Raw genomic sequence first — 57,671 nt, forward strand, 5'->3', positions numbered from 1 at the left:
GACATTAACGATGCCAAGTATGCCGATTTTGGTGGTTTTGTGACCGACGATAACACTTTTTATTTTGCCAGTACGCGTAACACGGCGAGAAGAACATACGGCAGGAATGAAGAGCCATATATGGACATCTATACCTCTACCTGGAATGCAAATGGTACACTTAGCGAGCCTGTTGCGCTTAGCGACCTGAATACTAAATGGCACGACGGACCTGTAACCGTAACCGGAGATGGCAACACCATGTACTTTGCCAGCGAAAGCTTTAAGGAAGGCAGTTTTGAAAAAGAAACTCCGGGGCAGCGCACAGGGCTTATCTATCTTTTTACAGCTACTAAAGAAAACGGTAAATGGGGCAATGTAAAAGCAGTTCCATTTAACGAGAAGAAATTTTCTACAGGAAATCCATCGGTAACTAAAGACGGTAAAACATTATATTTTGCCTCTAACAGGCCGGGGTCTACAGGAGGAAGTACTGACATTTGGAAAGTAGAAGTTCTTGGTAACAACAAATACGGCAAACCTGAAAATTTAGGGAAAAAGATAAACACCGAGGGAAGGGAAAACTTTCCGTTTATTACAGATGATAACAAACTTTTCTTTGCTTCAGAGGGCAGGAAAGGATTTGGTGGTATGGATATCTTCATGATAGATCTTAACAAAGACGGCGAAGCCATTAACGTAGGACTTCCGGTAAACTCGCCTAAAGATGATTTTGCATTCAGCTTTAACACAACTAAGAACATCGGTTTCTTTTCGAGCAACAAGGCCGGAAAGGATAACCTTTATCTTGCTACCCCTATTTGCGGCGTAGAAGCCATAGTTATAGTTAAAGATGCCAAAACAGGAAAAATATTGGCGAATGCCAAAGTTGACATCCTTGACGACAGGAACAATGTTATTGAAACTACCACAGCCGATGGTAATGGAAAGGCAACCTACAACGTAGACTGTGACAGGGCTTATGTAATCCAGGCGTCTAAAGATGGTTACCTGCAAAGCACTTTCCCGGTTGCAAAAACAAGGGAGCGCGTGGTAAACATTGACGCTGCACTTACTCCGGTAGACGTACTTATTGTAGGCAACGAAGTGAAGCTTAAAGAAATTTATTTTGAATACGACAAAAGCAACATAACACCGGAGGGCGCAGCAGAACTTGACAAACTTGTGGCTGTTATGAAATCTATGCCTAACATGGTTATCATGTCTAAAGCGCATACAGACAACAGGGGAAGCGCAGAGTACAACCTTGCACTTTCTGACCGCAGGGCAAAAGCCACTGTACAATATGTTATCTCTAAAGGCATAGATGCCGCAAGGATTTCGGGACAGGGCTATGGTGAAAGCGAGCCAAAAGTAAAATGCGAAACCTGTACGGAAGAACAGCATGCACTAAACAGGAGGATAGAATTCCTGATAGTGAAAAAATAATTATTTAGATACGCAACTATTGTTTTGAAAGCACCTGCCGTGGCAGGTGCTTTTTGTTTTTAAAATATTTTAACGCCGTACTGAAAATTTAAGAAAACGTTGTTTTACAATTTCGTAACGCTTTAGTAATTTTGTTATGCCTTAAAAACCATAATCCGATGCCGCTACATCTGACCGAAATTGAACGCGTAAGAACGATTACCAAAGAAGACTTTTATAATAATTATGTAAAAAAACAAAAACCGGTTGTAATAGAACAGTTGACTAAAGACTGGCCGGCGTATGCAAAGTGGAAGCTTAATTACATAAAAGAAATTGCAGGAGACAAAACAGTTCCGTTGTATGACGACAGGCCTGTATCGCACAAAGACGGCTTTAACGAAGCACACGCCAAAATGAAAATGGCCGACTACGTAGACCTGCTTCAGTCTAAACCCACAAACTACAGGATATTTCTTTATAACCTCATGAAAGAGGTACCGTCACTTAAAAACGATTTCCGCTGGCCTGATATTGGCCTCAAGCTGGTAAAACAGCTGCCGATGCTTTTCTTTGGTGGAGAGAATTCAAAAGTATTTATTCATTATGATATAGATTATTCTAATATCCTGCATTTTCATTTTCACGGAAAAAAACGCTGCATCCTTTTTGACCCAAACCAAACACCATACTTATACAAAGTGCCGCATGCGCTGATATCAAGGGAAGATATTGATTTTGACAATCCTGACTTTGACAAGTGGCCGGCACTAAAACAGGCAAAAGGGCTCGTTGCCAACCTTGAGCACGGCGAAATGCTGTACATGCCGGAAGGCTACTGGCATTACATGAAATATGTTACCCCGGGTTTCTCCATGAGCTTAAGGGCTTTCCCCAGAAAGATAAGCAACCTTGGCAAAGCGGTATACAACATTGTTGTCATGAGGCACTTTGATAGCCTTATGAGAAAGTATAAAGGCCAGGCCTGGATAGATTACAAGAACAAACAGGCGGTTATAAACACCCATAAAAATTTAAACCTCCCGGTATAACACTAAGAAATCCCATTACACGATGGGATTTCTTTTTTACCTTTGGCAGATATGGAAAGCGGAATGTATAAATCGTATACGGTAGAAGAAGCACAGCGCAAGCTGGAGCATTACTGTGCCTACCAGGAACGCTGCCATGACGAGGTTATACAAAAGCTGAAAAGCCTGAACATGATTCCGCAGGCAATTGATGCCATAGTCGTGCACCTGCTAGACCATAATTTTTTGAACGAAGAGCGTTTTGCCTGCAGTTTTGCGCGCGGAAAATTCAGGATCAAGCAGTGGGGACGCCGCAGAATTACTAACGAGCTCAAAGCCCGCAATATCTCCAAATACAATATTGACCGCGCCATGAAAGAAATTCCGCAGGGCGAATATCTTGAAACTTTTTATGTGATTGCCGATAAACAGTGGGAAACTGTCAGAGAATCAAACCTGTTCAAAAAAAAGAGAAAGGTTATGGACTTCTTGTTGCGAAAAGGTTATGAAAGTAATCTCGTACAGGAAAAAATCAGCAGTTTTTTATAAATAAAAATGTTTAAAACGAAAATAAAACTGCTAAATTTTTGTTAATTTGGCCGTACCTGTCCCCAACAGTTTTTATTGATTAACGCCTGTGATGCTATGGTACGAAAATTACACCTTACACTCTTTTTTGTAGCTGCATTATCTTTTGGCCAGGAGAAAAATTATGATTTTAAAGCCGCAGAGATTAATGCACGAAAACTACTCAACTCGAACCCTGACAAAGCCTTAGCTATAATTAAGAAAACGCTCACGCAACCAGATGTGCACGACAGCGTATATGGAAAGACCTATAATCTTTATGGCATATACTATGGTATGGCCGGTAAGCCCGATTCTACCATTTTTTACACAAAAAAGTCATTAACCTACCTTATAGACTATCCTGCACTCAGGGTGAAGAGCCTGATGAACCTTGCCATAGGCTATAGAAACAAGGGAGCATATGGTACATCTATTAAACTGCTTAACGAAGCGATAGCAATACAAAAAAAACTAAAGAACAATGCAGGGCTTGCTACCGCTTATGGCGAACAGGCCTCTAACTATAGCAATATTACCGATTATAATAAGGCCGTAGACTACCTGCTTAAGGCTATACCCCTGTTTCATCCTCAAAAAAACAGGAAAGACCTTTATATAGTTAAGCAAAAACTGGCGGGTACTTATCTTGTAAAAGAAAATTATGCGTTTGCCATAGATCTCTACCGTGAATGCCTGCCTGAATTTAAAAAGGCAGGACTGCTTCAGAATTATTACCTTACCCTTATAAACCTGGGCGATGCCCTAACCCATACAAGTCAGTATGACGATGCCGCAAAGACACTGGACGAGGCAAAAGCCGGACTGATTACCTATGGCGATAAAGAGCTTATAGGTATCTGTATTTTTAAAATAGCAGAACTCGAAGCAAAACAAGGCCGCAAGGCTATAGCAATAGCCACTTATGATAATGCCCTAATCAGTCTTCGCGAAGCAGGATCGGTTAAAATTATAGGCATTTCCGGCACTTACATAGATTTTTTAAACAGACAAAATGAACATCAAAAAGCGCTTAGTGTTATAAGCACTATAGAGGCAGGCAAAAAGTTTAGGGATGCAAACAGACAGGATCAGCTTGCTTATCAAAATGCCATTGCAGAAACGTATAAAGCCACACACAATGATAAGGAGGCCATAAAAGCGTACCAAAATACTATTGTTATTATGGACTCTATTGCTGCCGCACATAAAAATGTGGCAGTGGAAGAAATACAGGCAAAGTTTCAGACCCAGCTGCAACGCGAAAAAAATCTTGCGCTCGAGGCGAATAACAGGATACTGCAAAACGAGATGAAGATCGAGAAGAGGCTTATCTATCTGTACATCTTTATAAGCTTTGCTATTATAGTGCTTATTTCGCTTTTTCTGAGAGGTTATTGGCTAAAGAACAAACTTCAGAAAGAAGAGCTTAAAGCCATTGAAGCCGAAAAAATACTTATACAGCAGCAACATGAGTATGAGCAGGGACTCACAAACTCCCAAAAAGAGATTATCGAAGAGAAACAGCGGGAGCTTACTTCTACTGCCCTGCGTATGGCCAACTATCAGGATAACATTACAACCATTATAGAAAAATGCAACAGTAACAACAGCCTCAATATAAACGACATTAAAAAAGAGCTTCAGCTGCTTATGAAGCAAAAAGACTACTGGAAACAGTTTGAAACCCGTTTTAATGCGCTGCACCCTGAGTTTGGAACTGTACTTAATTCAAAATTCCCCAAGCTTACCAAGAATGACATAGAGTTTTGCTCGCTACTTAAGCTGAACCTTTCTAACAAGGAGATTGCTTCGCTGCTGCAGATATCGCACGAAAGTGCCATTACAAAAAAGTACAGGATAAAAAAGAAAATGGAGATTAACGATGATGCCGAATTTGAAAAACTTCTTATGGAAATATAACACTATGAGAAAACATCTTTACATATTATTGTTCTTTTGCCTGCCTCTACTAACTGCACATGCACAGGAAGGTGCATTTAATTACAAAACTGTAGAAGCAAAAATTAAGAAGTACATCTTCTCACAGCCTGACAGCGTAAAGTACTATATTAAATATTCGTTGGCACAAAAAGCGCTGCCGGACAGTATAAAAGGATCTGTATATAATATATATGGCATCTATTACCGAAATATTGGTAACGTAGATTCTTCTATATATTATTACAAAAAGTCGCTGGCGGTATTAAAGAATCACCCGCAGGTAAGAACGATGCCTTTAATGAACATAGCCATTGCCTACAGGAACAAGGGAGATTATGATGCGTCATTTCAAACCCTCGACGAGGCACTGGAAATTAGCAAAAAGCTGGGTCTCAAATCTAACCAGGTCATGATATACAGCAACATGTCGTCTAACTATCAATATAAGCTGGAATATGATAAGGCCATAGAATACCTTCAAAAAGCAATAAGCATCATCAAGAACAAAGACGATAAATCGGCACTTACAAACCTTAACCAGAAGCTGGCAAACATATACATGAAAATGCGCAATTTTATTTTTGCAAAAGATCTGTATCTGGACTGCCTTGCACAGTTTAAGGCGAGAAACGACAATGTAAACCACTCCCTTACCCTAATCAATTATGCAGAGTGCATTATTCACTTAGATGAGGTAGACAACGCTAAACGTGCACTTAGAGAAGCAATAGAACAGCTTAAGGTCATAAAAAACACAGAACATCTTGCTATTGCCTATTCTAAACTCGCGCTGCTTGCCGCTTATGAAAAGCAGTACGATACCGCTTATAAGAACTATACAGCGTCATTCAGCATATTATTAAATGCTAATTCGCTAAATCTTGTACCGGTAGCTTCAGAGTTTATAGAATACCTCAATAAGCAAAAAAAGTACGAAGAGGCATTAAAAATAGTTGAAACAACAAAGAAAGCCCCAATCTTTGTAAGCATAAATTCGGTAGATAAGGTACGCTTTGATCTGGCAGCTGCCGAAACCTACAAGAACACCAATCAGGAGGATAAGGCGATTACCGGACTGGAAAACGCCTTAAAACTCAAAGATTCTGTAACACGTATACATAATAATACCAATGTAAATGAGCTTCAGGGGGAGCTGCAAAAACAGCTGCAGCACGAGAAAAATCTTAGGCTGAATGCTAAAAACAGGTTATTGCAGAAAGAAAAAGAAGCTAAAAATAAACTAACATATCTTTATGTTTTTGCCAGCGTATTTTTAATTATAATTGTGCTATTGTTCTTACGTAGTTTTTGGCTCAGATCGCTCCTGCAAAAAGAGGCCCTCAAAAATCTCAATACAGAGAAAAATTTAATGCAGCAACAGCAGGAGTTTGAGCACGAATTTGTAATAAGCCAAAAGGAAGTGATAAAGGAAAAACAACGCGAGCTGACATCCTGGGCACTAAAAATGGCCGATTACCAAAACAACGTAAATGACATTATTGAAAAATGTGATAATGGTGCGTTTAATACAACCACCGAATTAAAAAAAGATTTAAAAATGCTGATACGGCAGGAAGAATACTGGAAACAGTTTGAAACCCGTTTTAACAGCCTGCACCCGGAATTTGGATATATATTAGGTACCCGTTTTGCTAATCTTACTAAAAACGATGTTGAATTTTGTTCTTTGCTTAAGCTTAACCTCTCTAACAAAGAAATCGCATCGCTTTTACAGATATCGCATGAGAGCGTGATTACCCGAAAGTACCGGATAAAAAAGAAAATGGAAATTAATAATGATGCTGATTTCGAAAAATTGCTTCTTGAAATGTAACCTGCAACTACTTTTTAGTATAATAATGCTTCTGTTGGTGAATGGGGCACCTGCTCAGCAAAAAAATTGCAGCTACAAAAATTTTTGGCTAAAAGCAGACTATAATAACCTGAAGCATGCCCAAAAGGAAAGAGACAGGTATGTACCAATCCTTAAATCTAAAGGTTCGCATGATACCGTTTATGCAAAAGCATTTAACGTTACCGGACTGTATTATGATTTTGCAGGCCAGCAGGATTCGGCAATTTTTTATTTTAAGAAATCGATACAATATCTTAAGAAGTATCCTGAAAAGCAAATTGCCCCGATGATCAATATTGCTACAGAATTTAATATTATGGGCAGTTTTGACACCTCATTAAAATGGAGCAGTAAGGCATTATCTGTTAACAAAAAACATGGCAGTGATATTTTAAGGGCACATATTTATCACTCAATGGCAGCTTCTTACCTTTATAAAGGCGACATAGAAAAAGCTACAGCCAACGTTCTCCTTGGCATAAAAATACTTGAACGGCTTGACGACCGCTGCTACCTTGGGTTATTTAAAGTTACCCTTGCAGGAACGTATCTGCAAAGCAACAATTACAAATTTGCTTCAGACCTGCTTGAAGAATACCTTAAGCAGAATAAAAATAATAAGGAAAATAAGGTTTATGCCATTGCGACAATAAATTATACCGAAAACCTTATTGCACTTGGGCAGGAAAACAAGGCGTATGATTTGTTATTAGATGTCATTAAACATGTAGAACAATCTGGCGACAAGGAACTGGAGGCCGTACTTTATGCAAAAATTGCCAATATTGAAAACCTGCGCGGAAACATCTCAAGGGCGTTAGTTTATTTTGAAAGGGCGTATATTTTGCTATCAGAGAAAAAGTCAAAGTATTCCATGCTTATCTTTAGCAACTATATTGGTGTGCTCAATGAGGTTAAGCAGTATGAAAAGGCAATAAAGATAATTAACGATTTCAGGCATTCTCCTGCATACGTTAAGAGTTATACGCATGAACGCTTTGAATTTGAACGGGCAATTGCCGAAATATATTCCAAAACAGGCAACTGGCAGGAAAGCTCAAACTCCTATAAAAGGGCAATGATACTTAGCGATACCCTGAGGATGCTGGAAAACGGAAGAAATACAAATGCGTTGCAGGCAGAATTCCAGACAGAATTTCAAAGGGAGAATAACCTCAAACTTGCATCACATAATCAGTCGCTGCAAAAAAAGGTACAGACAGAACAGCGGCTTATGCTTATGTATATCCTTTCAAGCATTGGAATCATAATTATAATTTCTATGTTCCTGCGCGCCTACCTGCTAAGGAACAGGCTGCAAAAAGAAGCGTTAAAAGCTGTAGAAAGCCGTAAGAATCGTTTAGAGCAGCAGCATATCCTTGAACAGGAACTCAGCAATTCGCAAAAACAGGTTATAGAAGAAAAACAGCGAGAAGCAACATCCATGGCATTGCAGATGGCCAATTACTACGACAACCTAAATTCGATACTGGAGAAATTAAACGACAATACATTTACTAAACTTACTGATGTAAAAAAGGAGCTGCAGCACCTTACCCGCCAAAAAGATTATTGGAAAGAATTTGAGGTGCGCTTTAATAATGCAAACCCAAATTTTGAAAGTAAACTAATGGCTGCTTATCCTGTACTTACAAAAAATGATATCCAGTTTTGTTCTCTTTTAAAGCTTAATCTATCCTACAAAGAGATTGCTTCACTACTTCAGATTTCATACGAAAGCGCGGTTACAAAAAAGTACCGCATTAAGAAAAAACTTGATATAAATGACGATGCAGAATTTGAAAAACTGCTATCTGATTTTTAAATTTTTCGGGGATAAAACTACGGCACACCGGATCATAAACGAGAGTCGGAAAAAGTGGGCTTTAAACTGACTTGTCTATGTATTTCATCTATTAAATTTATCTTTAATCCATAATAAGTTGTTTTTCAGTATTTTAAAAAAAGGTCAAAATACCATTGTCTATACTTTGTCTATTAAATATTTGTTAATGTTTACGTTTTTTGCCGTTACTTTGTAAAAGAAATAAGCCGGCAGCCTTACAATTTTTACAGCCGTGCAAAAGCAACTAAAAAATACTAACGCTAAACTTAAAGTTGAACACAGATATACCAAATTAATTTACTTTACTGCCATGAACGCCCCCTTTATGGCAGTATACTTTTTCTGAATTTTTGATAATATAGAACTTGCCCCCGTTTTATATTATTGAAACCCGATCCAATAGCAGAGTAGAATCTGATTGAAATTTTGTAGATGGTTTTTTGCCCCCAAGAAGCTATTTATTACACACCTTACTGAACCTAAAATTTTAGAGAGCTTAAACCACTCCTATTCTTTTGCCCTGATTTAATAAACAAGTTATTCCCCCCATGACTACTTTATTTTCTGAGCAAAGTATGACTGCCAAAAGGCTGTTATATTTTCTTTTCCTATTGCCTTTAATCTGCCTTTCTCAGGAAACGGCTGCCTTTTCGTACTGTGACGCTTCTACAACGTGGAACGGTACAGCATGGAGCAACGGTGAGCCCGACCAGACAAAAGATGCTGTTTTTACTGCAGACTACATTGTTAGCGGCGCATTATTTTATGCCTGCTCGGTTGTAATACAGGGTAATGCCCACGTTACTTTTACGCAAAACAGCAACGCAGTTATTACCCATAATGTACACGTACAGGCTAACGGCACGCTTACTTTTGAAAGCGGCAGTAACCTTGTACAAACACTTGCTACACAAAATACCGGCACGGTAACCATCAAAAGAAATTCGTCGCTTATAAAAAAGGATGCCATGACATTATGGTCGTCTCCGGTAAGCGGACAGAATCTTCTTGACTTTTCGCCAGAAACATCTACTAACCGATTTTATACGTTCAATACGCCGAACAACATCTATACGATGGTGGCGCCGGCTGCTACAAACTTTGAAACTGCCAAGAGTTACCTTATCCGTACAGAAGAAGACCATCCGTTGACACCTGCTATTTGGGAAGGATCTTTTGAAGGCATCCCAAACACGGGGGATATTGTTAAGCCGCTCGTATATGGATCGCCTAATTTTGCTTACAACGCAGTAGGAAATCCCTATCCGTCGCCGATAAACATCTACAAGTTCCTTGAAGCAAACGAGGATGCTATTGACGGAACAATATGGTTATGGAGAAAAACAGATGATCCATCAAAGTCAAGCTACGCTGTAGTTACAAAATTGGGCTATCAGTCTAACACAATTCCTGATACAGCCAATTATACGCTTCAGGACCCTTTTGAACTTCACGAAGACGGGATCTTAAATACAGGACAGGGATTTATCGTAAAGGCAAATACCAACACAAACCTAGTATTTAACAACGACATGCGTGAAGCTGTAAGTACTGCAAACTTCTTTAAGCCCGGACAGTCAAAAGACAATGCCGGTGCAGATGGTATCGCAGCAAGCCGCTTCTGGATTAACGTAACTGCTCAAAATGTATTCAGCCAGGTACTTATTGGCTATACGGCTGAAGCCACTACAGGATATGATAATGGCCTTGACGGCGAATCTATCATGGATGGCACGGTAACTCTTTATGCAAAAATAGAAGGCCGAAAACTGGCTATTGAGGCACGCCCTGAATTTGAAGTATCAGACGTTATTGTCTTAGGATTTAAGGCAGGCGCCGCAGGAACATATCAGTTTAACCTGGACCATATGGATGGTTTATTCTCTGAAGGACAAAACATATTCCTAAGAGATAAACTAAACGGAACAATTACAAATCTTAAAGAAGGCAGCTATATTTTTACCACAGATGCCGGAACTTTTGATAGCCGCTTTGAAATACTATATAGCGAAACGCTTGGACTGCCTTCTGTACAAAAAGAACAGGTTATAATATACAGCAATGCAAAGCAGCTTACAATAGAGGCACCTGAAGAAATATACAGTATTCAGATTTATGACGTTACAGGCAGGCTTATTTACAGCCAGGCAAATATTGCAGCTCAGCAATTTACCTCTGCACTAATAAATACTACAGAACCCGTAATTGTAAAAATTGCATTTACAAACGGCGCAATGGTTACAAAAAAGACAATCATACAGTAAACCTGTTAAGATACCGCCCAAAAGGGCCAACCGCAGCTGCGGTCGTACAGCAATTATAATTGAGTAAGGTCTTTTATAATTATTTAGTAAATTTTTTAGTTGGATGGCTCCGTTGACTCATACTCATCGGAGCCTTGTTTTTTAATAATTTCTTGAATATAAGGAATTAAAAATGCCAACAAATCTACTTTTCCTTATGCATACATATAATTTTTAACAAAAAATTAAAATATCATATTATCATATAAGCACAGAGTGCTACATTATTATGAATATATAAGAGTAATGCCTTTGTAAACATATTTAAAATATAAATAAAAACCATTAGGCGTGAATTATTGACAAAAGCATACTAAAGCTCCACACAAACCGTTATATATCAATATATTTGCAAAAAGTTTGTTGTCTGTTTTAATCTATATATTTATAAATTAAATAATAATATACTATAAATAGTAAAGATAGTTATGGGCTTGTCTCATAATGTTTTAGTAATTTTTTAGTTGGATGTGGAATCCCGGGGTAGTAGCCGGGATTCCTTTTTTTATATATTCAAGATTTTAATGGGATAAGCTTAATTGTATGTAAGCATAACTTTAATATAATATTATAATTACAAGGTTTTATAATCGCTAATTTTGATAAGGAATATCTTAAAATTTAACACCTTACTGCGAATATGGAAACCTTACGCGTACCAAACTACATAAAAACAGTATATATCGCGCTTTTAATCATTATTATAGTTTTTGCTATGATAATAGGCAAAAAGCTGCTTGTACCGCTTTTGATATCGGGCTATATAGCAATGCTGCTTACATCAGCCTGTAATGCGTTAGAGCGACGAAAGATTCCGCGTTCTGTAAGTGCTGCAGTTTGCTTGTTAGCATTTATAGCGGTTATTGGGATTGTCCTGTTTTTTATCTATAGCCAGATAAATGGCTTTATGGATGACCTGGGCGGAGGACTCTCTGAAAAGATAAATTCATTTGCCATAGAAATTAATAAATGGTGTGCGAGCAACCTGGGCATGGATCTTGGCATGTCGCGCGGTTTCGAGATGAAAAAGGCTGTTGCTATCGTTCAGCCTGAAAATGGGTCGCCTACACAGCTTATCTTTAAAACCATAAGTACCTTATCTGATATCATTTTGCTGCCTGTTTTTATCTTCTTCCTGCTTATTTACCGTGATCACCTGGCCATATTCATCACAAAGGTATTCAGTAAACAGGACGACGGCTTTCTGCTTGACAAGCTTACATCTATACGCAAGATCGTTCACGCTTATATAATGGGTGCAGGCAAAGTAATGATGATACTTGCGGTAATAAATACGGGGGTACTTTTTGCATTAGGTATTAAGCACGCGATATTTTTTGGCGTATTGGCAGGCATGCTTAATATCATACCCTACCTGGGGCCTACATTAGGCGCCATACTACCTTTCACGTTTGCATTGATGACCAAGGACAATCTTTTTTATCCTTTCGCTGTCGTGGTAGCCTTCACGCTAATTCAGCTCTTAGAGGGCGGATTTTTAACCCCAAAGATTACAGGAAGCAATGTAAACCTAAATGCACTGGTAACTTTTATCGGGCTGCTCGTAGGCGGCGCCATTTGGGGTGTAACCGGCATGATACTTATAATACCATCTTTGGCCATACTTAAGCAGTTGTTTGAATTGAGTCCGGACACCCAGCCCTACGCTTACCTTTTTGGCGAGGAAGACAACAACTGGTTCAAAAAACGCGAACGAAAAACACAAAAAGCAATGGAGGCGAAAGCAAAAGATAAGGAAGCCGATGTAAAAGTAAAAAAGATCATGAAAAAGGACGATTAGTCAGCGGCATAGTACTCACATTTTTATATCGTCAGTTTTTAATCCAATACATTGATTAAAAACTGACGATATTTTTTTGCCTAAATTTTCTTAACCTCTGCAAAACACCCAATATTTACTGTGCTTATCATAATCTTCAATCCTGAATTGAAACATAAAAACTGACGATATATTCTTGGATACATACATACTTAGGAACCTGTACACACGCAGGTAAAACCACATTTCCATATCTCAAAACAAAAAATTAATTATTGAATTTTAAATATTAATTATTGTTTTTCGATAATTTATATATATTTATAGTAACCAAAATATATAACCATGAAACAACTATCCCTCTTAAAAGACCTCACACAAATACTCTTCGTCTTATCGCTTATTGTAATGTTCTTTCTCGTACCCTTGTGGCTGCTCACTTTTGTAATGCCGGAAACTATTCCATTTAAAATCAACGGAGAAACAGCCGCCAACCTTCCCACAACTGCAAAACTGCTTGCGGGGCTTCTGATAGGAGGGATTTCATTGTTTATCTATGCGCTTTATATCTTTAAAGAAACGCTGGGGTTGTTCCGCAAAAAAAGGATATTCAGTCCTGATGTTATTAAAAACTTCAGGCTTACAGGGAGAAGCATCTTAGTTGGATTCGTCCTCATAGCGGGTGGTTCTATGTTATTGAGCATTTCTCGCAACACATTAAGTATCGACTTTAATTTTATAGCAGAATCCATCTTTGTCATCTGTTTGGGACTGTTCTTTTTTGTCCTTGCAGAGGTTTTCCAGATGGCAAAAAACATTAAAGAAGAAAACGACTTAACCGTATAATATCATGAAACAAAAAGACAGGCTAACTTCAAGGCTTTTTATAATAGCAACAATCGCATTTTACGGTGCCCTTTTATTTTCAGGTTACATTATATTCTGTGATATATTTATTAAACCTACTGACAGTGTAATGATAACGCCTAATCATAATTACGGATACTCAGTTCCTGTCAGCCTACAACTCAACAAACCTGGCGACAGCACTCTCGTTTATAAAAGCAACTACAACAGGGGAAGCGGGCAAATATCAACAGGCAAAAGCTATCCTGATACATGGCACAATGAGTTTTACAGGAAATTTAATGATAGTACTTTAGATAAAACGCTTACTGTAGACTCACTTACCATTTTCAACGATCATTTTAACAAAATAAATTCTGAGTTTAGTGACATAAAAATAGTTAACGCCGAAGGCTTTGTTGTGCTCAACCCAAAAGATTATGGTTTAAAAATACTCCTGTCTCTTAAAAACTACATACTCCTTTTCGTAACAATTTATGTATTATGGTTCACCCGTTCTTTCTTTAAAAAACTTAACCTGCAATTTTCTTTTAACAGTGCATCTTCGCGTAAGCTGTGGGTAATTGGCAATGCAATATTATCTTACCAGATTCTCAACTGGATACTGTGCATTATTATAAAGCAATATTACACACGTATTGTTATAGACACCTTTGCCACCAACGGCCATAAATCAAAGTTATATACCCTGTACCCGGAAACAGAATTCAGCCTTGGTCTTGTTCTCCTTGCATTATCACTAATCGTAATAAGTAAGTTGTTTAGCCTTGGCTACAACTTGCAACAAGAAAACGACTTAACCGTATAATATCATGAAACATCATATAAATATCGTGATTATAGCCTTACGGGTGATACTGTTTGCGGCAGCCGTGATGTGCTTTATCAATTTGATAAAGACTTACGAATTCTTTTTTACTACAGATATAGATAAGCTCTACAGCTATTTTGATAACCATTTCACCCCAATTGACGCGGTAACTCTTAACAATAGGAAATTATTGAGTGCGTCTCATATTACTAACCTAAAATGGGTCGCTATTGGATTTACTTTGTGCTACACAGCACTCCTCATGTATGGAATGTCAGGAATAGTGCGGTTTTACAAATGCCTTCTCAAAATAGAAAAGAATCAGATATTTTACCATGAGCAGGGTGCCCAGTTCAGGAAAGTGGGCGCGACAGTAATAATTTTTGCCAAAGTTAAGTACGTTTTATTTTGCTTTGCAGGCATACTAAGTTATTTTGACATCTCACAATTTTTTAAGCAAATACCGATGTTATTGTCATTATACCTTATCGGCAAACTAATACTAATCATGTCGTACATGGCAGAAAGGGGCGAATTTATAAAGGAAGAAAACGACTTAACCGTATAATACCATGAAGCATCATTTAAACATCATTATACTGGCACTTCGTGCTGCTATAACTTTTGCAACAGGCATGGTCCTTTATTATTTTGGAACGGCTTACAGGCTGATTACACAAAATGACCCTGCCTTACTTAAAGGCATTTTTGCCAATTATTTCACTCCGCTTTACCATAACACTATTGATGGCAATAGGATATGGTTAGGAACGGCTTTTTGCATTGCTTATGGGCTACTGCTTATTTATATTATTATAGGCATAACATGTTTTTACAGGTGCTTGTTACGCATTGAAAAAGGAAAAATGTTCTACCATACCCAGGGTAACCAATTTCGCAGGGCAGGCAGCACATTCATTATTTTTGCTAAAGTAAAATATGTATTGTTTGTTGCTACAGGAACGCTTTTGTATTTTGACGTAAAAATATTCTTTACAGAAATCCCAGCTTTCCTCGCACTATATCTTATCGGCAAACTGATTCTTGTAATGTCGCACATGGCCGAAAAAGGAGAATTCATTAAGGAAGAAAACGAACTAACCATATAACTATGCCTATAATCATAAATCTTGATGTAATGCTGGCCAAACGGAAGATGCGCTCTAACGAACTGGCAGAGAAAGTAGGCATAACCACAGCCAACCTATCTATACTTAAAACCGGTAAGGCGAAAGCCATCCGGTTTTCGACGTTAGAAACCATCTGCGAGGTGCTGGACTGCCAGCCCGGCGATATTATGGAGTATATTAAAGATGAAGCTAATAAATTGTAATGAAGCTAAAAACACTACATCTCTTACCCCTCACACTATTACTTATAAGCTGTGATCCCCCTCACTATATAAACTTTATCAATACAACTAAAGAAAATACCAAGGTGAAAATTAATCTACAAAGCAATCCTTGGGAACCTGCTTTTACCAAATTTGCCATCGGCGACTCCATTGTCTTTAACCTCACAACAAAAGATACCGCTACCATAAATTTCGGGATAGGAACCTGGAGTGATGAAGGAATAAAGGAAGTGGTTAAAGACATCAAAAGCGTGGAGATAGAAACAAGCGAAATCAAAACTATCTACAAAACTCATGAAAGTATAGAAAAACTGCTGATTGAAAATAAAAAGGGAATGATTGGCGGATGGGAAACAGAGATACGAATAGAAATAGAATAATTTTTTTCCGCGATATTATGGAGTATACAAAAACAAGAACCGAATAAGCTATGATATTACTATTTCTATTGGCTTATGTGCTGCTTGCATTTTTTGCTATAGTAGCTGTTTTTGAAAAAAATCTCAAATTGCATATCATTGTTATAACGGTTATGTATCTGTATTATGCCTACCTGTGGTACGAACGGCTATTTTCGTCACACGATATCAGACCGGCATGGATAGGGTTTTCGCTATACATAAATACAATTTTTACAGCACCCTTTTATATAATATTCCATCTTCTTGCCATTTACAAATCCCGGCACATGAAAAATAAGGCGATTGTCTCCATTAATATTGCAGGGCTTCTTCTTTGCATCATACATTTAGCAAAGGTCTTCGGATAAATCATTTAAGTTAAACTAATATTATCTTTTTACTTTATCCTTATATATTTCTACCCATTTAAAATCATTAGGCACAGTAGCATCAAGCATATCTACATCAAGTCCGGTTGCAATGCGCAATGCGACTTCGTAAGCAGCTTCTCTTTCGTTATATTGGGTAATTATAGTATGCTTGTTATTGGTGTACCAAAGATTAACATCATACAAATGAAATGTTTCCTCTTTATCTTATCCTGCTGAAGACAACTGCCTGAAGACAGACAAGTATTCAATATCCTTTATCCGTTTCCACCTGCCGATTCTAAAGAACCATATTTCATCTGTACGCTTCATCATCCTGCGGCTTATATCAAAATATATATGGCTTTCATAGGTACATATCAAAATCTGTGTAAAGGCAAGATGAACAAATAGTACAAGCCCAATCGCTGTGCGATTCCGCTCATCCGCTATTATATCATACAAGGGTGTTAACAGAAACAAAGTGACAGGATAAGAATGCCAAGCCAAAATACACCCAATAGCCGCGACCGCGAAGTTACTTTACGCTCAACAACACATATACTATTTTTATCTTTGAATTGCATACTGCAATAATACCAAAAAAAGCCCTATCTCACTTACGCGGATAGGGCTTTCAATTTAATATTTCGTGGAGGATTAACCTACCAGGATAATAATTCTGTTGTCTTTAAGCTCCAGTGTACCTGATGTTATTGGCAAAAGGAATTTCTGGTCTTTGTCTGACTTCATGAACTTCTCTGAAAACTCAGTATTGGTCTTAAAATCAGGCACTGCGATCTTGATGCTGCCTTCGGTTAATATTGAAACAATATTAGCGTGGTTGTTCAACATCTGGAATTCTCCATCCACTCCCGGAACAGTTACCGATGTAACCCCTCCTTTAAACAAATGGCCTTCCGGCGATACTATTTCTAATAATAACATACTTTTTAGTTATTGTAGTTGTCGGTTGTCGGTTGTCGGAAGCTTCTGGCAACCATCACCTATCAACCATCAACCAATTACGCTTCAGCTAACATTTTTTGTCCTGCCTCGATAACGTCTTCAATGGTTCCTTTAAGGTTGAAAGCCGCTTCCGGAAGGTGGTCAAGCTCACCGTCAAGGATCATGTTGAATCCTTTAATAGTGTCTTTAATGTCTACCAATACCCCAGGGATACCTGTAAACTGCTCTGCTACGTGGAAAGGCTGAGAAAGGAAACGCTGAACACGACGGGCGCGTGATACAGATAGTTTATCTTCTTCTGAAAGCTCTTCCATACCAAGAATCGCGATGATATCCTGAAGCTGTTTGTATTTTTGAAGGATCTCTTTAACCCTTTGTGTACAGTTATAGTGCTCATCACCTAAGATTTGCGGAGTAAGGATCCTTGAAGTTGAATCAAGAGGGTCTACCGCAGGGTAGATACCAAGCTCAGCAATTTTACGTGAAAGTACCGTTGTTGCATCAAGGTGGGCAAACGTTGTTGCCGGTGCCGGGTCAGTTAAGTCATCCGCAGGTACATATACCGCCTGAACTGAAGTAATAGATCCTTTTTTAGTAGAGGTAATACGCTCCTGCATGGCACCCATCTCTGTAGCAAGTGTAGGCTGGTAACCTACCGCAGATGGCATACGGCCAAGAAGTGCCGATACCTCAGAACCTGCCTGTGTAAAACGGAAGATGTTGTCTACGAAGAAAAGAACGTCTTTTCCTTGTGCCTCACCTGCTCCGTCACGGAAGTACTCAGCGATAGTAAGACCTGAAAGTGCAACACGTGCACGTGCTCCAGGCGGCTCATTCATCTGACCAAATACGAATGTAGCTTTAGACTGGCGCATACCAGGCTTGTCTACTTTAGAAAGGTCCCAACCACCATTCTCCATAGAATGCATAAAGTCATCACCATACTTGATGATACCAGACTCAAGCATCTCACGAAGAAGGTCATTTCCTTCACGTGTTCTTTCACCTACTCCTGCGAATACAGAAAGACCACCGTGACCTTTTGCGATATTGTTGATCAACTCCTGGATCAATACCGTTTTACCTACACCTGCACCACCAAATAATCCAATTTTACCACCTTTTGCATAAGGCTCGATAAGGTCGATTACTTTGATACCTGTAAATAAAACTTCTGATGAAGTTGATAGATCTTCAAATTTTGGAGCCGAACGGTGAATTGGTAAACCATTAGCACCTTCTTTAGGCAAATCGCCAAGGCCGTCAATAGCATCTCCAATAACATTGAACAAACGTCCGTAAACGTCAGCACCAATTGGCATCTGGATAGGAGCACCTGTACCGATAACCTCCTGGCCTCTGCTCATACCGTCAGTTGAGTCCATCGAGATAGTACGAACAGTGTCTTCACCTACGTGAGACTGTACTTCAAGGATTAATTTTGTACCATCTTTTTTAGTGATCTCTAATGAATCATAGATCTTTGGAAGTGCAGCGTTTTGTGTGTTAAACACCACGTCTACTACTGGCCCGATGATCTGTGCAACTTTTCCTATTACTTTAGACATTGCTTATGTATTTATTAAACAGCTATTTACGTTTTGCGAAAAAACCTATTTTTTCCGAGTGCAAAGATAGTTTTTTATCTCTGAATTATGCAACACCCAAAATGCATTTTTTTCAATAAAAAACAGGATTTTTGAAAATACGCGCCAGATTATCATCAGAAAGTTAACTGCATTGCTGAATTCGTATACCTGATGTATTGGCAAATACAAATTTATGCTTTAGGATAAAAACATGACTGCAGCATTTCAAAAAGTTCAGGGTGTTTGTTTTTTAATAAATCTGGACGCTCAAAAAAATATTCCGATACAACAGCAAAAAATTCTGCCTGGCTTGTGCCTCCATATTTTCGTATATCCGATTCATCATCATTTATCTCCTCCATGCTTTTATGCATCAGGTTTACCCATGGAATAACATACTGATGCCCCAGCAAATCTTCAGGAATACCATCTGTAGACCCGTCCATTTTATCGATTAGATGAACAAATTCGTGAATTCCTGTATTGCTTTTATCGGTGGTATTATCAAAACCCTGACGTAATGCCCTCCTGCTTAATATCATTTTTCTTTCAAACCTCCCGCTTCCAACCAGTCCGCCTATGTTGCGATCCTTATCTGTATCAGCAAACTGCATATCCTCATCAAAATAATCCGGATACAGCAAAACACCAGTCAGGTTAAAGTAATGCCATTCGGTAAACCCAAAAACCGGTATTACCGCACTACAGGCTATCAGTAGTTTGTCAAGATCTGTAATTTCAGTTTCAACGCCGTCAATATATGTTTCTCCTAAAAATTGCAGGATACGCTTCCTGAATTCGGGTTGCTTTTCTTTAGGCAGGTTACGGTAAAAACGTACATGCTCTTGCAAAAGGCCTTCCCATTCTGCCGGAAAAATCTTCGCCGTTTCAGGCCTTGATTTATAGTAAAAATAGAAACCGGCAAGCACTGCCGCTATAAGAAAGATAAGAAAATACATGCTTGATTATTTGTAGCTAAAGATAAGAAGGAAATCAGTTAATAAAAATGATTACTCTACCGTAACCGATTCATCCAGATTATTTTTAATTATTACCAAAGATATTCCTCTTGTATCCGATTTGTTTTTAAACTGTACCAACCTGCCGAGATATTTTTCTTTTTTTGATTTCCTCCGTTCTAATACTGCAAACTCATAAAAATCTCTTTCCCCCCTTCCCCACGAATTGCTTTTAAAAAAAATAGTATCCCCTTTCATTCTGTACGTTCCTGTTTTCTCGGCAATCCCAAAACATACTTCCCTATTTTTAAATGTGTTATTTTGCCTTAACTTTAAAGTTGTCATACAGTTAGCAACACCTTCGCTTTCGGCAATAAGAACAATGTCACTTTCAATTTTTTCGAAATCCACAATTCCCTTTGGAAAGAAAAAAGCCGAAGTCAAAACAGTTGTCATCAACCCAATAAAAAGAAGCCGCTGCCTATTCTGCAATCTTTCCTTTATTGCAAAATAAGTCTGACCAAGTAATGAAATAGCCAAAACTATAAAATAAATAACCATTAGCAGAAGAGTAATTATTGCAAACCCTCCCATCACACCTTCCCAATAATATGTTGTGTTTACCAAAACAAAGAAAATCAACGATGCTATTATTAGATTTCTATATTTACCCATAAAATTGCTATAGATTCGTTATATCCTCAATCCAACTAATCTGTAATATTAAATAAACATACAAAAAAACCTTTAAGAGTTTTCTTAAAGGTTTAAAATCCTATCTTTTACTGGCTATCTACATACATTCTTGTTCTATCAGGAGGTATATTAACAATGCCACAGCCGTCAACGAGCCACTTACCGTTCTCGTTAACGAGTTTCAATGTCAGTGTAAACTCTTTCCATTTTTTACCCCTTACCACAACATACCCGGTTTTTTCATCTAACGATTCCAACTCAAATCCCTCTTCAGGATAATCCTGCGCATCAAATATTGGGTCGGCATCCAGCCCTAATTCAGGGTCCTCTTTAAAAGCCTCATCAACCATCGTTTTAAGTTCGCGCTTTAATCTGTTGGTAGCTAAAGGACTTGCGGCAACCCATTCAACAACACCTTTTGAGTTCTTTTCTTTGTTGCAGTCTTCAACATAACCGTTGATAAAATTCAACGCTGTAGTCGCATAAAGCTCACCGGGCGAATCTGATGTTGCTTTTACATCGACATTCTCCTTCACTACCATGGAAGAATCAGTACCGGTCGCGGTATCAACACTTTCATTCTGCTTATTCCCCTGGCAACCAAAAATTACTGCACATAGCGCAGCTAAACCTATAAAATTTCTCATATGTTTTTCTAACGCGATATTATTCAGCGCTAAATTTCACTATAAATGTTTTAGACTTCGTTGGCGGAGTTGTATCAATACCCTGGCCATAGCTTCCCATCTTCAGTATCTGCGAATACAGTTCAGATATCCCCTGTTCAGCGCCCGGTTTTCCCTGTTTAACTTCTATTATCCTACCCGGTTTTAAGCCTGAATTCGCACCTATAACAGCCGCCATTGTTTTGGCCCTGTCTAAAATTCTCTTGATAAGCACTTCATCTGCTTTCTGTTCATCGGCGTATTTTAGGATACTCACCGAAGCTGTCACTTCTTTCTTTGGCTCAATAAGTTCTTTAAGCGTCTGTAATTCGGTTTTACTGTTAGCTATCACAGTAAAACCTGTTTGGTCATACCTTCTTTTTCCGAAAGCATCCGTACCGGATTCATCAAGCGGCAGCACCTTGAACTTTTTTGATTCCAGCATTTTTTTAAAGCCTTCAATCTTATTTTTTATTTTTTCTTCAGCCGCTAAAGGATCATAATTGTCATAGGCGCTGTTATCCGGAGTGGCCGTGGCCGTACCATCAATATCAACAGGAGTTGCTTCAACAACCATATCGTAGTCGTATGTATCTACATAAAGATTGCACTTATAGCTAAGCGGCGTGAGCGAAATTGTATCGGTTACTTCCACTTCAATAAATTTGTTTTGGGCAAAAGTGCCGACAGCTAGAAATAGAACGGCAAAAAGGATTGATTTCTTCATTAGTGATGGTTGGATTAATGTTTATTTGAATTACCGGGCAAACGTAGGAAATATCCGAAAACAAAAAAAGCAGTTAAGAAATTCTTAACTGCTTTTAATTATGGAATACAAATTCAATTACTCTACAGTAACCGATTTTGCAAGATTTCTTGGCTGATCTACATTACATTGCCTCATTACCGCAATGTGGTAAGAAAGCAATTGTAACGGAATCGTAGTCAATAACGGCGATAAAGCATCTGACGTTGCTGGGATCTCAATAACATGGTCTGCTAAAGCCTTAACCTGTGTATCTCCTTTTGTAACTACAGCGATTATTTTTCCGCTTCTTGATTTTATCTCTTGTATGTTGCTCACAATTTTGTCATAGTGCTCCTGCTGCGGTGCGATGATGAATACCGGCATAGACTCATCTATAAGGGCAATAGGCCCGTGTTTCATTTCTGCTGCAGGATAACCCTCTGCGTGGATATATGATATCTCTTTAAGCTTTAATGCTCCTTCAAGCGCTACAGGGAAGTTGTATCCCCTGCCCAGGTAAAGTGCATTAGGCGCATCTTTATAAACAGCAGCAATAGCCTGAGCTACATCGTTTGTTTCAAGCGCTTCCTGAACTTTTTCAGGAATAAGCTCAAGCTCCTGCAGGTATCTGTGGAAGTCTGAGTTATTCATTGTGCCTTTAGCCTGCGCCAGGCGAAGCGCGATAAGCGTAAGTACTGTAATTTGTGTAGTAAATGCTTTTGTAGATGCAACTCCAATTTCTGGGCCTGCATGGGTATAAGCACCGGCATGCGTTTCGCGGGAGATTGAAGAACCTACTACGTTACATACACCAAATACAAATGCGCCTTGTTCTTTAGCAAGCTTAATTGCTGCAAGGGTGTCAGCCGTTTCACCAGATTGTGAAATTGCTATAACCACATCTGATTTGCGTATGATAGGATTTCTGTACCTGAATTCAGATGCATACTCTACCTCTACAGGTATACGTGCAAACTCTTCAAAGATATACTCAGCCACGAGGCCGGCATGCCATGAAGTACCGCAGGCAATGATAAGTATCCTGTCGGCATTTACAAACTTCTGAAGGTTATCTTCAATACCCGCCATTTTAATAAGTCCCTGGTTAGCAATAAGCCTTCCGCGGTACGTATCTTTTATAACACTTGGCTGCTCATAGATCTCTTTAAGCATAAAGTGGTCGTAACCGCCTTTTTCTATCTGCTCAAGGTTCATCTGCAGCTCCTGAATATAAGGATCTACCAGAGAGTCATCTTTAATTTTTCTTATTTTAAGCGCTTTATCAAGCCTTATGATCGCCATCTCCTCGTCTTCAAGATAAATAGCATTTGAAGTATACTCGATAAATGGTGAAGCATCAGATGCGATAAAGAACTCATCTTTACCTACGCCAATTGCCAACGGGCTGCCTAAACGTGCCGCAACGATTTCATTAGGTTTCTTTTTGTCAAAAACTGCGATTGCATAAGCACCTACTACCTGGTTAAGTGCTACCTGAACAGCTTTTCCAAGTTTTAGGTTATCGTTCTTCTGAACTTCCTCTATAAGGTTCACAAGGACCTCTGTATCGGTGTCAGAATGAAAAACATATCCTCTTTTTATAAGCTCCTTTTTAAGCGGCTCATAATTTTCTATAATACCGTTATGCACTATTACAAGCTCGCCCGAGTTAGAGACATGCGGGTGAGAATTCACGTCGTTAGGCACACCATGTGTAGCCCAGCGCGTATGGCCTATACCTATAGAACCATTTAACGATATTTCTTTTTCTGCCCTTGCTTCAAGGTCAGAAACTTTTCCTTTAGTTTTAGAAAGTTTCAGATCATTACCGTCATACAAAACAACTCCGGCACTATCATACCCTCTGTATTCAAGCCTTCTAAGCCCTTTGATAATAATCGGATAAGCCTCACGGCTTCCTATATAACCTACAATTCCGCACATATGATTGATTAATTAGGTTTAGTGTAAAAAATTTCAAGTCTAACTTTTTTGTCCTTGTCAGAATCAGGAACATTGCTGCCATAAAGTACAGTCCCAAAAGGATGTTGTACCGAGTATATAGGCACCATATTAACATTCGCAAAATCACCCGGATTATCGGGATTATTTTCAACACCTTCTGTAAATGGTGTTTTTAATCTTCCGTTTGTAACAACGGTTATATCTTCTGTTACCACTAGCCCCAGCCTTACGTTTGTAGAATCGCTGTTTACGATACTGTTAATGTGGTTGGTAAGCCTTATTTTATACCTTGGCCTTAAAACTCCCGTTACAGGATCTTTTATAGTGTCAAGTATACCGCCATGGATGTACTTATTATATTTTGTATTTCCCGTAACCGTAGTACCATCTGCCGAGTAATCATACAGTGGCTGCTTAGTCCTTAAATTATAGAGATATACCCTTAATGGCGCTGTGGCTGTACCTAATTTAGACTGGTCGACATAGAAAACCAGGTTTGCTTCGTTGATAAGCACTTTTTGCCCGCCTGTTTTTCTTGAGTCAAGTGCCTCCAGGCCTTCTTTATTAATGTTTATTATCGCCATAGAACCTGCACCGCCTTTAACGTAAAGATTGCTGTCTCCGTTTACAGCATCAGAATTTGTTATTGCGCTGTTAAATGTCTCGTTTACTCCAGTGTTTTCGTAAAAGTTGATAGTATTCCCCGTCATGTTTAATGTAAGGGTCTTGTCGGCATAAATCTCTGTGGGGTTTCCATCAATACCTACTGTTTTGTCGTGGTATTTAATTGTAACTATCCCTTCAGAAAATTTAGGTATTGTAGCAACAGCATCTCCATCCTGGGTTACCTTAAAGTACAACCCCCTAAAGTAATTCTTGAACAGGTTATTATTTAAAAGGTTACCCCTGTTAGTCGTTCCGAACAGTGCTTCCTGCATCGCTGCTTTGTCAAGATCAAGGGAGATACCCGGCGCTTTTCTTTCTATAAGCTTTGTTGGCTGTAAAGTTGGCTGCGATCCGTCATCGTTTGTACCTCTTGGATCGGCCTTACGTTTTATCTCCGTAGGGCTAAATCCAAATTTATCAACTGTAACAAGGGGCTCGCCCACCTTAAGGTTCTCTACCATAGCAAAATCGTCAGAGTAGTAGCGCTGTATTTTATCTGTAGCGGCAGGATCTGCATCCCTAAGATAAAATCCGTTACGATATACTTCAAGTTTAAAGGTAGCATCTGCTTTTCCGTAAACAGAATTTAAAGTATACAGCGTTCTCGTACCGGTATCCTCTGAATCAGTTTCAGAACCGGACACAGTACTATTGTAAGGTATGTATATATACACAGAGTCGATAACCGGGCTATAAAGCGTTGGGTTTTGGCTTCCCGAAGGAATTTCAAGCTGCGTTACAAAGTGTGAAACCGTTTTACCAAAGGTAGGGTTATCAAAAATACCCAGCTGGTTAAGCGTAAGGTTATTAGACTGCACCGCACCCATAGGCCTGTCATAAGCCGTAACATCTACATAATAAGGAGTTGTAGTGCTGTGAAGATCGTCACCTACGATATCAGATCCTATTTCTGTAAAATCCTTATCACACGAAACAAAGAACACAACGCTGAGAGCAAATAAAAGCTTCTTAAAAAATGAACTATTCGTCATTATATATTTTTTTGATTTACTATAAAACCTGATTTCTATAGAAATTAGTATACGCCTCTGCAAATTTATCTTTGCCTACATACGGAAGGAAAGGTTTTCCTGACGCTTCAACAAACTTAACTAAATCGTCAGAAAGGTTTTCTGAAGCTATGATAACCGCATCTGAATGCGCTACAGAAACCTTCATGATATTATTATAATCAGGCACCTCAAGAAGTTTTACATCATTTTCCGGCACCGCATCAAACAATACTTTTTTAAGCATGTCATTATCCAGTGTACCGTCAAAACCCTGATTGTATACAGATGTAACTATTTTAGTATCGGCAAAAAGCGCTTCGTCTTTATAGTAATGCTTCATGTAAACAGGCAGCATTCCTGCAAGCCATCCGTGCACGTGTATGATATCCGGTACCCAGTTAAGCTTCTTAACAGTCTCAACGACACCTTTAGCAAAAAAGATAGCTCTCTCGTCGTTGTCAGGATATAGCACCCCGTCTTCGTCGCTAAATGTAGCTTTTCTCTTAAAGTATTCGTCGTTGTCAATAAAGTAAACCTGTATTCTCTCCTTTGGTATAGATGCAACTTTAATAATAAGCGGCATATCCATATCGTTTACCACCAAATTCATTCCTGATAAGCGTATTACCTCGTGAAGCTGATGTCTCCTCTCATTAATATTACCATATCTGGGCATAAAAATTCTTATCTGCCCACCTTGGTCATTAATCATTTTTGGCACATCATACGACATTAAAGACACTTCATTCTCAGCCAGATAGGGCACTACTTCAGATGATACATATAATATCCTCTTATCCTCCATGTGTAAAACTTGTATTTAGTTGTTGGTGTAAAAACATGCAAAATTAAACAATTTTGCGCATTATGTAACTATTATATTAATTTTGCCCTGATATTTAATCTGAAACAGATGCTCATTTTTAACAATAAAGCCGATTTAATTGCGCAATTATCTGCCCACCTAAGCAGCAAATCTTCAATAGGTTTTGTTCCTACAATGGGGGCATTGCACAAAGGCCACCTGTCATTGCTGGAAAAGTCGGTACAGGAAAATGATATTACGGTTATAAGTATATTTGTAAATCCTACTCAATTTAATAACCCTGAGGACCTTACAAAATACCCCCGCACACTTGATGCCGATGTTGAAAAAATAAAAACCGTAAGCGATAAAATACTGGTTTTTGCCCCTTCGGTGAACGAAATGTATGACGGCAACACCGTATCCGGTCATTTTTCTTTTGACGGATTGGAACACCAAATGGAAGGAAACCATCGCCCGGGACATTTTGACGGCGTAGGCACTATCGTTAAAAAACTGTTTGAAATTGTCACTCCAACAAACGCTTACTTTGGCGAAAAAGATTTTCAGCAATTGCAAATCGTAAAAAAGCTGGTTGAAAAAACAGGAATGGACATCAATATCATAGGATGCCCAATAAGCCGTGAAACCAGCGGACTTGCCATGAGCTCAAGAAACGAACGCCTTTCTGAAGAAGACAAAGACAAGGCAGCAGTAGTGTATAAAATTCTTAGCCGAGCAAGAGAACTGTTTGCTACAGAGAGCGTTGAAAATGTTAAAAAATACGTTTATGATGCTTTTGAAGCGCTGCCTGAGTTTAGTATGGATTATTTTGAGATCACTGCCGAAGATGACCTGGTACCAGCAAACACTAAGGAAAACAAAAAATACAGGGGCTTTATCGCTGTTTTTTTAAGCAATGTTAGGTTAATTGACAATATTTCATTAAATTGATTACCTTTGCCCTATGCAAATTCAAGTTGTTAAGTCCAAGCTTCACCGTGTTACGGTGACTGGAGCTGATTTAAATTACATAGGCAGCATAACTATTGACGAAGCGTTAATGGAAGCAGCTAATATTATTGAGGGTGAGAAAGTATCTATCGTTAACATCAACAATGGTGAACGTTTAGAGACTTATGCGATTAAAGGTAACAGGAACAGCGGCGACATCACGCTAAACGGACCTGCGGCAAGAAAGGTACAGCGTGGCGATATCATTATCATCATATCTTACGGTATACTTGATTTTGAAGAAGCCAAGAGCTTTAAACCTACACTGGTATTCCCTAACGAAAAAGACAATTCCCTTACGTAGGTTTGAAGAAGAAAATAAGTAAATTTTTAAGCATAGTACTCCCACTGATCCTGGGAGTTTTTTTAATTATATATGTATACGGCGAGTATACGCCACAGCAGCGTAATGAACTGATGCAAAGTTTTAAGACCGCAGATTACCTTTATGTATGGATCTCGGTTCTTATAGGCATTACAGGCTTTTGGGCCAGGGCTTACCGCTGGAAATACACTTTGGCACACATCGGCTATACCGCGCCGTTTTCTATACAGTTCAGTGCTGTGTGCATTACTTATGTAATGAATATGCTTATACCGCGCAGCGGAGAAGTAAGCCGTGCCGTTGTACTTAACAAATATGCAGGAGTACCTTTTGATAAGGCTTTCGGCACCATTATCTCAGAAAGAATTATAGATCTTATTCTCCTTGTAGCAGTAGTTATTGCCACAGTTGCCTTTCAATTTGAAGTTGTTAAAGCTTATCTTATTGATATCCCCTTTCAAAAATTGCTGTTTTACGGCATGATTGCCGGCATACTATTTATTGGAGCTATACTCTTCTACATGTATTCCCGTGCAAAATGGCTTAAAAAATTAAAGATCAGGATTTCCGGCCTTACAGAAGGTGTACTGAGTGTTTTTAAAATGCCAAATAAGTGGCCATTTCTCCTGCTTTCGTTCTACATCTGGTTTAGCTATGTACTGATGTTTTATGTAACAATATATGCCCTGCCTGAAACCGCATCCCTTAGCTTTGGTTCAGTAATAACCGCTTTCGTTATAGGCAGTATAGTAATTACTTTTACAAATGGCGGAACCGGATGGTTTCCTGTTGCTATTGCCAATATCCTTGTGGTATATAGCGTACCTAAGACTGCCGGCCTTGCATTTGGTTCAATAGTGTGGGTCTCACAAACAGGATTGATAATCATATTAGGAGGCCTCTCTTTTTTATTATTGCCTTTACTTTATAAACGCAAATAATTGCTACCTTGCCCTGCGTTTTCAACCAAAAACCAGCAAAGCAATGAAAAACAATTCCTTACTATTCTTATTCCTTTTTACCGCCTCCCTGTTTGCGCAGAAGAGGACAAACGAAGACATACAGTCTGAAAAACTAAACACAAAAAGGCAGATTACCGTTATAACCCCGTCATCGTATGATGCGCCTGCCAACAAGAATAAAAAATACCCGTTACTGGTATTGCTTGACGGCGATTACCTTCTTGACCCGTTTGCAGGAACACTATCGTATACAGAATACTGGAACGACCTGCCGGAGGTAATAATAGTTGCCATTAACCAAAACAAGAACAACGAGCGCAAGACTGACTGCCGTATTGACAAAGAAACCGGACTACCGGATGAATTTGGAGAAAAATTCTTTGACTTCATGGTTACCGAGGCAATGCCATTTGTTGAAAAAAAATACAGGGTTTCTCCATTTAAAATAATTGCGGGGCACGACCTTACTGCCGGCTACATGAACTTCTTTTTATACAAAGAGAACCCAATATTCAGCGCATATATCGCACTTAGTCCTGAACTGCCTAAAGAGATGGAAAGCGACCTGGCAGACAGGCTTGCTGCCATAAAAACGCCTGTTTACTACTATCTGGCAACTGCCGATGGCGATGTAATGAAAATGCAGAAGAAGATAAAAACACTTGATGAGAATATTAAAAAATCATCTAACCCTGCAACTAAATATTACTTTGACGACTTTAAAGGCGCGTCACATTACTCACTGGTTACCTTTGCCATTCCGCAGGCACTGTACCATATCTTCTCTATCTACCAGCCGATAACAAGCATAGAATACCAGGAAAAAATTGTAACCCTTAAAAATGGTTATGTAGACTACCTTAAAGCTAAATATGACGTTATACAAAAAGACCTTGGCGTTAAGATCCCTGTAAGGATTAACGACTTCAGGGCTATAGAAGCCGCTATTTTAAAGAATGGTGCGTATGAAGAACTTAAAGCACTGTCTGACGTTGCTTCTAAAAACTATCCTAAAACTACTTTTGCCGAATATTACACAGGCCTTTACTATGAAAAGATGGGCGAAAACAAAAAGGCCATCAACGCTTACATGAAGGGTTACGGCAACAGCGAAGTAGGCGATTATACAAAAGACATGATGCTTGAAAAAGCAGATAATCTTAAATAAATTAGGAATAGCCACAAATTGCAACAATTGCCACGAATAAATAATTTGTGCGATTAGTGTAATTCGTGGCTAAACTATGTTAAGACGCCAACACATATGCACTAAACTGCATCCTTTTACTTATTTTTGATTCCTCTAAAAGATTTACAATTTAATGGCCAAACTTAAAACTTCTTTCTTTTGTCAAAACTGCGGTACCCAGTACTCTAAGTGGCAGGGACAATGCAATGCCTGCAAAGAATGGAATACCATTGTAGAAGAGGTTATACAAAAAGAAGAAAAACAAGCCTGGAAGCCGTCTACAGGCGAAACTAAAAGAACCGCAAAACCTTTGCGCATAAATGAGATAGACTCATCTGCCGAGGTGCGCCTTAATACCGGAGATTCCGAGCTTAACCGTGTTTTGGGAGGCGGGCTTGTGCCGGGATCGCTTACGCTTTTAGGCGGAGAACCGGGTATAGGAAAAAGCACGCTGCTATTGCAGATATCGCTTAAGCTGCCCTACCGCACACTATATGTATCGGGTGAGGAAAGCCAAAAGCAGATAAAGATGCGTGCCGAAAGGATCACGCCGTCGGCCGATAACTGCTTTATACTTACCGAAACAAAAACACAGAATATCTTTAAGCAGATCGAGGCCATAGAGCCTGAGGTAATAATTATAGATTCGATACAAACCCTGCACACCGATTTTATAGAATCATCGGCAGGAAGCATATCGCAGATACGCGAAACGACTGCCGAACTTATAAAATTTGCCAAAGAAACCAATGTGCCCGTTATACTGATAGGCCACATTACTAAAGACGGGAGCATAGCCGGGCCTAAGATACTGGAACACATGGTAGACACCGTGCTTCAGTTTGAGGGCGACCGTAACCACGTGTACCGCATACTGCGTTCGCTTAAAAACCGTTTTGGCTCTACTGCCGAATTGGGTATTTATGAAATGCTGAGCAGCGGACTGAGAGAAGTTGCCAATCCGTCGGAAATACTGATATCGCATAAAGAGGAAGAATTAAGCGGTACTGCCATTGCCACAACCATGGAAGGCATGCGTCCGCTTATGGTAGAGATACAGGCATTGGTAAGTTCTGCAGTATATGGAACACCGCAGCGTTCTACAACAGGCTATAACGCTAAAAGACTGAACATGATACTTGCCGTGCTAGAAAAGAGGGCAGGCTTCAGGCTGGGTGCAAAAGACGTTTTTCTTAATATTACAGGAGGCATAAATGTAGACGACCCTGCTATAGACCTTGCTGTCGTGGCAGCCATACTATCATCTAACGAAGACATTGCAGTAAGCAAAGATTTTTGTTTTGCAGGAGAAATAGGCCTATCCGGAGAGATACGCCCCATAAACAGGGTTGAACAGCGCATACTGGAAGCAGAAAAGTTAGGATTTTCTACTATTTTTGTATCTAAATACAACAAGATCTCACTAAAAAACACACTAATTGACATCAGGCTGGTAGCGAAGATTGAAGATGTAGCAGGCCACTTGTTTGGTTAGACAATTATATACAATGCGAAAAAAACGAAGCGGGAAAAAGATAGCCCTTATAATCTTAACAACACTTATTGTCATCATCCTCATTTCGGTGATATCTTTTTTTGCCTTCCGCAATACCGTGCTGGAAAAGGTGATTACCAAGATATCTAACAAAATGACGACCGATTACAACAGTTCATTTGTTGTTGAGGAGGCAGGTTTTAAAGGACTTTCTAACATTGAGATGAAAGGCATTACCCTTGTGCCGCAAAATGCCGACACCCTGCTAAATGTAAAAGAACTTAAGACCAGCATTAACCTAATGCACCTGCTTACAGGCGACATTCAGCTGGGTACGCTGGAGATGAAGGATGGCTATATGCAGTTTGTAAAAAATGCAAACGGAAAGAACTTTGACGCGTTCCTTAAGAACAAGAATAACGACGAAGAAGAGGATGACAGTAATAGCCGTGATTACGCATCGCGAGCGTACAGGCTGCTTAACCGTGCCCTAAATCTCGTCCCTACCGACATGAACCTTAAAAACCTTAGCCTTCGCCTTGACGACATGGGCAGGAAGGTTAACCTCAGGCTGAAAGAACTTAACCTTGCCGACAAAAAACTGGAATCTTCCATAGCCGTTAACGGTAAAGATGTAGCGCAGAACTGGAAGGTAAAAGGTTTTGCCGACCCGCGTAACAAACAATGTGACCTTGATTTTTTTAATACGGATACCACCCGCATCGAGATACCTTTTATCAACGAACGCTACGGACTGAAGTCTGGCTTTGATGCGATACACGTAAACGTAGACAAGATTGAAATGGATGGCGGCGAGCTGCATGTGGACGGTTATGCATCTATAAAGAACTTTATGGTAAACCATAGGCGTATTGCTAACCAGGATGTGGTTATAGACGATGCGCGTTTTGATTACCGCTTTCTTTTCGGATCCGATTTTGTGGCGCTGGACAGTACTTCTACGATGCAGCTGAATAAGATAAAAGTACACCCGTTCTTAAAATACAGTGTGGAAGAAGACACTATTTATGAAATGAAGGCACGCATTCCTAAAATGGCAGCGCAGGATTTCATAGTATCGCTTCCTGACGGTTTGTTTACCAACTTTAAAGGTATGGAAGCCCAAGGCAGTTTTAGCTACAACCTTGACTTTATGTACAACAAGAACAAGCCCAATAAGCTTGTGTTTGACAGCAGCCTGAAAAAAGACGGCTTTACCATTACAAAATATGGCGCGGCAGACCTTGCCAAGTTAAACTCAGGATTTACATACAGGGCCATAGAGAACGGAAGGGCACAGCGTGCGGTTTCGCTTACCTCGTCTAATCCTTACTACACCCCTATGGACCAGATTTCGCCGTACCTGCAAAAAGCAGTACTTACCAGCGAAGATCCATCGTTCTTCAGGCATAGCGGGTTCATCAACGAGGCATTTAAACAGTCTATCATCAAGAATATCAGGACGAAGAAATTCTCACGTGGGGCAAGCACAATCAGTATGCAGCTGGTTAAGAATGTTTTCCTTACCAGAGAGAAAACCCTTTCGCGCAAGCTGGAGGAAATATTATTGGTTTATATATTAGAGAACAACCATATTGCAAGCAAATCACGTATGCTTGAGGTTTATTTTAACGTTATAGAGTGGGGTCCTGACGTGTACGGTATTGGCGAGGCAGCCTCTTATTATTTTGATAAGGGCCCAAACCAGCTTACCCTTGACGAATGCGTATACCTTGCAAGCATCATCCCAAGGCCTAAAGGCTTTATGTGGCAGTTTAACGACGAGGGCAACCTTAAACCGCATGCAGTAAAACACAGTCAATACATTAAAAACATTATGTTGAGGCGCGGGCTTATTTCGCCAGAAGATACTATCGCGCAATCAGGGCAAATATATGTATCAGGCCGTGCAAGGGGAAGGATAAGGCTTAAGCCAATCAATCCTTTTGAAAACGATACCACAGGCGTAAAAGACTTCTTTATGAATCTTGGTAAACGCGCTTTCTAAAAAATATTTACGGGGCATCCCAACCTTTTAGGCAGAAAGATAATCTATAGTAGTAAAGACGTAACTTTATGAAAAAGATTTCCCTTCTGCTTTTTTTGGTTTCTGCTGTGGCAGTAGCTCAAAAGCCCGTATTTACTACTGCAAAAGTAAAGGCGGCCACCGTTTATTTTAATGCTGCCGAGATAACACAATCGGCTTCGGTAACACTGCCGTCAGGCACATCAGAACTTGTAATTAAAAATGTAGCCAACTACCTTAACGAAAATACGGTACAGATAGGTGCTCCGGCAAATGTTACGGTATTATCAGTGCAATTCACGAGAGATTATATCTCTGAATACGAACCTGACGAAACATCGCCTCCCATTAAAAAAGTGCGCGACAGCATAAAGCTTGTTGAAAAAGAACTGGCAGTGGTGGTAAATCAAAAAACATCGGAACAAAAAACACTGGAACTACTGGATAAGAACAACCAGGTTTACGGGCAGCAATCGGGGCTTAGTGTTGCGGAACTGATGAAAATGGTAGACTATTACAAAACAAAACGCACCGAAACCGCAAATGCGATTAATGCTTTTTATGCCAAAGAACAGAAGCTTAACGAGAAACTGGCCAACCTTAAAAGCAGGCTTGAGATAAATGCCAGCAAGGAAGAGAAGTCTTCTTTAGGTAAACTGGTGCTGCAGGTAATGAGCGATGTGCCCCAAAGCACTAACCTTGATATAACCTATCTTACAGGCAATGCTTCCTGGACGCCATTTTATGACCTGAGGGCAGACAATACAACAACACCTATCAATATGTTGTATAAGGCACAGGTAATACAGCAAACAGGCGTAGACTGGAAAAAGGTAAAACTTACGCTTTCCAGCGGAATGCCCAACCAGAGCAGCTATGCCCCTGAACTAAGCGCCTGGTTCCTGAGCCTGGCAGATAATTTTAAATATAAAGACACTATTATACAAGCAAAGCCAAATGCCAACTTTATACAGACATTGCAGGGACAGGTTCCCGGACTGGAAATCTCTACGGGAGAAATGAGCCTTGATAAATCAAACATCTCTAACTATACTACAATTACGGAACACCAAATGAATATCTCGTTCGATATTGATCTGCCGTATGACGTGTTATCTAATGGTAAACAGCACAGTGTTACCCTTAAAGAGATAAAACTACCTGCCACTTACAGGCATTATGCCGTACCTAAGCTGGAGCAGGATGCCTTTTTACTGGCCGAAATAGACGATTATTCTAAATACAACCTGCTTAAGGGCGAAGCCAATATCATTTTTGAGGGTATGTACATCGGCAAGACCTATATTAACCCGTCGCAAACTACAGATACGTTAAGCCTTAGCATGGGCAGAGATAAAAAGATCTCTATAGAGCGCGAAAAAGTAGCCGAGAAGTCAGGGTCTAAATTCTTGTCATCGGGCAGGGAGCAGACTTTTACTTATGATATCATTATCCGCAACAATAAAAAAGAAGCAGCTAAGATTTCCGTTAAAGACCAGTACCCTATAAGCACCGATAAAGAAATAGAAACCACACTTCTGCAAAGCGATGGCGCAAAAGTAGATCAGGAATCAGGACTGCTTACTTGGGAACTTAACCTTAAGCCCGGTGAAAGTAAAAAGTTGAGACTGAGCTACAGGGTAAAACACCCAAAAAATAGGAATGTTGACAATTTGTAATGTTTTGTTAATCAGTATAATATTATGTTAATCAGGCTGTTGTTGTAATTTTCTTGCAGTAACTTGTAGTAAGAATTAAGTTATAAACACCAATTAACATTAAATGCTATGAGAACAAAACTATTATTGCTATCCCTCTTTTTTGCAGGAATAGCCTCAGCACAGACCATAGAACTTGAATTGTTTGCATCAGATTTTGAGAGTCCGACAGAGATTGTAAATGCCGGAGACGACAGGCTTTTTGTCGTTGAGCAAAGCGGCCATATAAGGGTACTCAACGCCGATGGAACAGTAAATGACAACGACTTTCTTGATGTGTCTTCTCTTATAAGCTTTACGGGAGAACGCGGACTTTTAGGCTTGGCATTTCACCCTAATTATGCGGCCAATGGCTATTTTTACATTGATTACACCAACACAGATGGAAGTACAGTCATTGCACGTTACTCTAAAAGCGAAATGGATAACAATACTGCCAATCCAGCATCTGCTGTAGTAATGCTTACTGTTGAGCAGCCTTTTGAAAACCATAATGGCGGCTGCCTTCGTTTTGGCCCGGACGGATATCTTTACATTGCAATGGGTGATGGCGGAAGCGGCGGTGACCCGGGAAACAGGGCTCAAAACCTTGACCTGCTTTTAGGTAAAATATTGAGGCTGGATGTAGATGCAGCTGCGCCGTATATACCAACGACAAATCCTTTTGTTAATGTAGATGGTGCCGATGAGATATGGGCGTACGGACTAAGAAATCCTTGGAAGTTTTCATTTGACGAAAATGGAGACTTGTGGATTGCAGATGTTGGCCAGGGGGCAGTTGAAGAGATAAACAAAATGCCTGCTACAACAGCCGGTGTTAATTACGGATGGAAGTGTTATGAAGGCGATCAGGAATTTGACACTTCACAATGTTCTGACATTGGAGTATATACGGGCCCTACGGCGCAATATCTTCATGCAGGATCATCGCGATGCTCTATTACCGGCGGCTATGTCTATCACGGTACAAACTATCCTAATTTTTCTGGTAAGTATTTCTTTGCCGATTTTTGCACCAGCGAAATTGGCTACGTAGGCTCAGATAACATCCTCTCGTGGGCAGGAACGTTTGAAGGCGGATTTACCACTTTTGGAGAAGATTCAAGCGGCGAGCTATACATTGCAGGAGGCAATGGTAACGTTTATAAAATTACAGACACTGCTGCAGGCCTCAATGAGTTTGCCAACAGCCCTTTTGCAGTGTACCCCAATCCTGCAAATAACCAGGTGTTCATAAGCAGCAAAGAAGGTATGGGCGGCGGTTCGGCAAGTATTGCAAACATAAGCGGACAGGTAGTGCTGGAACAATATATTGACGGTAACAACTCTGAAATTGACACGTCTAAACTTCAGGGCGGTGTTTATGTATTATCTATAGATACTCCCGAAGCTAAATTCAGCAGAAAGCTTATTATAAGATAAATTGCATTTAGTGCCATTAGAGAAAGCGTCTGGAAGTAGTTCCAAACGCTTTTTTTGTATACGGTACACTCCCTAAACGGCATCAATGTTGACTATCGTTTAATTTTAACCTCTTAAAAGAATATCAAACACTTAAAATAGCTATGTAACATTATTTCTGTCAAACAATTAACACTTATAATCAGGAAATTTTAAGACATCCATTTTTTTTCAGATATATGACAGTAAGTTTAGGCTTACATTAAAATCTAACTATCATGAAAAAAATTTACCTGACTTTTTTAATGCTGACCGCCTTGACAGGGTATGCACAGCATGAATGCAACACACTTGTTATTAATGACACCGAAGAACAGAACGGAACCTTTATTATTGGTAATAATGGGCAAAAGGCCGCTGCCGATATTCCCATAGCTCCAGATCAGACGATCACCATAACACATATTAAGGTAACACTGGCAAGTAAACTCGTTCCTACGTTTATTAGTTTCCGCTTTTACAGTAACGTTTACAGCACGCCGGAGGATCCTGAAGTTGCACCGGGACTTATTCCGGGAGAGGCATTATTTGATGTGACCGATACTACAGTAGGTGAATTTGAAGTAATTGCCTATGATGAAATGCATGATTTTTATATCAGAAATATTAATGTAACCCTGGCTACTCCAATCGTTTTGAGCGGCAGCGAAGTAGACGGCAGGTTTTGGATGGGTGTACTGTCAGACGCTAACGCCTGGGGAAGCACTGCGCATTATGAAACCGGCGAAGGCGTAGTAGGCGAATCACTTGCCATGGGATCTACAGATGGGGGATGGTTTCAGCTTATAAACCTGGAGCAGCTGTATGAGCTAACGGCAGAATGCAGCATACTTGCTAACGAGGAGTTTCAAAAAAATGCCGTGTCGGTGTATCCTAACCCTGTAAAAGACATACTTACTATCAATTTACCAACAGGCAAAGATATTAAAGCTATAGCTGTTTACAGCATTGCAGGCCAGCTGATGTATGAGTCGGCAGCAAATGCATCACAAATAGATACAGCGCAGTTTGCCAATGGTGTTTACATCTTAAAAACAACATCTGACAATGCAGTATATAACACTAAGTTTATAAAACAGTAATCCAACGACCAATTATAAACGAAAAACCGCGCTCCTAGGGGCGCGGTTTTTTATATTTTTAGAAAGGTTCTTAGAAAGTTTCTTCTTTACCTATCTGATCAAATTCGCTGTAAGGCCTTTTTGGATCTTCACCATATTGGTTAGGGCCAACCGTACCTTCAGTAAACAGAAGAACTAGTAACCATATCCAACCGATTACAGGCAATAATAACAAAAGAATAAACCAGCCGCTTTTGTTAACATCATGCAGCCTCCTTACAAATACTGCAAGACCAGGAACAAGAACTGCAAGGCCGTAGATACCTCCTAAAAGTCCAAATCCAATAAAATAATCTACAACCTGAAGCACAAGACTGATTAAAAAGTTACATAGTGCATAATACCAGTATTCGCTTCTTCTGGCTCTGCCCGAAAAATTTGCGTAGTTATCTCTGACTACCTTTAAGTACCAATCGATCATAATAAATGTTTTTGTGTTGATTTGCCCCTACTCTTAAGGATTTTCAGGTTACTCCGGTTATAATAAAGCTAAAATAATAATTTTATTTAAAATTATAAACACATTTTAACAAGAACCGTAAATTTAACCTTATAAAAAAGCCTTATCAACTGGCTGCCATAATTCTATTTTGTTGCCCTCCGGGTCTATTATCCAGCAAAATTTTCCATAATCATACGCTTCAGGCTCACCTGCAATTATTACACCTTCCGCCTTTAATTTTAACAAAAGTGCATCAAGGTCGCGTACCCTGAAATTTTGCATGAAATCTTTTTGCGAAGGATTAAAATAATTGGTGTCAGCCGCAAATGGCGACCATTGTGTAGACGCATCATTACCATTTTTATCTTTCCACCAAAAGGTACAGCCATATTGGTCAGTGTTTAGCCCTAAGTGTTTTTCGTACCACTCTCTTAGCCTAGCAGGATCATTAGCTTTAAAGAATACACCACCTATTCCTGTAACGCCTATTTCTTCTTCAGCAGTCTCGGCAGGCCCAAAATAAACAGCCTTAATTTTGTCTACTATCACCTGTGCAAGGCGCTCGTGGCTTTCAAACGTCCACCCTGCAATATGTGGGGAAAGCAGCACATTATCCGAATCTAATAAATACTGAAAAGCAGCAGGAACTTCGCCATCGGTAAAAAGATGTTCAAACGATAGTTTTTCATATTCCAAAACGTCGAGGGCAGCACCTACCACTTTACCCGATTGCAATGCATCGGCCAGATCCTGCGTTACTACGCTTTTGCCCCTCGCGGTATTTATCAGCCAAAATGGTTTTGCAAAAGCATTGATAAAGTTGGCATTTACCATTTTGTTGGTTTCGGGAGTCCATGGCGTATGCAGGCTAAGCACATCGGCTCTAAGCTGTAATTCTTCGAGCGAAACCTGTTTAGCATTAGCATCACCCACAAAAGGCTTTATATCATAACACAACACTACAACATCAAAACCACGAAGCTTTTTGGCAAATGATTTCCCCATGTTGCCATATCCTATGATACCTACGGTTTTACCATCCAGCTCATGCCCGCGGTTGCCTTCGCGTATCCATTGCCCGGCTCGTATCTGCCTGTCGGCCCTATTCAGGTTATTGAATAACGACAGCAGCATACCCAATGCCTGCTCTCCTACCGCATTACGGTTACCCTCGGGCGCAGCGATAAGATGGATGCCTTTGCTCTGGGCATAATCAAAATCGATACTTTCAAGGCCTGCGCCTACCCGGGCTATGAATTGAAGATTAGTAGCCGCATCCAGAAACTGCCTGTCTATATCAAAACGGCTGCGTATCACGATGCCGTTATAACCGGCAATCTTAGCTTCTATCTCGGCCTTAGTCGATTTATAGTCGGCTTCATTTTCAAAACCGGCCTGTTCCAGCTGGTTCCACAAAATTGGGTTGTTGCTGTCTATGTGGAGTACTTTGGGGTTTGGGTTCATGGTTTTCCTTATAGTGGTTACTATCTTCACTACAAAGTTAAGCAAACAGCGTAAACCTGAATTTGATAAATGCAGAATATAATGTAATGCTTACAGTTACATTGTAAGATAAAACCACTATTTTAGTAGAACCAAACCAACTACCCTAATGAAATACCTCATTTACCTGCTGCTGCTTGCCTGCATTTGCAACGCACAGCAGTATAAGAACTACACAAAAGTCACGGCCTACAGGCTCGCCAATACCGATGAAATAGGCCCGTGCAATATCCTGAATTATGCTAAAAGGCTCAAACGCACGGGGCATTACATACAGGCTATGGAATCGTACAGCGACACACTGGCCTACAATCTTATAAAATTAAAACAGGAATCGCAGGTATGGAAGAAGGACACCTGTACCTGCGGGCAGGAAGCCGTGGGCAAAACGGCATTGGTGCCCAATATGTTTATAGTGGAGGTAAACACCCACAAGGATACCATTTTTACAACATCCGGGCATAAAGCTGTGTATTCGGTAAGCGAACAAGCGTACTACACTGCCCCCGAAAATTATATTACCTCGTTGTTCCCAAAAGATGTCGCCGGCTTCTTTAAAAGGGATTTCATCTCTGAGATAAAGGCCTGGAAAGTGGATTCTATTTCGTCTGCAGCTATTACACTGCATAAAAAATCCTTTTATGGGTTAAATCGTAAACAGTTTGAAAAGGATATTGAATTCTTTCATGTAGTCACCACAGATACCATGTATTTAGACATAGGGAAGCCAATGAAAATAGATAAGCTGTACAGCATAGACAATATGCAGTTCAGCTTTGACGAAGACAGCGGAAAACTCAGCAAAGTGACAACAAATACGTATTCAAATAACCATACGCCAATGAGTATGCTCAATGTAGATGGCATAAAAATAGGCGATAGCGAGGAAGTGCTTTGCAGCAAATATGACAACTCTACATCACTACAATATTGGGATGCCCCGCTTAGTGCGATTACAAATTATTATACGTACGAGGTTAACCTTTCTAACAATGAAGGACTGATTAGGTATGTAGTTCGCAATGCCGTAATACGCGAAATAGAGATACATTTCTCTTACCCCGAAAAGAAGGAAAAGAAAATCGCAGGAAAAAAGAAGAAAAGGTAATTACAGAGGTTAAAACCCAAGAATAATCTTGGCGATAGAAAAATAAATAAGGATACCGCAAATATCATTGCTTGTGGTAATAAAAGGCCCGGTAGCTAAAGCGGGGTCAATGCCAAATTTATTAAGCAGGATAGGCACAAACGTACCTATAAGCGATGCTATCACGATTACTGATATAAGTGACACACTCACCGTTAAACCTACATCGTAACTTACATCAAGCAGGAAATGGCTTCCCAATATTAATATTATTGCAAGTATAGACCCATTAAGCAAGGTAAGCAGTACTTCTTTTACCAACCGGTTCCATAACGAACCGCTAATGCTGTTATTGGCCAGTCCCTGTACAATGATCGCAGACGATTGTACACCCACGTTACCTGCCATAGCGGCAATAAGTGGTGTAAAGAAAAACAGCTCTTTATGGTTCTCCATGGCACCTTCAAAAATACCAAGCACCTTTACACTGATAAAACCACCAAGAAGTGCCAGTATAAGCCATGGCAAACGTGCTTTTGTAAGGTCCCAGATGCTGTCATCGGCTTCAACGTCCTGAGAGATACCCGCAGCCAGCTGGTAATCCTTATCGGCTTCTTCTTTGATAACGTCTACGATATCATCAATGGTAATACGACCTACAAGCCTGCCAAGCTCGTCTACTACAGGTATGGCTTCAAGGTCATACTTCTGCATAATACGCGCTACCTCCACATCGGGAGTGGTTACCTTTACAAAATCCACTTTTGGGATATAAACGTCGCTGATAGGCGCCTTGGTAGAAGTAACCAAAAGGTCTTTTAGCGAAAGCCTGCCTTTTAGCTTGCCATCATCGTCTACAACATATATAGAATGTACGCGCTGCACATTCTCTGCCTGGACACGCATTTCCCTTACACAAGTAAGCACGTTCCAGTTTTCGTTCACTTTTACAAGCTCCTTACCCATAAGACCACCGGCGGTATCTTCGTCATAACGAAGCAGCTCCACGATATCCTTGGCGTGCTCGGCATCCAGAAGTTCCTGTATTACCTCATCTTTCCTGTCTTCAGGAAGTTCGGCAATAATATCGGCGGCATCATCGGTGCTAAGCTCATCAAGCTCTTCGGCAATTTCTTTTGGAGAAAGGTCCTTTAATATCTTTTCACGTATCTCCTCGTCCAGCTCAAGCAGTATCTCTGCTGTTTTCTCGCTGTCAAGGATCTGGAAAAGATAGCTGGCTTCGCTGTTATCCAGCTCACCCATAATCTCGGCAATATCAGCATAGTGAATATCTTCGAGCAATGTAACTAATTGCTCTTCACGATTTTCACTTATATACTGCTCTATCTGAGCAATAAAATCCTTGCTGATTTTAAACTCCATTCGCCGCTATTTTTTGCGTTAGATCTATAAATTGCTCCACCGAAAGCTGTTCCGGACGGAGGTCAAAGATAGTATCTTCCTTTAAATTATCGGATAGGTTGTATGTTTTTAAACTGTTACGAAGGGTTTTTCTGCGCTGGTTAAATGCCATTTTTACTACTGTAAAAAACAGCTTCTCATCTACGGGCAAATGGTAATCTTCCTTACGCGTAAGCCTTAGTACACCCGACTTTACCTTTGGCGGTGGATTGAACACGTGCTCATCTACTGTAAAAAGATATTCGGCATGGTAAAATGCCTGCGCCAGTACCGATAGTATGCCATATGTCTTACTGCCTTTTTTCTCGCAGATGCGCTCTGCTACTTCCTTCTGGAACATACCCGAGAATTCAGGTATCCTGTCGCGAAGCTCCAGCGTGCGGAAAACGATTTGCGTAGATATGTTGTACGGAAAGTTACCGATGATGGCAAAAGGTTCGTCGCCAAAATCTTTAGCGATGTGGTACTTTAAGAAATCTTCAGATATTATCTTCCCATGTAGTTTTGGGTAATGTGCATTAAGATAGTCTACCGATTCGGTATCGATCTCGATTACATAGGTCTCAACAGGTTTCTCTAAAAGATATTTGGTAAGCACGCCCATACCGGGGCCTATCTCAAGTACTTTTTTGTAACCGTTAAGGCTAAGTGCATCGGCAATATCTCTTGCTATGCTTTCATCTTTAAGGAAATGCTGCCCAAGATGTTTTTTGGCTTTTACTTTATCCATAATTGTAGCCCGCAGCAACAGGCCGGGGCGGCTTATTTAAGCGTTAAATTCTTTCAGTACCTCAAGTTCTGTCCTAAAGGCAAGCATCTTGTCTGCAAAAAGCTTTGCACCTTCTTCCCTAAAACGGGGAGCGTCCTCTTCATAATAGGCTTCAAGTTTTTCTGCACTCTCTGCAAAATACTGTACCGAATAGGTAGTACCTCCCATTTCTTCCACGATAAGCACCTTTACAAGTGTCGCCTTTATAAATTTACCGGTAGCCAATATCTCAGGGATATGCTTTTCGGTCATCCATAAAAGCCATTTATCATGAACGCTTTCGTCTATATTTATGGTTACGTTATATATTATCATTGTGAATCTTGTTTGATTTGGGAATTCGGTTATTGTTTTGAACAATAGCCAATGCAAAGTTACAATTAATTACTGAGTACTATAAACTATACCACAGAGATACATAAAGGTTTTACAGAGCATCACAGCACTAACTATTCGTATCCCCCCTCAATAGCCTAAACTGTTTACGGGCTTCTACAAAGTAAATACTGTCCTGATGTTCAAAGATCACTTTTTCATAGAGCTCTTTTGCCTTTTCAGGATTGGCCAGCTTTTCGTTATAGATCTCTGCAGAGAAGAAAAGTGCTTCATCTACATAGATACCCTCTTTGTATTTATCAATGATCTGCTGGTAGTTTTGCAGCGCAAGGTCATACTGCCCCTGGCTTTCGTATATCTTACCGAGGCGCAGATGCGTAACATCTTTAATGCTTTGGGTATTATCTTTCTCAATAAGTTCTTTAAACGTGGTTAGAGCCTCTGCCTTTTTATTTTGATACAGCTTAAAATCGGCTTTGGCAAACTTTTTAAGCGCAGTCTGCGTGCTGTCTTCTACCGTATTGTCAATAATAAGCAGGTACAGTTCTAATGCATCATTAGCAATAAGCTGCGAAGACGACGACTTAAGCACCTTTAGCTGTTTTTGAGCCCAGTCAAAATCACCTTTAAAATAACTTGTCCTCGCTACCTTAAAGCTCGCTTCATGGCCCACGGCATCGTTTTTAAGGTCTTCTTCTACCTGCGCATAATAAATGATCGCCTGATTGAATTTTTCATCCAACAGCAATATGTCGGAGAGTTTCATTTTAACCTCAGCCATTTGGTATTTGTTAAGCTGCAGTTTAAGTGCATTATCCAGGGTTTGGGTAGCCGCTTTTGTATTCTTTAGATGAAAGCCCTCAAAATCGGCTTTCTGCAATTGCAGGTCTAACGAATAAGGCGTTACGCCGAATTCTGTCAGCAGTGCATCAATACGCTGTTTCAGCGCAGGATAGTCTTTTTCCTGGGCCACGGCAATATCCATTGAAAGAATATCAAACTGTGCCTGCATTTTAAGGCTGGGCTCATCCGTATTTGTAAGGATAAATGCCAATATCTCACGTGCAGTAGCTTCTTCTTTCTCATCCATGGCATAATGCGCAAGGTTCACGATATTAATAAAGGTATCAGGATCTCTTTTAAAGATGGCTTTTTCCTGTATAAATGCCTTGCCGTAATCTTTTTGCTGTACAAAAAACCAGCTTAAGAACTGGTTCCAAAAAATGTCCTGTGTCTTTTGGGTATTAAGCAGCAATGCTTTTCTCAGCGATGCAACAAACGATTCGCTAACTTCATCTGTCATAAAACGCGAGAGCTGGTTCTGCACCATCACAAGGTTCTGCTGATTGTTATAGGCGTATGATAACAGTTTCTCGATCATAGCCTCGGTATTACCAAGCTGCCCCTGTATAAGCGCAAGCTGATAGTCAAAATTCATATTTTTATTGGCTGTGGTTGCTGCATTGTAGGTCTTAACAGCATATTCAAGAAGCGTTTTTTGTTCAAAACCACCGGCAACAGAATACACATTGTTAGGATTATCAGCGACAGCTTTAATGGCAAGATTATAATTTTTGTCTGCCCTGCCAATGTCCTTTTGCAATTGGTAGTTGTACCCTATCTCTACATACAGCAAAGGCTGGTTTGTCCTTGAAAGTTTATCATTCAAAAATTTACCTGCTTCGGCATACTGCTGCAGTTGCTGCATACAGGCCGCTATCTTCTGGATAAAAAAGGTGTTGTTAGGCTGTTTCTTTTCCAGGTCCTGATAGGTTGCCAGGGCTTTTTCAAACTCTCCCTTTTCAAAGTAATTGTAGGCCAGCTGCTCATTTTGTGCAAACAACGTAACCGAAATGAAAAAGGCTATAATGGTTATTATTTTTTTCATAATCTAAAAATCAATTACAGTAGACCTGTTTAAATCCTGTAAGGTTATAAATTTATCGATTTTTATTGTCTTCCAAACCCTTTTGGGCTTATTTTGATCTTCGTTAAACAGATTACCTCCTGTTATCACCTCTTTTTTCTTTGTAACGAAGTTAATGCTTACCGAAGACTCATCGCCAAGGCTCCTGCTGTACTCACTGCCATCATAGCCTATAAGCACAAACCTGCCGTCCTGCCAGCGCAGCTTAAAGCAATCATGGCTTACACCATAGCTGCCACAGCTAAGCCAATAATGAAAGTCTATTAAAAGTACGCCTTTTTTTATCGAGATCCCGCCGTCCTGCAAAAGGGGATCGGCAAGGCACGAAGAATCTTCGTCGTTAGCGGGCGGAATAAAATTTTTGTTTATCGTTGCAAGGCTATAGCCTTTACTGTCTTTAAAAAGAATCAACAGGTATCGCGGATTAGTATTAAGAACCCTTTCGCCAAGCGATTCATTTTCTATAAAGTTTTCCTTTTTGGTATCCTCTATGACCAGTACGGCATCGTCAACTCCGTCTTTGTTAATATCTCCTGTTGCCCTCGCAATAATCTTCCATCCTTTAGGCACAAAAGCAAGCGTGTCCTTACCGTGAGACGGCACTAACGTTTCACTTTGAGCAAAAGCAGCAAACGAGGTGAGAAAAAGAATACCTGCAATTAGTTTTTTCATACGGCAGCAACCTTTTATAATGTCAAACGCGGATAACACCTTTTTAGCATTATCCGCGCCTGTATACTAACAAATGTATTAGTTTATAATATCAAACCCTGTATACGGCCTTAAAACTTCAGGCACTACGATACCTTCCGGTGTCTGGTAGTTTTCAAGTATTCCGGCAAGTACCCTTGGCAACGCCAGAGAGCTTCCGTTAAGGGTATGAGCCAGTTGGTTCTTGCCTTCTTTATCCCTGAAACGAAGCTTAAGCCTGTTAGCCTGAAACGTTTCAAAGTTAGATACAGAGCTTATCTCCAGCCAACGGCCCTGCGCTGTAGAGAACACCTCAAAATCATACGTAAGGGCAGATGTAAAGCCCATATCACCGCCACATAAACGCAGTACCCTGTACGGCAGTCCAAGTTCATTAAGCAGTTCCTTAACATGATCTACCATTCCATCAAGTGCAGCATAAGAGTTCTCAGGTTTTTCAATACGTACTATCTCTACCTTATCAAACTGATGCAGTCGGTTAAGCCCCCTTACATGTGCACCATACGAACCTGCTTCCCTACGGAAACATGGTGTATAACCCGTACACAATACAGGAAGGTCTTTCTCCTCGATGATAACATCACGAAAAAGATTGGTTACAGGAACCTCAGCTGTAGGTATAAGGTAAAGGTCATCTACACCCACGTGGTACATCTGGCCTTCTTTATCAGGCAGCTGCCCCGTACCAAAGCCCGAAGCTTCGTTTACAAGGTGCGGCACCTGGTATTCTTTGTAGCCTGCATCGGTATTTTTATCTAAGAAATAAGAGATAAGCGCACGCTGAAGTCTTGCTCCCTTGCCTTTATAAACAGGAAAACCCGCTCCGGTGATCTTAACGCCTAATTCAAAATCTATAATGTCATATTTTTTTGCCAGTTCCCAGTGCGGTAAAGCACCTTCAAACAATGTTGGGATATCACCTTCGCGGAATACCTCTACATTTTCTTCGGGTGTTTTTCCTTCAGGAACAATATCGGCAGGCGTATTTGGCAGTTTGTAAAGTGCGTGCAAGAGTTCGTCGCTTACTGTTGCCAGTGTCTCGCCAAGCTCTTTGCTTTTCTCTTTATACTGAACTGTTTTTTCTTTAATAAGTGCAGCCTTTGCTTTCTCGCCTGCCTTCATCAGTTCGCCAATATCTTTAGACAGCTTATTGGATTCGGATAAAACAGTATCAAGTTCAACCTGTGTGTGCCTTCTTTTCTCGTCAAGCGCAATCACTTCGTCTACAAGCGATGCTGCGTCAAAATTTCTTTTAGCAAGCGCCTGGATTACTTTTTCCCTGTTCTCTCTAATAAATACTGTCTGTAACATGATTATGTTTTTATGATAATGTGAGCAAATTTAATGAAATGTTTTAATTATCGTTTGGGCTGAAGCGTTTAAAAACCAATCATTTTAAAGTTTTTTATAACGCCTGCAAAAGCGTTTTCTATTTATATTTGATAAAACTTTTGTTATGAAAAGATTTTTTACCCATCTGCCGCTTTCCCTGCTATGCGCTGTCCCTGTATTTGCTCAGCAGTTTGATACCACCGCTACCATTGCAGAGGCCGAAAGAAAGGCCGCTCACAGCCTCATGACCTTTTCTGCCAATGCACATACCGGCAACTATGACATGGTGCACCAAACTCTTGACCTTACGGCCGACCCAAATATTCTTTACATAAGCGGCACAATAACTACCGATTATATCGCTAAGGAAGAAATGAGTGAAATCGTGTTTGACCTTACTTCCCAACTCGTGGTAAGCCATGTTACACAAAACGGTGTTGACCTGGCATATACCCAAAATGAAAACGACGAACTCACCATAACTCTTGCCCAAATACAGGCCGCAAATACCCCGGCTACAATAGCTGTTACTTATGCCGGCGCCCCTCCGCCTACAGAACGCTCTTTCGTAGTGAATCAGCACGCCGGAGCGCCAATTTTATGGACATTATCTGAACCTTATGGCGCTAAATACTGGTGGCCCTGCAAACAGGACCTCATAGACAAAATAGACAGCATAGATGTTTACATGACGGCACCCAGTCAATACGTAAGCGTTTCTAACGGGCTTGAGCTATCTAAAACACAAAATGGAGACGGCACGGCAACAACTCATTTTAAGCATAATTACCCAATACCGGCTTACCTCGTTGCCATCGCCATTAGCAATTACGGCATCTTTACACAGCAGGCAGGTACAGCGCCTAACGAATTTCCTGTTGTAAATTACCTGTATCCTGAAACGCAGCCGCAAAACGAGCAAAACCTCGCCCTTACACTGCCTATAATGGATTTTTATGAAGAGCGTTTTGAAACCTACCCTTTTCATAATGAAAAATACGGCCATGCCCAATGCGGCTTTGGCGGAGGAATGGAGCACACCACCGTTTCCTTCATGGGCGGGTTCAGCAGGCTGCTTATTGCGCACGAGTTGGCCCATCAGTGGTTTGGCGATAAAGTAACCTGCGGCTCATGGAAAGACATTTGGCTTAACGAAGGTTTTGCCACATACATATCTGGCATGGTAGTAGAAAAATTTGACGGTAATGATGCCTTTAAATTATGGAAGGCGACGACAACAAATGATGTGATCTCGCTGCCTGACGGCCATGTATACCTTACGGATACCGATACGATAACGTCTAGCCGTATCTTTAGCAGCAGGCTCACCTATAACAAAGGCGCTATGGTACTGCACATGCTGCGCTTTAAGCTGGGAGACACCAACTTCTTTCAGGGTGTTAAGAATTATCTTGCCGACCCTGCACTTGCTTACGCCTATGCAAAGACACCTCAGCTGCAGGCACATCTTGAAAACGCGTCAGGGCTTGACCTCTCCGAATTTTTTAATGACTGGGTGTATAACGATGGCTACCCTTCATACACTATAGCAGCAGAAAATATTGACGAGGGCAAAGCTAAAATAACCATAGGCCAAACGCAGTCGCATCCTTCAGTTTCGTATTTTGAGATGCCAGTACCCCTGCTTCTCATGGGAGCCGAAGGGCAGTCGCAAACAGTAGTTTTAGACAATATTTCCAATAACCAGGAATTTACCGTAGATGTGCCTTTTGTGGTAGCAGATATCCTCTTTAATCCTGAAAACGACATTGTAGCAGGAAGTTCTGTTACATCGGTACTTGGCGATTATTTCAATCCGTATCTTACTCCAAACCCTGCAGGCAGCACGCTTACCGCAACCATCGCCGATGGTGTTTTACCAAAAGAGGCGCTATTTTTTAATGCCATAGGCCAAAAAGTAGCTGAGACACAAGGACAGTCTACATGGGATGTATCTAAGTTTGCTAATGGTGTTTATTTTGTAATACTGCAAACCACTAAAGGCACATACGAACTGAAGTTTATAAAAAACTGATTTAACGTTCTGTTATTTTGAGCGACGCATATCGGGTTCCAAAAATCTATATTGAGACTACTTCCTGGCGTCATAATGACAATCTTTATAAAAAATATATTTAGAAGTTCATTACGGCACCCATATAAGCCTAGCCATACCGCTTAATCCCTGATGCGCATGATCTGATGCAGGAATTCCCGCCAATACTCCAAGGCTTACTTTTTTAGAGAACGGCACTTTAAACTGTGGCCTGAAAACAAACGATGGCTTTTCGTGAGAAAACTCCATATTGGTCTCCACACCCACAAAGTAGCCCCCGTGAAAAACATAATGCAGATTGGCATTTACCTGTGCATAGGTTTCCCACTCATTCGTTTCAAAGAACTGTTCAACGACAGGCCCTGCGTATACAAGGGTGTGGATATTAGGTGTCCAGCGTTTTGCCGCAATAAATATAGGATTGTACAAAGTACCTTCAAACAGCTTACCGTTGTGGTCGAGATCTGAAAAAGAAGAAAATTCAAACTCCTGTATATAACCTACCGCCATAGAGGTTTGGTATTTTTCTGAAACCAAAAATGTGTATTGGGTCGCTAACTTAACACCTTCAATACGGTTATCAGGCAGCATTACCCCGCTCTGGTGGTTGTGCTGGTACATTTCAAAAGGCACCTCAACCTCAAGCCCAAGCCTGTTGGCCACGGCAAATTCATATTCTACAAATCCGCTGTATGATAAATACTGTTTGTCGTCGTTAACGCCGAAACCTACATTGATTTCTTTCTCGCCTTTGCGGGCACCAAGGTCGCGTATAAGGTCAATATAAAGCGGTTCAGCATGGCTAAGCTTTAGCGGCTTTGCAGGAGGTACAACAGTATCTTTTGTAAGCTGGGCATTTGCCAGAAAAGTAAAAGCAAGTAATGCGATAGTAGTGATGATGTTCTTCATAATTCATTTCATTTGCTGTCAAAACTATTAGAGCAAATAGGAAAGAATTAGGAAAAACAGGGTTTTAAGGAAACTTTAGGATTTTATTCTGTGATCGCTTTTACCTTATAAACGAGGAAAGCAATAAGAAAACCAAACACCCCGATAATGGCAAACGATATCCTTAAGCTGGTTAAATGTGCCACGTGCCCAATTACTGGCGGACCAAGCATAAAGCCTAGAAAACTGACACTGGATACGGTTTGAAGCGCGATGCTCGGTTCCATATTAGGCCTGCGCCCGGCAATGCTGTACACACTTGGCACAACGGTACTCACGCCAAGACCTACCATCATAAAGGCCAGCGTTGCAGGAACAATATACGGTAATAGCACAGCTATATACAATCCTGTAGATATAAAGCATCCGCTGATGATAAGCATTTTTTTGCGGCCTATTTTGCGTACTACGATATCGCCCATAAAGCGGCCGGTTGCCATCATTGCCATAAAAGAGGCATAACCCAATACGCCAAGTGCACCTTCAGCCTTAATTACATCGGTAAAATAAACGCCGCTCCAGTCAAACATTATACCTTCGCTAAGCATACAGCAAAACGACATAGCGCCCAGCCATAGCAAAACGGTATCGGGTTTGGCAAAGAGTTTTTTCTTTTCAGAAGCTTGTCCGGGCTGGCTTTTTGCTTTTATAAGGTATCGGTAATTTAAAAATATAACGCTCCATAGCACTACACCAACAATAACAAAATGCATAAAGGGATCAATCTTAAAACTTTTCATCCCTATGCCTATAAGCGCACCGGTAAATCCAGCCGTGCTCCACGCTCCATGAAACGAAGACATTACTGCCCTGCCGAAAAGCCCTTCGGTATAAATTCCCTGAGTATTGACGGATATATTAGTAAGGTTACTGCACATGCCAAAGAAAAAAAGTGCCAGCGACAGCTGCCATTGTACCTGTGCAAGGCCAAGGCTTATGAGCGCGAGAATATAAAAGCTTAGTCCAAGAACAGCCATTCTATGACTGCCATATTTTACAGCCAGCCTGCCCGAAAAAGGCATGAGGCACAGCTGCCCTACCGGAATACAAAAGAGTATGGTTCCAAGGTCACCTTCAGAAAGATGCAATGCTGTTTTAATATCAGGGATACGGCTTGCCCATGTGGCAAAATTGAGCCCCATTGCAAAGTAAAATAACGTAACTGCCCAGCGTATACGGTTAAGGTACGATGCCTTTACATCTTTATACGCTTTTTTGTAGGCTAAGGCTGTTCCCTTCTTATGTGTTATTTTAACTTCTCCCTGCATGGGCGCAAAATTACTATTGCTATTTTAAAAATTCCTTAAGCGGACCTATAAATTTATTATAGACCTCTATATGCGGCAAATGGCCTGCGCCTTCAATCTCGGCAAGCCTGCAGTTTTCTATTTTCCTTGCGGTCTGTTTACCAAGTTCAGGGTAGTTGCCTAATGTTTCCTGCACCTCTTTAGGTGCTTTTGCCTTGCCAAGTGCGGTACGGTCACGCTGCCCTATTATAAGCAGCACCGGCATGGTAAGATTTTTAAATTCGTAACATACAGGTTGTGTAAAGATCATGTCATACGTCAATGCAGCGCTTTTTGCAATAACTGCATACTCTTTATTTACTGTCCAACCGGCAACAGGCAGCAGCCATTTATCATAATCAGAATCCCAGTCGTTATCATAGTAGAATTTAAGTTGGTATTCTTTCATTTTTTTATAGTCCTGCTTCAGTTCGCTTTCATACCATTCGTCTACGCTTTGATAAGGCACAACGGTTTTCCAGTCTTCAAGTCCAATTGGGTTTTCCAGCACAAGTTTTTCTACCGTTTGCGGATACATTAGCGAAAAACGGGTCGCCAGCATACCGCCCATAGAGTGCCCCACTACATTTACTTTTTCTATCTTAAGCGTATCCAGCAGTGCTTTTGTATTTTGTGCCAGCAGCTGAAACGTATACTGTATGTTTCCGGGCTTTGATGACTTACCGAAACCTATCTGATCGGGCATTATAACGCGGTAACCATCTTTAGAAAGGTCCTTTGCCGTTTCTTCCCAATACATGGCAGGAAAGTTCTTTCCGTGCAGCAGCATCACTATTTTACCGTTAGGTTTTTTAGGGACAAGGTCCATGTAAGCCATTTGTAAATCCTGCCCCTGTATTTTTAGCGGCAATCTTTTTACCGCAAACGGATATTCTATATTCTCCATCATAAGCCCCGTGGGCTGCAATGGTTTCTTTTGCGCATTAACAGTAAGAGAAAGCAGTAAAGTGATTACAAACAAAAACTTTTTCATGAAATAAAATTATAAATTAAAGCAGTGCCGCAACTATACGATTTTATCATATCGCTATGCTATTGCGGCTATTTCCAAAATTCAGAGATTCCTCCCTGATCACCCAGTACAGGGTCAAAATCAGGAAATGGCACCTTGGCAATGCGGTCATCCGCATTTGGGCGTTCTCCGCTATCACCCTTGAGCAGGTCATATTCCATACCATCAGGATAGGCGCCAAGCACAGCAAAGTCATCTGTAGACGATATTTTTTTATGCCCAGTACCCGCCGGTATAAGGATAACATCGCCTATAGTAACACTCACGATCTCGCCTTTATCGCCACCCAGCTGCAATTCTGCCGAACCCCTATAAACACCCAGTACCTCGTGGGTTATGCTGTGGTAATGATGATAGTCATACACCCCGTTGCGCCATGCATTGGTCCAGTTGTTTTTGGCAAAGGCATCTTCCATTACCTGATCAAGATAATCAGGAAACGGAAAAACCTTTTTATATAGTATTAACGGAAAAACACTATTAGGTATTTTTCCGTCGTCTTCAAATTGAAACTGCTGTATTTCCATAGCTTAATTGTAAATTTCATGATTAACGCATTTAGGCAATTTTTCGCCCTTTAGCCCTGCAAGTATATTTTCGGTTGCCAGCTCCAGCATGGCTTCTCTTGTCTCTTTTACTGCCGAACCTATATGCGGCAGTACCGACACATTAGGCATATCCAGCAGCCGGTTGTCTGCGCCCATCGGCTCAGGGTTAGTGACATCCAGCCCTGCTCCCCAGATGGTTCCGTTATCAAGAGCCTCTTTCAGGTCGGTTTCGTTATGTATACCGCCACGCCCTGCGTTTACAAAAATGGCATTGGGTTTCATTTTGGAAAAAGCCGATGCATTAAACACCTCTTTTGTTTCGGGTGTAAGGTTAGCATGAACAGAGATGATATCGCTTTGCGAAAGCAATTCATCAAATGTAACTTTCCTCGCACCAAGCTCGTCTTCAGCCTTTTTGTTAGTGCTTCGGTTATGATAAATTATATCCATACCATATGCACTTTTGCAAAGCCTTGCCATTTCAAAACCAATGTTTCCTAAACCAAAAACGCCCAGCGTCTTGTTGTGGATGTCGATCCCCACGTTAGCAAGTGGATCAAAAAACTTCCACTCGCCCTTATGTATGCGTTTATGATGAAAAAATGCTTTGCGCGATGTGGCAAGCATCAATAGAAAAGCAGTATCTGCTGTAGCTTTACTCAGCACGTCGGGCGTATGCCCTACTGCTATCTTATGTGTTGTAGCAGCCTTTATATCAACATTATCATACCCAACAGACATAAGCGAAATCACTTTAAGACCGGGCAATGCCTCAATAACATCAGCTGTAATCTTAAAACCGCCCATTATAAAAAGACCTTCAGCTTCGGCTGCTTCGGCTAAAAATTCATCCTTTGTCATTTCACGCTTTTCGGCCCACTGGTTTACAGTTATGCCTTCGCTTTCAATAGCCTTGAGAATTTGTTCGGGTAGTTGTCGTGTTGCGAATATTTTCATTTTTATTTGGGAGTTTCCTGATAACTATCGGAACTTTCCGAAGCAGCGAGAAGGGTATTTATAATGTATTAATAACTTGTAGAACAAATAACTAAATCAACGCATGACCAAAGGTCTACCACGCGCTCTCTGAAGTAAGGAAATGCAGCTGGTCAGCCGTGACTTCCAGATCAGGCGCTTTAATAATGCTGTCCAACTGGTTTAAGCTGGTGGCGCTAACTATAGGCGCAGTAACCGATGGGCGATTAATAAGCCATGATAAGGCAACTGTAGCCGGGGTCGAGTTCAGTTCTTCAGCCACATTATCTAATGCAGCAAGTATTTTAAGCCCGCGGGCATCAAGGTATTTTCCCATGTCGCCACCACGCGGGCTCTTGTTAAAGTCAGCTTCGCCACGGTACTTCCCGGTAAGGAAACCGCTGGCAAGCGAAAAGTAATTCAATACACCCAGATTATTGCCCAGGCATACAGGTTCCAGCCCGTTTTCAAAAATTTCGCGTTCGTACAGGTTGTAATGCGGCTGAAACGTTTCATATGCAGGCAGGTTGTTTGCTACAGCAATATCCAGCGATTCTTTAAGCCTGTCTGCCGTAAGGTTAGAGGCACCTATGTGCAGAACCTTACCTTCTTTTATCAGTTGGGCATAAGCTTCAAGAGTTTCTTCTATCGGGGTAGATTCGTCATCAAAATGCGTTTGGTACAGGTCAATATAGTCTGTCTGCAATCTTTTAAGTGAATCTTCAACAGCCTGCAAAATATATTTTTTAGCAAGGCCTTTTTTACCGTTGCCCATATCGCTGCCTACTTTTGTAGCGATGACAAGGTCTTTACGGTTGCCTTTACTTTTCATCCAGTTGCCAATGATCTTCTCTGACTCGCCGCCTTCATTACCCGGCGCCCAACGTGAATATACATCGGCAGTATCTATAAAATTGAAACCCGCCCCGGTAAAACCGTCCAGTATCTCAAATGATTTTTTTTCATCTATTGTCCATCCAAAAACATTACCGCCAAAGGTGACAGGGTACACTTCAAGATTTGTAGTACCTAATTTTCTTTTTTCCATTGCCATGATATTATAATTCTATAATTCTTTTTTGTTCGCTGCTCGCAATGGCAGCATCTATTATTTTCATGGTTTTAATACCATCTCCGGCAGTTACCGGCTCCGGCTTATCCTGTGTAACTGCATTATACATGCCATCAAACAGTTCGTAATAGTTACCCTGTAGTGTTGGGACTTTTTTGCGTACTTCTTCACCGCTTATTTCGGTATGCAGCAGGCCTTCGTTACCTTCAGGCTCAATACCCCATGCATCACGAGTTGGTTTTTCTCCTGTCTTAAGTACATCTTCCTGAATATCGCCACGCTGCTTAAGAAAAGATCCTTTCTTGCCATGCACTACATAAGCAGGAACAGCTTCGCGAACAAAGAAGCCCGCTTTAAGGCGTACCCTTTTGTCAGAATAATATAATGTGATATCAAACCAGTCGTCTACCAGTGTGTTTTCACGCGTATATCTTACATCCCCGTGTACTGCCTCAGGGTATCCAAACAAATGCAGTGCCTGATCTATGATATGCGGACCAAGATCTTTGATTACCCCTGCACCGGCATTGGCAGTTTCTTTATGATTCTTAGGACTAAGCGCCGGGTTGTAACGGTCAAAATGGAATTCGGCTTCCACGATATCGCCTAACAGGTTTTGATCTACCACCTGTTTTACGGTTTTGAAATCGCTGTCCCAACGGCGGTTTTGGTATACCGTAAGCTTTAGTCCTTTTTCTTCAGCAATGGCGTCAAGCTCTTCTGCTTCGGCAGCTGTTGTGGTAAAGGCCTTTTCTACCAGAGCGTGTTTACCTGCAAGCAAAACTTTTTTAGCAAATTCATAATGTGTTTCTACGGGTGTATTTACCACTACAAGTTCTACATCATCGGCTAAAAGCTCTTCAAGCGAAGCATAGCTTTTTACATTAGGGTAATCGTTTTGAATAAGCTTTTTACTTCTTTCCCATGAGCCTGTAAGCTCAAAGCCATTATGAAGCTCTAAAAATGGGGCGTGAAACACACGCCCCGACATTCCGTATGACAGCAATGCTGTTTTAATTTTTTTCATTCGTATAATTGTTGTTATTATTCTTTTGTCTTGAAACAAAAGAATCAAAAATTTATGGCTCTAACTTCTTAGGCTACAAATCATCTCATTCGGCTAAAGTATTTGAACTCGCTTCAATCAGACAGCAAGTCCTTTTTAACGTCTCATTCCATGAATACTGCTAACTAAAAATTAATCGTCAAGCTTAGCGCGTTCGTATTGTTTAGGCCAAACAACCTGGCTGTTGTGCAGGTCGTGGGCAAAGGTAAGGCCTATGTAAGGATCACGAAGTGCTTCGCGGGCAAAGAAAACCAAGTCGGCCTGGCCGCTGCTTATAATATCTTCTGCCTGTTTTGCTTCGGTAATAAGTCCTACCGCTCCGGTGCAAATTTGCGCTTCACGTTTTACACGCTCGGCGATTGGCACCTGATAGTTAGGCCCTACAGGAATCTTTTGGTGCGATACCACACCACCCGATGAACAGTCTATTACATCTACCCCGCTCTCTTTAAGCTTTTTTGACAGCTCTACCGATTCGGCTTCATGCCATCCGCCTTCGGCCCAGTCGGTTCCGGATATGCGTACAAATAAAGGCAGGTCGTTTGGCCATTCGGTTTTTACTGCTTCAAGAACTTCAAGCAGCAAACGGATACGGTTCTCAAAACTGCCACCGTATTCATCGGTACGTTTGTTACACAATGGCGACAGGAACTGATGGATAAGGTAACCGTGTGCAGCGTGTATTTCGAGGACTTTATAACAGGCTTCATGCGCACGGCGGGCTGCCTGCTTAAAATCGCCTACCACTTTTTTTATGCCTTCAGCGTCCAGTTCCAGTGGCGGCAACGCTTCGTCATCATGATAGCGTTCAGGGCTTGGGGCTACAGTGCGCCAACCGCCTTCTTCAAGCGTAAGCTTACGGTTGCCCTGCCACGGCGACGACGTGCTCGCTTTACGGCCGGCATGTGCAAGCTGAATTCCGGGGAACGCATTTTGTTGTGTTATAAAAGAGGTAATCTGTTTGTATTTTTCGATATGCTCATCATTCCATATCCCAAGATCTTCGGGCGAAATCCTGCCCTCGGGCGAAACCGCCGTAGCTTCCTGAATAATGAGCCCCGCCCCGCCTACGGCCCTGGAACCAAGGTGCACAAGATGCCAGTCGTTTGCAAAACCGTCTTCGGCTGAGTACTGACACATGGGTGATACTACGATCCTGTTCTTTAAAATGATGCTTTTTATCTGTAGTAATGAAAACAATGGTGATGCCATGGGTTTAGATCTTTTAGAATAGAAGT

At 40.6% G+C, this 57,671-nt stretch carries 50 protein-coding genes and 1 pseudogene (1 of these 51 only partly in view); 25 read left to right on the plus strand and 26 right to left on the minus strand.

Going from position 1 to position 57,671, the window contains the following annotated elements:
- From R1T16_RS03810 to R1T16_RS03875, 14 genes are all read left to right on the plus strand, one after another.
- On the plus strand, window positions 1-1,428 hold the 3' portion of the coding sequence (locus R1T16_RS03810; protein ID WP_317499748.1) for an OmpA family protein. The gene continues 441 nt to the left of window position 1, outside the view; only the last 1,428 of its 1,869 coding nucleotides appear in the window; the start codon falls outside the window, past its left edge; it ends in the stop codon at window positions 1,426-1,428.
- Between the two features lie 158 nt (window positions 1,429-1,586).
- The gene (locus tag R1T16_RS03815) at window positions 1,587-2,459 is read left to right on the plus strand and encodes a cupin-like domain-containing protein (protein WP_317499749.1); all 873 of its coding nucleotides are present in this window, start codon (window positions 1,587-1,589) and stop codon (window positions 2,457-2,459) included.
- Between the two features lie 51 nt (window positions 2,460-2,510).
- Entirely contained in the window at window positions 2,511-2,987 is a 477-nt protein-coding gene (locus tag R1T16_RS03820; RefSeq protein WP_317499750.1) for a regulatory protein RecX, read from the plus strand.
- A gap of 96 nt (window positions 2,988-3,083) precedes the next feature.
- Window positions 3,084-4,928, plus strand: a complete 1,845-nt coding sequence (locus R1T16_RS03825; RefSeq protein ID WP_317499751.1) for a tetratricopeptide repeat protein — start codon at window positions 3,084-3,086, stop codon at window positions 4,926-4,928.
- Between the two features lie 4 nt (window positions 4,929-4,932).
- Entirely contained in the window at window positions 4,933-6,783 is a 1,851-nt protein-coding gene (locus tag R1T16_RS03830) for a tetratricopeptide repeat protein (RefSeq protein WP_317499752.1), read from the plus strand.
- Between the two features lie 25 nt (window positions 6,784-6,808).
- Window positions 6,809-8,629 carry a hypothetical protein gene (locus R1T16_RS03835; RefSeq protein ID WP_317499753.1) on the plus strand — a complete coding sequence of 607 codons (1,821 nt, stop codon included), beginning with the start codon at window positions 6,809-6,811 and terminating at the stop codon, window positions 8,627-8,629.
- A 569-nt stretch (window positions 8,630-9,198) separates the two neighbouring features.
- The gene (locus R1T16_RS03840) at window positions 9,199-10,914 is read left to right on the plus strand and encodes a hypothetical protein (RefSeq protein ID WP_317499754.1); all 1,716 of its coding nucleotides are present in this window, start codon (window positions 9,199-9,201) and stop codon (window positions 10,912-10,914) included.
- Window positions 10,915-11,593: 679 nt separating this feature from the next.
- Window positions 11,594-12,754, plus strand: coding sequence for an AI-2E family transporter (locus tag R1T16_RS03845; protein ID WP_317499755.1), 1,161 nt, complete (start codon window positions 11,594-11,596; stop codon window positions 12,752-12,754).
- A gap of 324 nt (window positions 12,755-13,078) precedes the next feature.
- Complete coding sequence (locus R1T16_RS03850) at window positions 13,079-13,579, plus strand: DUF2975 domain-containing protein (RefSeq protein ID WP_317499756.1); 501 nt, start codon at window positions 13,079-13,081, stop codon at window positions 13,577-13,579.
- Window positions 13,580-13,583: 4 nt separating this feature from the next.
- Window positions 13,584-14,408, plus strand: a complete 825-nt coding sequence (locus R1T16_RS03855; protein ID WP_317499757.1) for a DUF2975 domain-containing protein — start codon at window positions 13,584-13,586, stop codon at window positions 14,406-14,408.
- 4 nt (window positions 14,409-14,412) lie between these two features.
- Window positions 14,413-14,979 carry a DUF2975 domain-containing protein gene (locus R1T16_RS03860; protein WP_317499758.1) on the plus strand — a complete coding sequence of 189 codons (567 nt, stop codon included), beginning with the start codon at window positions 14,413-14,415 and terminating at the stop codon, window positions 14,977-14,979.
- A 4-nt stretch (window positions 14,980-14,983) separates the two neighbouring features.
- Window positions 14,984-15,520 carry a DUF2975 domain-containing protein gene (locus R1T16_RS03865; protein WP_317499759.1) on the plus strand — a complete coding sequence of 179 codons (537 nt, stop codon included), beginning with the start codon at window positions 14,984-14,986 and terminating at the stop codon, window positions 15,518-15,520.
- Window positions 15,521-15,522: 2 nt separating this feature from the next.
- On the plus strand, window positions 15,523-15,744 hold the full coding sequence (locus R1T16_RS03870; RefSeq protein ID WP_317499760.1) for a helix-turn-helix transcriptional regulator: 222 nt from the start codon (window positions 15,523-15,525) through the stop codon (window positions 15,742-15,744).
- A gap of 104 nt (window positions 15,745-15,848) precedes the next feature.
- Window positions 15,849-16,145: a hypothetical protein gene (locus tag R1T16_RS03875; RefSeq protein WP_317499761.1), complete on the plus strand. Its 297-nt coding sequence runs from the start codon at window positions 15,849-15,851 to the stop codon at window positions 16,143-16,145.
- 410 nt (window positions 16,146-16,555) lie between these two features.
- On the opposite strand, the gene R1T16_RS03880 is transcribed toward R1T16_RS03875, so the two are convergent.
- The 10 genes from R1T16_RS03880 to R1T16_RS03925 all read right to left on the minus strand — a co-directional run bounded on the left by R1T16_RS03880 (window position 16,556) and on the right by R1T16_RS03925 (window position 26,609).
- A complete protein-coding gene (locus R1T16_RS03880) occupies window positions 16,556-16,741 on the minus strand; it encodes a hypothetical protein (RefSeq protein WP_317499762.1) in 186 nt (61 codons plus the stop codon).
- A 453-nt stretch (window positions 16,742-17,194) separates the two neighbouring features.
- Complete coding sequence (locus tag R1T16_RS03885) at window positions 17,195-17,482, minus strand: F0F1 ATP synthase subunit epsilon (RefSeq protein WP_317499763.1); 288 nt, start codon at window positions 17,480-17,482, stop codon at window positions 17,195-17,197.
- A gap of 77 nt (window positions 17,483-17,559) precedes the next feature.
- Window positions 17,560-19,071, minus strand: coding sequence for a F0F1 ATP synthase subunit beta (gene atpD, locus R1T16_RS03890; protein ID WP_317499764.1), 1,512 nt, complete (start codon window positions 19,069-19,071; stop codon window positions 17,560-17,562).
- A gap of 212 nt (window positions 19,072-19,283) precedes the next feature.
- Window positions 19,284-20,051: a zinc-dependent peptidase gene (locus R1T16_RS03895; RefSeq protein WP_317499765.1), complete on the minus strand. Its 768-nt coding sequence runs from the start codon at window positions 20,049-20,051 to the stop codon at window positions 19,284-19,286.
- A 51-nt stretch (window positions 20,052-20,102) separates the two neighbouring features.
- A complete protein-coding gene (locus R1T16_RS03900) occupies window positions 20,103-20,726 on the minus strand; it encodes a hypothetical protein (protein WP_317499766.1) in 624 nt (207 codons plus the stop codon).
- A 107-nt stretch (window positions 20,727-20,833) separates the two neighbouring features.
- On the minus strand, window positions 20,834-21,394 hold the full coding sequence (locus R1T16_RS03905; RefSeq protein ID WP_317499767.1) for a DUF3828 domain-containing protein: 561 nt from the start codon (window positions 21,392-21,394) through the stop codon (window positions 20,834-20,836).
- Window positions 21,395-21,413: 19 nt separating this feature from the next.
- Window positions 21,414-22,139 carry a hypothetical protein gene (locus tag R1T16_RS03910; protein WP_317499768.1) on the minus strand — a complete coding sequence of 242 codons (726 nt, stop codon included), beginning with the start codon at window positions 22,137-22,139 and terminating at the stop codon, window positions 21,414-21,416.
- A 117-nt stretch (window positions 22,140-22,256) separates the two neighbouring features.
- Entirely contained in the window at window positions 22,257-24,104 is a 1,848-nt protein-coding gene (glmS, locus tag R1T16_RS03915) for a glutamine--fructose-6-phosphate transaminase (isomerizing) (RefSeq protein ID WP_317499769.1), read from the minus strand.
- An 8-nt stretch (window positions 24,105-24,112) separates the two neighbouring features.
- Window positions 24,113-25,783, minus strand: a complete 1,671-nt coding sequence (locus tag R1T16_RS03920) for a DUF4270 domain-containing protein (RefSeq protein WP_317499770.1) — start codon at window positions 25,781-25,783, stop codon at window positions 24,113-24,115.
- Between the two features lie 19 nt (window positions 25,784-25,802).
- The gene (locus R1T16_RS03925) at window positions 25,803-26,609 is read right to left on the minus strand and encodes a glycogen/starch synthase (protein WP_317499771.1); all 807 of its coding nucleotides are present in this window, start codon (window positions 26,607-26,609) and stop codon (window positions 25,803-25,805) included.
- 108 nt (window positions 26,610-26,717) lie between these two features.
- Here R1T16_RS03925 and panC point away from each other — a divergent pair, with 108 nt between their 5' ends.
- The 9 genes from panC (at window position 26,718) to R1T16_RS03970 (ending at window position 37,881) form a co-directional block, all read left to right on the plus strand.
- Complete coding sequence (panC, locus tag R1T16_RS03930) at window positions 26,718-27,563, plus strand: pantoate--beta-alanine ligase (RefSeq protein ID WP_317499772.1); 846 nt, start codon at window positions 26,718-26,720, stop codon at window positions 27,561-27,563.
- Between the two features lie 13 nt (window positions 27,564-27,576).
- Entirely contained in the window at window positions 27,577-27,927 is a 351-nt protein-coding gene (gene panD, locus R1T16_RS03935; protein WP_317499773.1) for an aspartate 1-decarboxylase, read from the plus strand.
- 2 nt (window positions 27,928-27,929) lie between these two features.
- On the plus strand, window positions 27,930-28,889 hold the full coding sequence (locus R1T16_RS03940) for a lysylphosphatidylglycerol synthase transmembrane domain-containing protein (protein WP_317499774.1): 960 nt from the start codon (window positions 27,930-27,932) through the stop codon (window positions 28,887-28,889).
- 43 nt (window positions 28,890-28,932) lie between these two features.
- On the plus strand, window positions 28,933-30,078 hold the full coding sequence (locus tag R1T16_RS03945) for an alpha/beta hydrolase (RefSeq protein ID WP_317499775.1): 1,146 nt from the start codon (window positions 28,933-28,935) through the stop codon (window positions 30,076-30,078).
- 154 nt (window positions 30,079-30,232) lie between these two features.
- Entirely contained in the window at window positions 30,233-31,594 is a 1,362-nt protein-coding gene (gene radA, locus R1T16_RS03950; protein ID WP_317499776.1) for a DNA repair protein RadA, read from the plus strand.
- A 13-nt stretch (window positions 31,595-31,607) separates the two neighbouring features.
- Entirely contained in the window at window positions 31,608-33,602 is a 1,995-nt protein-coding gene (locus R1T16_RS03955) for a biosynthetic peptidoglycan transglycosylase (RefSeq protein WP_317499777.1), read from the plus strand.
- Between the two features lie 68 nt (window positions 33,603-33,670).
- The gene (locus R1T16_RS03960) at window positions 33,671-35,299 is read left to right on the plus strand and encodes a DUF4139 domain-containing protein (protein ID WP_317499778.1); all 1,629 of its coding nucleotides are present in this window, start codon (window positions 33,671-33,673) and stop codon (window positions 35,297-35,299) included.
- A gap of 108 nt (window positions 35,300-35,407) precedes the next feature.
- Window positions 35,408-36,760 carry a PQQ-dependent sugar dehydrogenase gene (locus R1T16_RS03965; protein ID WP_317499779.1) on the plus strand — a complete coding sequence of 451 codons (1,353 nt, stop codon included), beginning with the start codon at window positions 35,408-35,410 and terminating at the stop codon, window positions 36,758-36,760.
- A gap of 257 nt (window positions 36,761-37,017) precedes the next feature.
- Window positions 37,018-37,881, plus strand: coding sequence for a T9SS type A sorting domain-containing protein (locus R1T16_RS03970; RefSeq protein WP_317499780.1), 864 nt, complete (start codon window positions 37,018-37,020; stop codon window positions 37,879-37,881).
- Between the two features lie 70 nt (window positions 37,882-37,951).
- Here R1T16_RS03970 and R1T16_RS03975 read toward each other — a convergent pair whose 3' ends face one another.
- Window positions 37,952-38,341: a DUF805 domain-containing protein gene (locus tag R1T16_RS03975; RefSeq protein ID WP_317499781.1), complete on the minus strand. Its 390-nt coding sequence runs from the start codon at window positions 38,339-38,341 to the stop codon at window positions 37,952-37,954.
- A 540-nt stretch (window positions 38,342-38,881) separates the two neighbouring features.
- Window positions 38,882-39,826, minus strand: a pseudogene (locus tag R1T16_RS03980) (2-hydroxyacid dehydrogenase); the annotation flags it as partial.
- Between the two features lie 148 nt (window positions 39,827-39,974).
- On the opposite strand from R1T16_RS03980, the gene R1T16_RS03985 reads away from it, so the two are divergent.
- Complete coding sequence (locus R1T16_RS03985; RefSeq protein ID WP_317499782.1) at window positions 39,975-40,973, plus strand: hypothetical protein; 999 nt, start codon at window positions 39,975-39,977, stop codon at window positions 40,971-40,973.
- Between the two features lie 9 nt (window positions 40,974-40,982).
- Here the strand turns inward: R1T16_RS03985 and mgtE are convergent, their stop codons facing one another.
- From mgtE to serS, 6 genes are all read right to left on the minus strand, one after another.
- Window positions 40,983-42,335: a magnesium transporter gene (gene mgtE, locus R1T16_RS03990; protein ID WP_317499783.1), complete on the minus strand. Its 1,353-nt coding sequence runs from the start codon at window positions 42,333-42,335 to the stop codon at window positions 40,983-40,985.
- Window positions 42,325-43,104 (minus strand): 16S rRNA (adenine(1518)-N(6)/adenine(1519)-N(6))-dimethyltransferase RsmA, encoded by a 780-nt coding sequence (rsmA, locus tag R1T16_RS03995; protein ID WP_317499784.1) that lies wholly within the window; start codon window positions 43,102-43,104, stop codon window positions 42,325-42,327. Before rsmA ends, mgtE begins: the two co-directional genes overlap by 11 nt.
- Before the next feature lie 36 nt (window positions 43,105-43,140).
- Window positions 43,141-43,458 carry a DUF4286 family protein gene (locus R1T16_RS04000; RefSeq protein ID WP_317499785.1) on the minus strand — a complete coding sequence of 106 codons (318 nt, stop codon included), beginning with the start codon at window positions 43,456-43,458 and terminating at the stop codon, window positions 43,141-43,143.
- A 130-nt stretch (window positions 43,459-43,588) separates the two neighbouring features.
- The gene (locus R1T16_RS04005) at window positions 43,589-45,367 is read right to left on the minus strand and encodes a tetratricopeptide repeat protein (RefSeq protein ID WP_317499786.1); all 1,779 of its coding nucleotides are present in this window, start codon (window positions 45,365-45,367) and stop codon (window positions 43,589-43,591) included.
- Window positions 45,368-45,370: 3 nt separating this feature from the next.
- Window positions 45,371-46,078 (minus strand): hypothetical protein, encoded by a 708-nt coding sequence (locus R1T16_RS04010; protein ID WP_317499787.1) that lies wholly within the window; start codon window positions 46,076-46,078, stop codon window positions 45,371-45,373.
- A 78-nt stretch (window positions 46,079-46,156) separates the two neighbouring features.
- Complete coding sequence (serS, locus tag R1T16_RS04015; protein ID WP_317499788.1) at window positions 46,157-47,428, minus strand: serine--tRNA ligase; 1,272 nt, start codon at window positions 47,426-47,428, stop codon at window positions 46,157-46,159.
- 145 nt (window positions 47,429-47,573) lie between these two features.
- Between serS and R1T16_RS04020 the strand changes: the two genes are divergently transcribed.
- Complete coding sequence (locus R1T16_RS04020; protein WP_317499789.1) at window positions 47,574-49,484, plus strand: M1 family aminopeptidase; 1,911 nt, start codon at window positions 47,574-47,576, stop codon at window positions 49,482-49,484.
- 111 nt (window positions 49,485-49,595) lie between these two features.
- Here R1T16_RS04020 and R1T16_RS04025 read toward each other — a convergent pair whose 3' ends face one another.
- From R1T16_RS04025 to R1T16_RS04060, 8 genes are all read right to left on the minus strand, one after another.
- Entirely contained in the window at window positions 49,596-50,414 is an 819-nt protein-coding gene (locus R1T16_RS04025) for an HAEPLYID family protein (RefSeq protein WP_317499790.1), read from the minus strand.
- Between the two features lie 83 nt (window positions 50,415-50,497).
- Window positions 50,498-51,721 (minus strand): MFS transporter, encoded by a 1,224-nt coding sequence (locus R1T16_RS04030; RefSeq protein ID WP_317499791.1) that lies wholly within the window; start codon window positions 51,719-51,721, stop codon window positions 50,498-50,500.
- Between the two features lie 19 nt (window positions 51,722-51,740).
- Window positions 51,741-52,733, minus strand: a complete 993-nt coding sequence (locus tag R1T16_RS04035) for an alpha/beta hydrolase (RefSeq protein ID WP_317499792.1) — start codon at window positions 52,731-52,733, stop codon at window positions 51,741-51,743.
- A gap of 68 nt (window positions 52,734-52,801) precedes the next feature.
- Window positions 52,802-53,299 (minus strand): hypothetical protein, encoded by a 498-nt coding sequence (locus R1T16_RS04040; RefSeq protein ID WP_317499793.1) that lies wholly within the window; start codon window positions 53,297-53,299, stop codon window positions 52,802-52,804.
- A gap of 3 nt (window positions 53,300-53,302) precedes the next feature.
- Window positions 53,303-54,277, minus strand: a complete 975-nt coding sequence (locus R1T16_RS04045; protein ID WP_317499794.1) for a D-glycerate dehydrogenase — start codon at window positions 54,275-54,277, stop codon at window positions 53,303-53,305.
- Window positions 54,278-54,392: 115 nt separating this feature from the next.
- Window positions 54,393-55,343, minus strand: coding sequence for an aldo/keto reductase (locus R1T16_RS04050; RefSeq protein WP_317499795.1), 951 nt, complete (start codon window positions 55,341-55,343; stop codon window positions 54,393-54,395).
- Window positions 55,344-55,353: 10 nt separating this feature from the next.
- Window positions 55,354-56,394, minus strand: coding sequence for a Gfo/Idh/MocA family oxidoreductase (locus R1T16_RS04055; protein WP_317499796.1), 1,041 nt, complete (start codon window positions 56,392-56,394; stop codon window positions 55,354-55,356).
- A gap of 171 nt (window positions 56,395-56,565) precedes the next feature.
- Complete coding sequence (locus tag R1T16_RS04060) at window positions 56,566-57,645, minus strand: NADH:flavin oxidoreductase/NADH oxidase (RefSeq protein WP_317499797.1); 1,080 nt, start codon at window positions 57,643-57,645, stop codon at window positions 56,566-56,568.
- Window positions 57,646-57,671 lie beyond the last annotated feature (26 nt).

The organism is Flavobacterium sp. DG1-102-2 (assembly GCF_033042555.1).
GTDB lineage: Bacteria > Bacteroidota > Bacteroidia > Flavobacteriales > Flavobacteriaceae > Flavobacterium.

Bases quoted from the DNA above. Each gene is read 5' to 3' on its own strand.
- R1T16_RS03985 (WP_317499782.1), top strand. From the start codon at position 39,975: ATGAAATACCTCATTTACCTGCTGCTGCTTGCCTGCATTTGCAACGCA.
- R1T16_RS04020 (WP_317499789.1), top strand. From the start codon at position 47,574: ATGAAAAGATTTTTTACCCATCTGCCGCTTTCCCTGCTATGCGCTGTC.
- R1T16_RS04040 (WP_317499793.1), bottom strand. From the start codon at position 53,299: ATGGAAATACAGCAGTTTCAATTTGAAGACGACGGAAAAATACCTAAT.
- R1T16_RS03905 (WP_317499767.1), bottom strand. From the start codon at position 21,394: ATGAGAAATTTTATAGGTTTAGCTGCGCTATGTGCAGTAATTTTTGGT.
- serS (WP_317499788.1), bottom strand. From the start codon at position 47,428: ATGTTACAGACAGTATTTATTAGAGAGAACAGGGAAAAAGTAATCCAG.
- R1T16_RS03885 (WP_317499763.1), bottom strand. From the start codon at position 17,482: ATGTTATTATTAGAAATAGTATCGCCGGAAGGCCATTTGTTTAAAGGA.
- R1T16_RS03830 (WP_317499752.1), top strand. From the start codon at position 4,933: ATGAGAAAACATCTTTACATATTATTGTTCTTTTGCCTGCCTCTACTA.
- rsmA (WP_317499784.1), bottom strand. From the start codon at position 43,104: ATGGATAAAGTAAAAGCCAAAAAACATCTTGGGCAGCATTTCCTTAAA.
- R1T16_RS03960 (WP_317499778.1), top strand. From the start codon at position 33,671: ATGAAAAAGATTTCCCTTCTGCTTTTTTTGGTTTCTGCTGTGGCAGTA.
- atpD (WP_317499764.1), bottom strand. From the start codon at position 19,071: ATGTCTAAAGTAATAGGAAAAGTTGCACAGATCATCGGGCCAGTAGTA.
- R1T16_RS04055 (WP_317499796.1), bottom strand. From the start codon at position 56,394: ATGAAAAAAATTAAAACAGCATTGCTGTCATACGGAATGTCGGGGCGT.
- R1T16_RS03870 (WP_317499760.1), top strand. From the start codon at position 15,523: ATGCCTATAATCATAAATCTTGATGTAATGCTGGCCAAACGGAAGATG.
- panC (WP_317499772.1), top strand. From the start codon at position 26,718: ATGCTCATTTTTAACAATAAAGCCGATTTAATTGCGCAATTATCTGCC.
- R1T16_RS04025 (WP_317499790.1), bottom strand. From the start codon at position 50,414: ATGAAGAACATCATCACTACTATCGCATTACTTGCTTTTACTTTTCTG.
- R1T16_RS03970 (WP_317499780.1), top strand. From the start codon at position 37,018: ATGAAAAAAATTTACCTGACTTTTTTAATGCTGACCGCCTTGACAGGG.
- R1T16_RS03920 (WP_317499770.1), bottom strand. From the start codon at position 25,783: ATGACGAATAGTTCATTTTTTAAGAAGCTTTTATTTGCTCTCAGCGTT.
- R1T16_RS03860 (WP_317499758.1), top strand. From the start codon at position 14,413: ATGAAACATCATATAAATATCGTGATTATAGCCTTACGGGTGATACTG.
- R1T16_RS04045 (WP_317499794.1), bottom strand. From the start codon at position 54,277: ATGAAAATATTCGCAACACGACAACTACCCGAACAAATTCTCAAGGCT.
- glmS (WP_317499769.1), bottom strand. From the start codon at position 24,104: ATGTGCGGAATTGTAGGTTATATAGGAAGCCGTGAGGCTTATCCGATT.
- R1T16_RS03825 (WP_317499751.1), top strand. From the start codon at position 3,084: ATGGTACGAAAATTACACCTTACACTCTTTTTTGTAGCTGCATTATCT.
- R1T16_RS03855 (WP_317499757.1), top strand. From the start codon at position 13,584: ATGAAACAAAAAGACAGGCTAACTTCAAGGCTTTTTATAATAGCAACA.
- R1T16_RS03835 (WP_317499753.1), top strand. From the start codon at position 6,809: ATGCTTCTGTTGGTGAATGGGGCACCTGCTCAGCAAAAAAATTGCAGC.
- R1T16_RS03965 (WP_317499779.1), top strand. From the start codon at position 35,408: ATGAGAACAAAACTATTATTGCTATCCCTCTTTTTTGCAGGAATAGCC.
- R1T16_RS04010 (WP_317499787.1), bottom strand. From the start codon at position 46,078: ATGAAAAAACTAATTGCAGGTATTCTTTTTCTCACCTCGTTTGCTGCT.
- R1T16_RS03955 (WP_317499777.1), top strand. From the start codon at position 31,608: ATGCGAAAAAAACGAAGCGGGAAAAAGATAGCCCTTATAATCTTAACA.
- R1T16_RS03900 (WP_317499766.1), bottom strand. From the start codon at position 20,726: ATGGGTAAATATAGAAATCTAATAATAGCATCGTTGATTTTCTTTGTT.
- R1T16_RS04035 (WP_317499792.1), bottom strand. From the start codon at position 52,733: ATGAAAAAGTTTTTGTTTGTAATCACTTTACTGCTTTCTCTTACTGTT.
- radA (WP_317499776.1), top strand. From the start codon at position 30,233: ATGGCCAAACTTAAAACTTCTTTCTTTTGTCAAAACTGCGGTACCCAG.
- R1T16_RS03850 (WP_317499756.1), top strand. From the start codon at position 13,079: ATGAAACAACTATCCCTCTTAAAAGACCTCACACAAATACTCTTCGTC.
- R1T16_RS03845 (WP_317499755.1), top strand. From the start codon at position 11,594: ATGGAAACCTTACGCGTACCAAACTACATAAAAACAGTATATATCGCG.
- R1T16_RS03945 (WP_317499775.1), top strand. From the start codon at position 28,933: ATGAAAAACAATTCCTTACTATTCTTATTCCTTTTTACCGCCTCCCTG.
- R1T16_RS04030 (WP_317499791.1), bottom strand. From the start codon at position 51,721: ATGCAGGGAGAAGTTAAAATAACACATAAGAAGGGAACAGCCTTAGCC.
- panD (WP_317499773.1), top strand. From the start codon at position 27,577: ATGCAAATTCAAGTTGTTAAGTCCAAGCTTCACCGTGTTACGGTGACT.
- R1T16_RS03975 (WP_317499781.1), bottom strand. From the start codon at position 38,341: ATGATCGATTGGTACTTAAAGGTAGTCAGAGATAACTACGCAAATTTT.
- R1T16_RS03865 (WP_317499759.1), top strand. From the start codon at position 14,984: ATGAAGCATCATTTAAACATCATTATACTGGCACTTCGTGCTGCTATA.
- mgtE (WP_317499783.1), bottom strand. From the start codon at position 42,335: ATGGAGTTTAAAATCAGCAAGGATTTTATTGCTCAGATAGAGCAGTAT.
- R1T16_RS03910 (WP_317499768.1), bottom strand. From the start codon at position 22,139: ATGAAGAAATCAATCCTTTTTGCCGTTCTATTTCTAGCTGTCGGCACT.
- R1T16_RS03820 (WP_317499750.1), top strand. From the start codon at position 2,511: ATGGAAAGCGGAATGTATAAATCGTATACGGTAGAAGAAGCACAGCGC.
- R1T16_RS04060 (WP_317499797.1), bottom strand. From the start codon at position 57,645: ATGGCATCACCATTGTTTTCATTACTACAGATAAAAAGCATCATTTTA.
- R1T16_RS03815 (WP_317499749.1), top strand. From the start codon at position 1,587: ATGCCGCTACATCTGACCGAAATTGAACGCGTAAGAACGATTACCAAA.
- R1T16_RS03895 (WP_317499765.1), bottom strand. From the start codon at position 20,051: ATGTATTTTCTTATCTTTCTTATAGCGGCAGTGCTTGCCGGTTTCTAT.
- R1T16_RS04000 (WP_317499785.1), bottom strand. From the start codon at position 43,458: ATGATAATATATAACGTAACCATAAATATAGACGAAAGCGTTCATGAT.
- R1T16_RS04050 (WP_317499795.1), bottom strand. From the start codon at position 55,343: ATGGAAAAAAGAAAATTAGGTACTACAAATCTTGAAGTGTACCCTGTC.
- R1T16_RS03840 (WP_317499754.1), top strand. From the start codon at position 9,199: ATGACTACTTTATTTTCTGAGCAAAGTATGACTGCCAAAAGGCTGTTA.
- R1T16_RS04005 (WP_317499786.1), bottom strand. From the start codon at position 45,367: ATGAAAAAAATAATAACCATTATAGCCTTTTTCATTTCGGTTACGTTG.
- R1T16_RS03925 (WP_317499771.1), bottom strand. From the start codon at position 26,609: ATGGAGGATAAGAGGATATTATATGTATCATCTGAAGTAGTGCCCTAT.